Source organism: Pseudomonas sp. WS 5411 (assembly GCF_012985595.1).
In the GTDB taxonomy this organism is placed as follows: domain Bacteria; phylum Pseudomonadota; class Gammaproteobacteria; order Pseudomonadales; family Pseudomonadaceae; genus Aquipseudomonas; species Aquipseudomonas shahriarae.
On sequence record NZ_JAARMC010000003.1, the window covers coordinates 112,633 to 167,069 of the forward strand.

The 54,437-nt window shown below is 61.6% G+C and carries 56 protein-coding genes and 1 pseudogene (2 of these 57 only partly in view); 32 read left to right on the forward strand and 25 right to left on the reverse strand.

All coding sequences use genetic code 11. The annotated features are described in order from the left end of the window. Positions 1 to 653, reverse strand: partial view of a PLP-dependent aminotransferase family protein gene (locus HBR93_RS07105; RefSeq protein WP_169960064.1) — the beginning only. Its footprint begins 781 nt before the window's first position; 653 of the gene's 1,434 nt are visible here — the first part of the coding sequence; the start codon lies at positions 651 to 653; the stop codon falls past the left edge of the window. A gap of 166 nt (positions 654 to 819) precedes the next feature. Between HBR93_RS07105 and HBR93_RS07110 the strand changes: the two genes are divergently transcribed. Then, on the forward strand, positions 820 to 1,053 hold the full coding sequence (locus HBR93_RS07110; RefSeq protein WP_169960065.1) for a DUF1127 domain-containing protein: 234 nt from the start codon (positions 820 to 822) through the stop codon (positions 1,051 to 1,053). Between the two features lies 1 nt (position 1,054). Here HBR93_RS07110 and HBR93_RS07115 read toward each other — a convergent pair whose 3' ends face one another. Then, on the reverse strand, positions 1,055 to 2,347 hold the full coding sequence (locus HBR93_RS07115; RefSeq protein ID WP_169960066.1) for an FAD-binding oxidoreductase: 1,293 nt from the start codon (positions 2,345 to 2,347) through the stop codon (positions 1,055 to 1,057). Between the two features lie 114 nt (positions 2,348 to 2,461). Here HBR93_RS07115 and HBR93_RS07120 point away from each other — a divergent pair, with 114 nt between their 5' ends. After that, positions 2,462 to 2,815: a YkgJ family cysteine cluster protein gene (locus tag HBR93_RS07120; protein WP_029289779.1), complete on the forward strand. Its 354-nt coding sequence runs from the start codon at positions 2,462 to 2,464 to the stop codon at positions 2,813 to 2,815. 64 nt (positions 2,816 to 2,879) lie between these two features. Here the strand turns inward: HBR93_RS07120 and HBR93_RS07125 are convergent, their stop codons facing one another. Further along, positions 2,880 to 3,368 carry an Lrp/AsnC ligand binding domain-containing protein gene (locus tag HBR93_RS07125; RefSeq protein ID WP_003206849.1) on the reverse strand — a complete coding sequence of 163 codons (489 nt, stop codon included), beginning with the start codon at positions 3,366 to 3,368 and terminating at the stop codon, positions 2,880 to 2,882. A gap of 156 nt (positions 3,369 to 3,524) precedes the next feature. Between HBR93_RS07125 and dadA the strand changes: the two genes are divergently transcribed. The 6 genes from dadA (at position 3,525) to HBR93_RS07155 (ending at position 9,617) form a co-directional block, all read left to right on the forward strand. After that, positions 3,525 to 4,826, forward strand: coding sequence for a D-amino acid dehydrogenase (gene dadA, locus HBR93_RS07130; RefSeq protein ID WP_029289774.1), 1,302 nt, complete (start codon positions 3,525 to 3,527; stop codon positions 4,824 to 4,826). Next, positions 4,798 to 5,151 carry a RidA family protein gene (locus HBR93_RS07135; RefSeq protein ID WP_032856829.1) on the forward strand — a complete coding sequence of 118 codons (354 nt, stop codon included), beginning with the start codon at positions 4,798 to 4,800 and terminating at the stop codon, positions 5,149 to 5,151. Before dadA ends, HBR93_RS07135 begins: the two co-directional genes overlap by 29 nt. A gap of 77 nt (positions 5,152 to 5,228) precedes the next feature. After that, positions 5,229 to 6,302 (forward strand): alanine racemase, encoded by a 1,074-nt coding sequence (alr, locus tag HBR93_RS07140; RefSeq protein ID WP_057440500.1) that lies wholly within the window; start codon positions 5,229 to 5,231, stop codon positions 6,300 to 6,302. Positions 6,303 to 6,418: 116 nt separating this feature from the next. Beyond that, entirely contained in the window at positions 6,419 to 6,967 is a 549-nt protein-coding gene (locus HBR93_RS07145) for a cupin domain-containing protein (RefSeq protein ID WP_029289768.1), read from the forward strand. A 181-nt stretch (positions 6,968 to 7,148) separates the two neighbouring features. Further along, positions 7,149 to 7,562, forward strand: coding sequence for a c-type cytochrome (locus tag HBR93_RS07150; RefSeq protein WP_032856832.1), 414 nt, complete (start codon positions 7,149 to 7,151; stop codon positions 7,560 to 7,562). A 132-nt stretch (positions 7,563 to 7,694) separates the two neighbouring features. Further along, the gene (locus HBR93_RS07155) at positions 7,695 to 9,617 is read left to right on the forward strand and encodes an acetyl-CoA hydrolase/transferase family protein (RefSeq protein WP_169960067.1); all 1,923 of its coding nucleotides are present in this window, start codon (positions 7,695 to 7,697) and stop codon (positions 9,615 to 9,617) included. A gap of 130 nt (positions 9,618 to 9,747) precedes the next feature. On the opposite strand, the gene HBR93_RS07160 is transcribed toward HBR93_RS07155, so the two are convergent. Next, positions 9,748 to 10,320: a xanthine phosphoribosyltransferase gene (locus HBR93_RS07160; RefSeq protein ID WP_029289761.1), complete on the reverse strand. Its 573-nt coding sequence runs from the start codon at positions 10,318 to 10,320 to the stop codon at positions 9,748 to 9,750. Positions 10,321 to 10,377: 57 nt separating this feature from the next. Next, positions 10,378 to 12,387, reverse strand: a complete 2,010-nt coding sequence (gene rep, locus HBR93_RS07165; protein ID WP_057440498.1) for a DNA helicase Rep — start codon at positions 12,385 to 12,387, stop codon at positions 10,378 to 10,380. Positions 12,388 to 12,655: 268 nt separating this feature from the next. Here rep and HBR93_RS07170 point away from each other — a divergent pair, with 268 nt between their 5' ends. Next, entirely contained in the window at positions 12,656 to 14,329 is a 1,674-nt protein-coding gene (locus HBR93_RS07170) for a bifunctional diguanylate cyclase/phosphodiesterase (RefSeq protein WP_057440497.1), read from the forward strand. A gap of 65 nt (positions 14,330 to 14,394) precedes the next feature. On the opposite strand, the gene HBR93_RS07175 is transcribed toward HBR93_RS07170, so the two are convergent. Then, positions 14,395 to 15,789 carry a NorM family multidrug efflux MATE transporter gene (locus tag HBR93_RS07175; RefSeq protein WP_057440496.1) on the reverse strand — a complete coding sequence of 465 codons (1,395 nt, stop codon included), beginning with the start codon at positions 15,787 to 15,789 and terminating at the stop codon, positions 14,395 to 14,397. A gap of 152 nt (positions 15,790 to 15,941) precedes the next feature. On the opposite strand from HBR93_RS07175, the gene HBR93_RS07180 reads away from it, so the two are divergent. Beyond that, positions 15,942 to 16,862, forward strand: a complete 921-nt coding sequence (locus HBR93_RS07180) for a LysR substrate-binding domain-containing protein (RefSeq protein ID WP_169960068.1) — start codon at positions 15,942 to 15,944, stop codon at positions 16,860 to 16,862. Between the two features lie 189 nt (positions 16,863 to 17,051). Next, complete coding sequence (locus tag HBR93_RS07185) at positions 17,052 to 19,028, forward strand: methyl-accepting chemotaxis protein (protein ID WP_115129273.1); 1,977 nt, start codon at positions 17,052 to 17,054, stop codon at positions 19,026 to 19,028. 6 nt (positions 19,029 to 19,034) lie between these two features. Here HBR93_RS07185 and HBR93_RS07190 read toward each other — a convergent pair whose 3' ends face one another. Next, positions 19,035 to 19,946, reverse strand: a complete 912-nt coding sequence (locus tag HBR93_RS07190; protein WP_057440494.1) for an ABC transporter six-transmembrane domain-containing protein — start codon at positions 19,944 to 19,946, stop codon at positions 19,035 to 19,037. 113 nt (positions 19,947 to 20,059) lie between these two features. On the opposite strand from HBR93_RS07190, the gene HBR93_RS07195 reads away from it, so the two are divergent. Then, positions 20,060 to 20,644: a TetR family transcriptional regulator gene (locus tag HBR93_RS07195; protein WP_169960069.1), complete on the forward strand. Its 585-nt coding sequence runs from the start codon at positions 20,060 to 20,062 to the stop codon at positions 20,642 to 20,644. Here HBR93_RS07195 and HBR93_RS07200 read toward each other — a convergent pair. Then, positions 20,641 to 22,137 carry a YifB family Mg chelatase-like AAA ATPase gene (locus HBR93_RS07200; protein ID WP_115129270.1) on the reverse strand — a complete coding sequence of 499 codons (1,497 nt, stop codon included), beginning with the start codon at positions 22,135 to 22,137 and terminating at the stop codon, positions 20,641 to 20,643. The two genes, HBR93_RS07195 and HBR93_RS07200, sit on opposite strands and share 4 nt — an antisense overlap. A 148-nt stretch (positions 22,138 to 22,285) precedes the next feature. Beyond that, entirely contained in the window at positions 22,286 to 22,546 is a 261-nt protein-coding gene (locus HBR93_RS07205) for an accessory factor UbiK family protein (RefSeq protein WP_057444205.1), read from the reverse strand. A 420-nt stretch (positions 22,547 to 22,966) separates the two neighbouring features. Between HBR93_RS07205 and glnK the strand changes: the two genes are divergently transcribed. The 4 genes and pseudogenes from glnK to sutA all read left to right on the forward strand — a co-directional run bounded on the left by glnK (position 22,967) and on the right by sutA (position 25,520). Further along, the gene (gene glnK, locus HBR93_RS07210; RefSeq protein ID WP_002555808.1) at positions 22,967 to 23,305 is read left to right on the forward strand and encodes a P-II family nitrogen regulator; all 339 of its coding nucleotides are present in this window, start codon (positions 22,967 to 22,969) and stop codon (positions 23,303 to 23,305) included. A 34-nt stretch (positions 23,306 to 23,339) separates the two neighbouring features. After that, positions 23,340 to 24,677 carry an ammonium transporter gene (locus HBR93_RS07215; RefSeq protein WP_029289659.1) on the forward strand — a complete coding sequence of 446 codons (1,338 nt, stop codon included), beginning with the start codon at positions 23,340 to 23,342 and terminating at the stop codon, positions 24,675 to 24,677. A gap of 252 nt (positions 24,678 to 24,929) precedes the next feature. After that, positions 24,930 to 25,070: pseudogene (locus HBR93_RS26905) on the forward strand (YjbQ family protein); the annotation flags it as partial. A 123-nt stretch (positions 25,071 to 25,193) separates the two neighbouring features. Next, on the forward strand, positions 25,194 to 25,520 hold the full coding sequence (sutA, locus tag HBR93_RS07225; protein WP_057440491.1) for a transcriptional regulator SutA: 327 nt from the start codon (positions 25,194 to 25,196) through the stop codon (positions 25,518 to 25,520). 110 nt (positions 25,521 to 25,630) lie between these two features. Here sutA and HBR93_RS07230 read toward each other — a convergent pair whose 3' ends face one another. The 6 genes from HBR93_RS07230 to HBR93_RS07255 are packed head-to-tail and all read right to left on the reverse strand — an operon-like array spanning position 25,631 to position 30,216. Further along, complete coding sequence (locus tag HBR93_RS07230; RefSeq protein ID WP_057960982.1) at positions 25,631 to 26,326, reverse strand: HAD-IA family hydrolase; 696 nt, start codon at positions 26,324 to 26,326, stop codon at positions 25,631 to 25,633. Then, on the reverse strand, positions 26,323 to 27,222 hold the full coding sequence (gene xerC / locus HBR93_RS07235) for a tyrosine recombinase XerC (RefSeq protein WP_169960070.1): 900 nt from the start codon (positions 27,220 to 27,222) through the stop codon (positions 26,323 to 26,325). The genes HBR93_RS07230 and xerC overlap by 4 nt, the downstream gene beginning before the upstream one ends. 2 nt (positions 27,223 to 27,224) lie before the next feature. After that, positions 27,225 to 27,950 carry a DUF484 family protein gene (locus HBR93_RS07240; protein WP_057440488.1) on the reverse strand — a complete coding sequence of 242 codons (726 nt, stop codon included), beginning with the start codon at positions 27,948 to 27,950 and terminating at the stop codon, positions 27,225 to 27,227. Positions 27,951 to 27,963: 13 nt separating this feature from the next. Then, positions 27,964 to 28,794, reverse strand: coding sequence for a diaminopimelate epimerase (gene dapF, locus HBR93_RS07245; protein WP_057440487.1), 831 nt, complete (start codon positions 28,792 to 28,794; stop codon positions 27,964 to 27,966). A gap of 3 nt (positions 28,795 to 28,797) precedes the next feature. Beyond that, complete coding sequence (gene lysA / locus HBR93_RS07250) at positions 28,798 to 30,045, reverse strand: diaminopimelate decarboxylase (RefSeq protein WP_057440486.1); 1,248 nt, start codon at positions 30,043 to 30,045, stop codon at positions 28,798 to 28,800. 9 nt (positions 30,046 to 30,054) lie between these two features. After that, positions 30,055 to 30,216: a lipoprotein gene (locus tag HBR93_RS07255; RefSeq protein WP_038444426.1), complete on the reverse strand. Its 162-nt coding sequence runs from the start codon at positions 30,214 to 30,216 to the stop codon at positions 30,055 to 30,057. 239 nt (positions 30,217 to 30,455) lie between these two features. Here HBR93_RS07255 and cyaY point away from each other — a divergent pair, with 239 nt between their 5' ends. The 3 genes from cyaY (at position 30,456) to rnk (ending at position 31,563) form a co-directional block, all read left to right on the forward strand. Continuing rightward, positions 30,456 to 30,788: an iron donor protein CyaY gene (gene cyaY / locus HBR93_RS07260; RefSeq protein ID WP_057440485.1), complete on the forward strand. Its 333-nt coding sequence runs from the start codon at positions 30,456 to 30,458 to the stop codon at positions 30,786 to 30,788. Between the two features lie 2 nt (positions 30,789 to 30,790). Next, the gene (locus HBR93_RS07265; protein ID WP_057440618.1) at positions 30,791 to 31,009 is read left to right on the forward strand and encodes a DUF1289 domain-containing protein; all 219 of its coding nucleotides are present in this window, start codon (positions 30,791 to 30,793) and stop codon (positions 31,007 to 31,009) included. Positions 31,010 to 31,152: 143 nt separating this feature from the next. Beyond that, on the forward strand, positions 31,153 to 31,563 hold the full coding sequence (rnk, locus tag HBR93_RS07270) for a nucleoside diphosphate kinase regulator (protein ID WP_057444204.1): 411 nt from the start codon (positions 31,153 to 31,155) through the stop codon (positions 31,561 to 31,563). Here the strand turns inward: rnk and HBR93_RS07275 are convergent. From HBR93_RS07275 to HBR93_RS07285, 3 genes are all read right to left on the reverse strand, one after another. After that, positions 31,560 to 34,400, reverse strand: coding sequence for a class I adenylate cyclase (locus HBR93_RS07275; protein ID WP_169960071.1), 2,841 nt, complete (start codon positions 34,398 to 34,400; stop codon positions 31,560 to 31,562). The genes rnk and HBR93_RS07275 overlap by 4 nt on opposite strands. A gap of 167 nt (positions 34,401 to 34,567) precedes the next feature. Next, a complete protein-coding gene (locus HBR93_RS07280; protein ID WP_057440483.1) occupies positions 34,568 to 34,822 on the reverse strand; it encodes a TIGR02647 family protein in 255 nt (84 codons plus the stop codon). Positions 34,823 to 34,994: 172 nt separating this feature from the next. Then, positions 34,995 to 35,279, reverse strand: coding sequence for a hypothetical protein (locus HBR93_RS07285; protein WP_057440482.1), 285 nt, complete (start codon positions 35,277 to 35,279; stop codon positions 34,995 to 34,997). Positions 35,280 to 35,404: 125 nt separating this feature from the next. Here HBR93_RS07285 and HBR93_RS07290 point away from each other — a divergent pair, with 125 nt between their 5' ends. Beyond that, a complete protein-coding gene (locus HBR93_RS07290) occupies positions 35,405 to 36,064 on the forward strand; it encodes a glutathione S-transferase (protein WP_115129267.1) in 660 nt (219 codons plus the stop codon). A gap of 168 nt (positions 36,065 to 36,232) precedes the next feature. Here the strand turns inward: HBR93_RS07290 and argH are convergent, their stop codons facing one another. Beyond that, positions 36,233 to 37,627 (reverse strand): argininosuccinate lyase, encoded by a 1,395-nt coding sequence (gene argH / locus HBR93_RS07295; RefSeq protein WP_115129266.1) that lies wholly within the window; start codon positions 37,625 to 37,627, stop codon positions 36,233 to 36,235. Positions 37,628 to 38,177: 550 nt separating this feature from the next. On the opposite strand from argH, the gene HBR93_RS07300 reads away from it, so the two are divergent. From HBR93_RS07300 to HBR93_RS07330, 7 genes are all read left to right on the forward strand, one after another. Next, the gene (locus tag HBR93_RS07300) at positions 38,178 to 38,924 is read left to right on the forward strand and encodes a LytTR family DNA-binding domain-containing protein (RefSeq protein WP_057440478.1); all 747 of its coding nucleotides are present in this window, start codon (positions 38,178 to 38,180) and stop codon (positions 38,922 to 38,924) included. Between the two features lie 138 nt (positions 38,925 to 39,062). Beyond that, a complete protein-coding gene (gene hemC / locus HBR93_RS07305; protein WP_057440477.1) occupies positions 39,063 to 40,004 on the forward strand; it encodes a hydroxymethylbilane synthase in 942 nt (313 codons plus the stop codon). Beyond that, positions 40,001 to 40,768 (forward strand): uroporphyrinogen-III synthase, encoded by a 768-nt coding sequence (locus HBR93_RS07310; protein ID WP_169960072.1) that lies wholly within the window; start codon positions 40,001 to 40,003, stop codon positions 40,766 to 40,768. The genes hemC and HBR93_RS07310 overlap by 4 nt, the downstream gene beginning before the upstream one ends. 19 nt (positions 40,769 to 40,787) lie before the next feature. After that, a complete protein-coding gene (locus HBR93_RS07315; protein ID WP_169960073.1) occupies positions 40,788 to 41,900 on the forward strand; it encodes a uroporphyrinogen-III C-methyltransferase in 1,113 nt (370 codons plus the stop codon). 5 nt (positions 41,901 to 41,905) lie between these two features. Beyond that, positions 41,906 to 43,147: a heme biosynthesis protein HemY gene (locus HBR93_RS07320; protein ID WP_057440474.1), complete on the forward strand. Its 1,242-nt coding sequence runs from the start codon at positions 41,906 to 41,908 to the stop codon at positions 43,145 to 43,147. 235 nt (positions 43,148 to 43,382) lie between these two features. Beyond that, a complete protein-coding gene (locus HBR93_RS07325; protein WP_169960074.1) occupies positions 43,383 to 43,904 on the forward strand; it encodes a disulfide bond formation protein B in 522 nt (173 codons plus the stop codon). Between the two features lie 204 nt (positions 43,905 to 44,108). Beyond that, positions 44,109 to 44,567 carry an Rsd/AlgQ family anti-sigma factor gene (locus HBR93_RS07330; protein WP_057440472.1) on the forward strand — a complete coding sequence of 153 codons (459 nt, stop codon included), beginning with the start codon at positions 44,109 to 44,111 and terminating at the stop codon, positions 44,565 to 44,567. Between the two features lie 54 nt (positions 44,568 to 44,621). Here the strand turns inward: HBR93_RS07330 and HBR93_RS07335 are convergent, their stop codons facing one another. After that, positions 44,622 to 45,287 (reverse strand): FKBP-type peptidyl-prolyl cis-trans isomerase, encoded by a 666-nt coding sequence (locus HBR93_RS07335; protein ID WP_169960075.1) that lies wholly within the window; start codon positions 45,285 to 45,287, stop codon positions 44,622 to 44,624. Between the two features lie 192 nt (positions 45,288 to 45,479). Here HBR93_RS07335 and HBR93_RS07340 point away from each other — a divergent pair, with 192 nt between their 5' ends. Beyond that, complete coding sequence (locus HBR93_RS07340) at positions 45,480 to 46,610, forward strand: AlgP family protein (RefSeq protein WP_169960076.1); 1,131 nt, start codon at positions 45,480 to 45,482, stop codon at positions 46,608 to 46,610. Here HBR93_RS07340 and HBR93_RS07345 read toward each other — a convergent pair. Then, on the reverse strand, positions 46,607 to 47,071 hold the full coding sequence (locus HBR93_RS07345) for a TIGR02444 family protein (RefSeq protein ID WP_169960077.1): 465 nt from the start codon (positions 47,069 to 47,071) through the stop codon (positions 46,607 to 46,609). The two genes, HBR93_RS07340 and HBR93_RS07345, sit on opposite strands and share 4 nt — an antisense overlap. A 50-nt stretch (positions 47,072 to 47,121) precedes the next feature. On the opposite strand from HBR93_RS07345, the gene HBR93_RS07350 reads away from it, so the two are divergent. The 3 genes from HBR93_RS07350 to HBR93_RS07360 all read left to right on the forward strand — a co-directional run bounded on the left by HBR93_RS07350 (position 47,122) and on the right by HBR93_RS07360 (position 50,305). Continuing rightward, positions 47,122 to 49,032: an ATP-binding cassette domain-containing protein gene (locus HBR93_RS07350; RefSeq protein ID WP_057960966.1), complete on the forward strand. Its 1,911-nt coding sequence runs from the start codon at positions 47,122 to 47,124 to the stop codon at positions 49,030 to 49,032. Next, complete coding sequence (locus HBR93_RS07355; protein WP_057440468.1) at positions 49,032 to 49,601, forward strand: mechanosensitive ion channel family protein; 570 nt, start codon at positions 49,032 to 49,034, stop codon at positions 49,599 to 49,601. The genes HBR93_RS07350 and HBR93_RS07355 overlap by 1 nt, the downstream gene beginning before the upstream one ends. A 71-nt stretch (positions 49,602 to 49,672) precedes the next feature. Then, positions 49,673 to 50,305, forward strand: coding sequence for a LysE family transporter (locus tag HBR93_RS07360; protein WP_115129261.1), 633 nt, complete (start codon positions 49,673 to 49,675; stop codon positions 50,303 to 50,305). A gap of 137 nt (positions 50,306 to 50,442) precedes the next feature. On the opposite strand, the gene HBR93_RS07365 is transcribed toward HBR93_RS07360, so the two are convergent. Genes HBR93_RS07365 through HBR93_RS07380 form a run of 4 tightly spaced genes read right to left on the reverse strand, consistent with a single transcriptional unit; the run spans position 50,443 to position 53,586 of the window. Beyond that, a complete protein-coding gene (locus HBR93_RS07365) occupies positions 50,443 to 51,183 on the reverse strand; it encodes a penicillin-binding protein activator LpoB (protein ID WP_169960078.1) in 741 nt (246 codons plus the stop codon). 3 nt (positions 51,184 to 51,186) lie between these two features. Next, positions 51,187 to 51,774: a penicillin-binding protein activator LpoB gene (lpoB, locus tag HBR93_RS07370; RefSeq protein ID WP_057440466.1), complete on the reverse strand. Its 588-nt coding sequence runs from the start codon at positions 51,772 to 51,774 to the stop codon at positions 51,187 to 51,189. Between the two features lie 35 nt (positions 51,775 to 51,809). Further along, positions 51,810 to 52,178 carry a YcfL family protein gene (locus tag HBR93_RS07375; protein ID WP_029289599.1) on the reverse strand — a complete coding sequence of 123 codons (369 nt, stop codon included), beginning with the start codon at positions 52,176 to 52,178 and terminating at the stop codon, positions 51,810 to 51,812. A 10-nt stretch (positions 52,179 to 52,188) separates the two neighbouring features. Continuing rightward, positions 52,189 to 53,586, reverse strand: a complete 1,398-nt coding sequence (locus HBR93_RS07380) for a hypothetical protein (RefSeq protein WP_169960079.1) — start codon at positions 53,584 to 53,586, stop codon at positions 52,189 to 52,191. A gap of 303 nt (positions 53,587 to 53,889) precedes the next feature. On the opposite strand from HBR93_RS07380, the gene HBR93_RS07385 reads away from it, so the two are divergent. Beyond that, on the forward strand, positions 53,890 to 54,437 hold the beginning of the coding sequence (locus HBR93_RS07385) for an FTR1 family protein (protein WP_057960962.1). It continues 1,351 nt past the right edge of the window; only the first 548 of its 1,899 coding nucleotides appear in the window; the start codon lies at positions 53,890 to 53,892; its stop codon lies off the right edge, out of view.

Consider the following 54,437-nt stretch of genomic DNA (forward strand, 5'->3'; position numbering starts at 1 on the left):
TCCAGGGCTTTCATGCCCAGGCCCTTGAGGGTCTGCATGGCGCCGTGGAAGCTTGGCGAGTCGACGGCGACGATATCGCCGGGCTCGCAAATGGCACGGATGCTGGAGGACAGTGCCTCATGGCAGCCGGTGGTGATCACGATGTCCTGGGCGTCGAGTTGGCAGCCGGAATCCAATGACAGACGGGCTATTTGTTCACGCAGCTCCATACAGCCGTAGATATTGTCGTAGTACAGGCCTGGCAGATCCTGGCGGCGGCTGACCCGGGCCAGGCTGCGCAGCAGGGGTTTGATGGTCGGTGACAGGACATCCGGCATGCCACGGCCCATCTGTATGACATCTTTGCGCGGCACCGCGCGGATCAGTTCCAGCACCTGGTCCCACTGGGAAATCTCCACCGGGCGCTGGGCCGGCCGACCCACGGCAGGCAGCGCGGGCAGTTCGCGACCGACGGGCACGAAGTAGCCGGATTTCGGCTTTGGCGTCGCCAGGCCGTTGTCTTCGAGCATTCGGTAAGCCTGTTGCACGGTGCTCAGGCTGACCCCGTGTTCCACACTCAAGGCACGCACGGAGGGTAAGCGATCGCCGGGGCGATAGAAGCCCTGTTCGATACGGGTGCCCAGCAGTTCGGCGAGGTTGACGTAGAGGGTCATGGCGGTCGCTCCCAGGGGACCAGTACAGATGTGAGGAAAATACAGGATTCAGCCCGTGGTTGGGAGTATCTGTATGGATTTAATAAAAGTTGGTTGAATCTGTAATGGTTTTGCCGTGCCGTCCATTCTAGTCACTCATGGCAACAGGCAAATGAGGGGCAGGACAATGAGTGGCTTGAGCGATGTGCGGCTGGCATTACACAGTCAGGAACTGGAAGCAGGGCAGGAGCGCGAGCTGACCGGGCTGGCGCCGGGTAATCCGAGCCGTTGGGAACTGTTCTGGCGCCGTCGCCACACGCGCCAGGCCTTGCTGGACCTGACCCCGGAGCAACTGCGCGATATCGGCTTGAGTACTGAACAAGCGCGCCGGGAAGGCTTGAAGCCGTTCTGGCGCGGTTGAGTCAGAGCAGTTCTTTCAGGCGGTGCCAGAGCATGCCCAGGGCCAGCAGCGGTGAGCGCAAGTGCTTGCCGCCAGGGAAGGTGATGTGTGGCACCTGGGCAAACAGATCGAAGCGCCCACTCTGCTGGCCGCTGATGGCTTCGGCCAACAGTTTGCCGGCCAGGTGGGTGGCGTTCAGGCCATGGCCGGCGTAGGCCTGGGCAAAGTACACATTGGGCTGGTCGGCCAGCCGGCCAATCTGCGGCAGGCGGTTGGCGCCGATGCCGATCATGCCGCCCCATTGATAGTCGATCTTCGCTTCGGCCAATTGCGGGAAGACCTTGAGCATCTTCGGCCGCATATAGGCGCCAATGTCCTGGGGATCGCGTCCGGAATAGTGGCAAGCACCGCCAAACAGCAGGCGCCGGTCGGCCGACAAGCGGAAGTAGTCCACCGTGACCCGCTGATCACACACCGCCATGTTTTGCGGCAGTAACTCGGCGGCCTGGGTTGGGCTCAAGGGTTCGGTGGCAATGATGTAGCTGCCGGCGGGCAGCACCTTGCCGCTCAGGTGAGGGTTGAGGCCATTGAGGTAGGCATTGCAGCCCAGCACCAGGGTCTTGGCGCGCACACTGCCGTGGGCGGTGTGGACTTTGACTTCAGGGCCGTAGTCGATGCGCAGGGCTTCGGACTGCTCGAACAGCCTCACGCCCAGTTGCTGCGCGGCGCCCGCTTCGCCAAGGGCCAGGTTCAGCGGGTGCAGGTGGCCGGAGCCCATGTCGATCATGCCGCCCACGTAACGGTCGGAGCCGATCACGCTGCGCATCTCCCCGGCTTGCAGCAGGCGCAGTTCGTGGCGATAGCCCAAGTCGTGCAGCTCTTCGGCGTCGGCGGTCAGGCCCTGCAAGTCGCGGGGCTTGTTGGCCAGGTCGCAGTAGCCCCAGGTCAGGTCGCAATCAATCTGGAAGCGCTCGACCCGCTGGCGCACGATTTCCACGGCTTCCAGGCCCATCAGCTTCATCTGCCGCACGCCTTCGCTGCCGACCACATTGGCAAACTGATCGAGGCCATGGCCGACGCCGCGAATCAACTGCCCACCGTTGCGCCCGCTGGCGCCCCAGGCGATCTTGCGTGCCTCCAGCAGCACCACGCTAAAGCCCCGCTCAGCCAGCTCCAGCGCGGTGTTCAGCCCGGAAAACCCGCCGCCGACCACGCACACATCGGCGACCACTTCGCCCGCCAGTGCCGGGTAATCGGGTTGCGCCAGGCTGCTGGCGGCGTAGTAGGAAGCGGTGTGCCGGGCGCTGGCGGTCATGGGGAGCATCCGTGTTTGGAAAATTTGACGCAGGATACAGCGGTCGGGTGAAGCTGTCTCACTCGGGGCTTTTAGGGCAAAATCCACGCCTATTCGCCGTTCGGTATGGGTTCGATGAGTTGCAACAGCCAGAAAGTCAACGCGCTGCGCCGGCAGATCCCCTCGTTCGAGTGTGTGCCGGGTTGCCATGATTGCTGTGGGCCGGTGACTACATCCACCGAGGAAATGTCGCGCCTGCCGCGCAAGACTGCGGCCGAGCAGGAAGCGGCCATGGATGAGCTGAACTGTGTGCACCTGGGGCCCAACGGTTGCACGGTGTACGACGAGCGCCCGTTGATCTGTAGGTTGTTTGGTACCACGCCCAGCCTGCCATGCCCCAACAATCGAGGCCCGGTGGAGCTGATTCACCCGCGGGTGGAGAAGCAGATTCACGAGTACATGGCGACGACGCGGCAGGTGCTGGTCTGACAGATGTACCCGGTCAAAAGGTGGGAGCTGGCTTGCCTGCGATGACGGTGTAGCGCCCACAGGGTCAATCCGGGATCGGCAGGTTCAGGCTCTCCTTCACCTCTTCCATCACGATATAGCTCTTGGACTCGCGCACATGGGGCAGCTTGAGCAGGATATCGCCCAGCAGTTTGCGGTACGACGCCATCTCGGAAATCCGCGCCTTCACCAGATAGTCGAAATCCCCTGAGACCAGGTGGCACTCCAGCACATGGGGCAGTTTCAGCACGGCACGTCGGAATTCTTCGAAGGTATCGCCGGATTTGTAGTCGAGGCTGATCTCGACAAACACCAGCAGGCTACCCTTCAAGTGCTGCGGATTGAGGCGGGCGTTGTAGCCCATGATGATCCCCTCGCGCTCCAGGCGCCGGACCCGTTCGGTGCACGGCGTGGTCGACAGTCCTACCTTCTCCCCTAGCTCGGTAAACGAAATCCGCCCGTCGGCCTGCAGGATGCGCAGGATGTTGCGGTCGATCTTGTCCAGCTCCCGCTTGGTCTGGGTATTGGTCCGCATAGGGGATGCTCCTCCGTGAAAAGGGTTTTTGCCGAGAATTGTCGCCAAATATAGGCACTTATATAGTGAAATGCACTGGTCATTGCTTTTTATACTGCTCACATCTTTGTGCCGAACAACAAACGTCAGCGGTCAAGCCGTGATGAGGATATAAAAATGCGGGTTTTGGTCTTGGGTAGCGGTGTCATTGGTGTGGCCAGTGCCTACTATTTGGCGCGTGCCGGTTTTGAGGTGGTCGTGGTCGACCGCCAGCCGGCCGTTGCAATGGAGACCAGCTTCGCCAACGCCGGCCAGGTCTCGCCCGGCTATGCATCGCCGTGGGCCGCGCCAGGTGTGCCGCTCAAGGCCATCAAGTGGCTGCTGCAGCGGCATGCGCCGCTGGCGATCAAGGCCACCGCCGATATCGACCAATACCTGTGGATGGCGCAGATGCTGCGCAACTGCACGGCCAACCGTTATGCCGTGAACAAAGAACGCATGGTGCGCCTGTCCGAGTACAGCCGCGACTGCCTCGATGAGCTGCGCGCCGAAACCGGCATTGCCTACGAAGGGCGCAGCCTGGGGACTACGCAATTGTTCCGCACCCAGGCGCAACTGGATGGCGCGGCCAAGGATATCGCCGTGCTGAAAGAGTCCGGCGTGCCGTTCGAGCTGCTTGACCGCGCCGGCATTGCCCGCGTCGAGCCGGCCCTGGCCAGTGTCACGGATATCCTCGCCGGTGCCTTGCGCCTGCCCAATGACCAGACCGGCGACTGCCAGATGTTCACCACCCGCCTGGCCGACATGTGCAAGCAGTTGGGGGTGGAATTCCGTTTTGAGCAGGACATTCAACGCCTGGACCACGCCGGTGATCGCATCAACGGCGTGTGGATCGACGGCAAGCTGGAAACCGCCGACCGCTACGTGCTGGCCCTGGGCAGTTACTCGCCGCAGTTGCTCAAGCCGCTGGGGATCAAGGCGCCGGTGTATCCGCTCAAGGGTTACTCCCTGACCGTGCCGATCACCAACCCGGCGATGGCCCCGACTTCGACTATTCTCGACGAAACCTACAAGGTTGCGATCACCCGTTTCGACAACCGCATCCGCGTCGGTGGCATGGCTGAAATAGCCGGTTTTGACCTGTCGCTGAACCCGCGTCGGCGCGAAACCCTGGAGATGATCGTCAACGACCTTTATCCTCAGGGCGGTGATTTGAGCGAAGCGACGTTCTGGACCGGCCTGCGCCCGACCACCCCGGACGGTACGCCGATCGTCGGCGCCACGCCTTTCAAAAACCTGTTCTTGAACACTGGCCACGGCACCCTCGGCTGGACCATGGCCTGTGGCTCTGGTCGCCTGCTGGCGGACCTGATGGCGAAGAAAACCCCGCAGATCAGTGCCGCTGGCCTTGATATTTCCCGTTACGGCAACCCTCAGGAGTCCACAAAACATGTCAATCCAGCGCCAGCTCACCAATGAGCGCATGAGCCAGATCGTTGTCCACAGCGGTACCGTGTATCTGGCAGGGCAAGTCGGCGACGACATGAGTGCCGGAATTGAACAGCAGACCCGTGAAACCCTGGCCAATATCGAGCGTTTGCTGGATCTGGCCGGTACCGATAAAACCAAGTTGCTGTCGGTGACGATCTACCTCAAAGACATCGACGCCGACTTTGCCGGCATGAACGCGGTTTGGGACAAGTGGCTGCCAAAAGGCGTGGCCCCGGCCCGTGCCACGGTCGAGTCGAAACTGTGTGAGCCAGAAATCCTGGTCGAGCTGTCTGTCGTGGCCGCTCTGCCTTAAACGATCACTCTTGCGGTGCCGGCGCTATTGGCCGGTACCGGTTTTTTCTTCCCACCGCCGCCTAGAAGCCTGCCGCCATGCGTCCTGCCCGTGCCCTGATCGACCTACAAGCCCTGCGCCACAACTACCAATTGGCCCGCGAACTGACCGGGGCCAAGGCCCTTGCCGTGATCAAGGCCGACGCCTATGGCCATGGTGCCGTGCGCGTGGCCCAGGCCCTGGAAGACCAGGCCGACGGTTTTGCCGTGGCCTGTATCGAGGAGGCGCTGGAGCTGCGCGCCGCCGCAATTCGTGGGCCGGTGTTGTTGCTCGAAGGGTTCTTCGAGGCCGACGAACTGCCGCTGATCATTGAGCATGACTTGTGGTGCGTGGTGCATTCGCTGTGGCAACTGGAGGCGATTGAACAGGCGCGCCTGAGCAAGCCGCTGACGGTGTGGTTGAAGCTGGATTCGGGCATGCACCGGGTTGGTTTGCATCCCAAGGATTATCACGACGCCTACCAGCGCCTGCTGGCCAGTGGCAAAGTGGCCAAGATCGTGTTGATGAGCCACTTCGCTCGCGCCGATGAACTGGACTGCACAAGCAGCGATGAGCAGGTCGCGGTATTCGATGCGGCGCGCCAGGGCCTGGCGGCCCAGGTCAGCCTGCGCAACTCGCCGTCGGTAATGGGTTGGCCGGGCGTCTCCAGTGATTGGGTGCGGCCCGGCATCATGCTCTACGGCGCAACGCCCTTTGGCGAAGACCAGGCGGTTGCCGCGCGTTTGCAGCCGGTGATGACCCTGGAATCGAAAGTCATCTGCGTGCGCGAACTGCCGGCGGGCGAGCCCGTGGGTTATGGCGCACGGTTCGTGACGCCCAAGCCGATGCGTATCGGCGTGGTTGCCATGGGCTATGCCGACGGTTATCCGCGCCACGCGCCGACCGGTACGCCGGTGCTGGTCGCCGGCCAGCGCAGCCAGTTGCTGGGGCGGGTGTCGATGGACATGCTGTGTGTCGACCTGACCGATGTGCCCGAGGCCGGCCTGGGCTCTACCGTCGAGTTGTGGGGCAAAAACATCCTCGCCAGCGATGTGGCGACCGCTGCTGACACCATTCCCTACCAGATTTTTTGCAACCTGCGCCGAGTGCCACGGCTCTATTCCGGCGCCTAGCTGCCGGACGCCGAAGACGTCCAGCGGGATTCAGACCAAAGTGTTGTAAATACTGAACGCTGTCGCCATGATAACGCTCAATTACAACAAAGCCTGAATCCTAGGAGGCTCGTGCATTGGACGTCGGCGAACGACTGCAATCCATCCGTAAACTGAAAGGTCTTTCCCAGCGTGAACTCGCCAAACGTGCGGGCGTCACCAACAGCACCATTTCGATGATCGAGAAAAACAGTGTCAGCCCTTCCATCAGCTCCTTGCGCAAGGTGCTGGGCGGCATCCCCATGTCGATGGTCGAGTTTTTTTCCGAGGAGATCCTCCAGGAAAAACCGACTCAGATCGTCTATAAAGCCAATGAGCTGATCGACATTTCCGATGGTGCGGTGACCATGAAGCTGGTGGGCCGTGCGCATCCCAGCCGGGCGATTGCGTTTCTCAACGAAATCTACCCGCCGGGCGCCGATACGGGCGAGGAAATGCTGACCCATGATGGCGAGGAAACCGGGATTCTGTTGGAAGGTCGTCTGGAATTGGTCGTGGGCGTCGAAACTTTTGTGCTCGAAGCCGGCGATAGCTACTACTTTGAAAGCACCAAGCCGCACCGTTTTCGCAATCCGTTCGATGTGCCGGCGCGACTAATCAGCGCAGCCACACCCGCGAACTTTTAACCGAAGAGGCGCCCTGCCTACCTTGCAGAGGTGCCCGTAGTTGTATTTCGCCATGCTGAATCCCCCCTTGGATAATAGGGTTGTTTCAGTGAGGCGGCCTAACCGTTATACTTTCGCCGCCTGCGAAACCGTGGCCGCAGGCGTGAATAGCCACCATGAGGGTGAACGCGTGAACCTAATTATGAAAATGCTGGCTGTACCAGCAACCGTACTGGCCCTTTGGGCTGCCAGCGCTCAAGCTGCGACCAATGATGATATTGCCAAGCGTCTTGAACCCGTCGGGAAGGTCTGTATTCAGGGCGAAGAATGCAAGGGGATGGAAGTCGCTGTGACAGCTGGCGGCGGCGGCGCGAAAACGCCGGACGAGATCATCGCTAAACACTGTAATGCTTGCCACAGCACTGGCCTGTTGGGCGCACCGAAAATCGGTGACACCGCCGCCTGGAAAGAGCGCGCCGACCACCAGGGCGGCCTTGATGGCATCCTGGCCAAGGCCATCACTGGTATCAACGCCATGCCGCCTAAAGGTACCTGCGCCGATTGCTCGGATGCTGACCTCAAGGGTGCGATCGAGAAGATGTCTGGTTTGAAATAAACCGATCTTCGCCAAAAAGCCGCTGACCAGCGGCTTTTTTGTGGGCGCAATTTGGCGGCCAAGGCTGTTCATTGCAGCAAAGACCCGGCAAGCTCGGTCCAACCCCTAATCATGGAATGTCAGGAGGGTCGGATGGTGCAGTTGTGTTCAATCGAGCAAGCGGTCGATGACGTACTGGAGCGCTTGCCTGCGCATATCCACATGGGTATGCCGCTGGGCCTGGGCAAGGCGAATCTGTTTGCCAATGCCTTGTACCGGCGCATCGCCAAGCTGCCTGAGCGGGCGCTGACGATTTACACCGCACTGAGCCTGGGTCGCCCGCCGTTGGGCGATGGCTTGCAGAAGCGTTTTCTGGAGCCGTTTATCGAGCGGGTGTTCGGCGATTATCCTGAGCTGGACTTCCTCGCCGCCCTGCGCAAGGACAGCCTGCCGGCCAATATCCACGTGCAGCAGTTTTTTATGCAGCCCGGCAGCCTGCTGCATAGCACCTCGGCCCAGCAGGATTACGTCAGCAGCAACTACAGCCATGCCGCCCGCGATATCAACGCCGCCGGCCTGAACCTGATCGCGCAGTTGGTGGCCAGCAGCAGTGAGCACCCGGATCGCCTGAGCCTGAGCTGCAACCCCGATATCACCCTCGACCTGTTACCGATGATCGCCAAGCGCCGCGCGGCAGGCGAGACCATCCTGGTGGTGGGCCAGGTGCATGATGATTTGCCCTACATGCCCGGTGATGCCGAGCTGGGCATGGATCAGTTCGACTTCCTGATCGACGAAAAAGATCGCACCACGCTGTTTTCCACGCCGAACATGCCAGTGGGTTTGCAGGACCACTTCATTGGTTTGCACGCCAGTACCCTGGTACGCGATGGCGGCACCCTGCAGATCGGTATCGGTTCGATGGGCGACGCCCTGACTGCCGCATTGCTGGCGCGTCAGGCCGATAACGAAGGCTACCGGCAGTTGCTCACCGACCTGGATGTGTACCAATGGGCGCCGCTGATCAGCCGCGAGGGCGGGGTCGAGCCGTTTGCCCGGGGCCTCTATGGCTGCAGCGAAATGTTCGTCAATGGCCTGCTGGTGCTGGCCGACGCCGGTATTGTGCGGCGCAAGGTGTACCCCGATGTGGCGACGCAGCAGCAGGCCAATGCGGGTCTGCTGGACGACGCGGCACAACCGGATGGCGTGTCGATCCACGGTGGCTTCTTCCTCGGCCCCCGCAGTTTTTACCAGCGCTTGCAGGAAATGACCCACGCCAAGCGCCTGGAATTCAACATGACCCGCATCAGCTATATCAACGAGCTGTACGGGCAGGAAGAACTCAAGCGTTTACAGCGCCTGGATGCGCGGTTTATCAACAGCGCCATCATGGTCACGTTGCTGGGCGCTGGCGTTGCCGACCAACTGGAAGACGGTCGCGTGCTCAGTGGCGTGGGTGGGCAATACAACTTTGTGGCTCAGGGCCATGCGCTGGAGGGCGCGCGCTCGATCCTGATCCTGCGCAGCTGGCGTGAAGCGGGCGGTGATGTCAGCTCCAATATCGTCTGGGAATATGGCCATTGCACGATTCCCCGGCACTTGCGCGATATTGTCATCACCGAATACGGCATCGCCGACCTGCGTGGCCAGACCGACGCCAAGGTGATCGAGGCGCTGCTCAATATCACCGACTCACGCTTCCAGGCGGACTTGATCGAGCAGGCGCAAAAAGCCGGCAAGTTGCCCAAGGACTTTCAGCTCGACCCGCGCTTTGCCGACAACACGCCAGAGCGTTTGCAGGCGGTGCAAGCACGGCATTCAAGGCTGTTCCCGGAGTACCCGCTGGGCAGTGACTTCACCGATGAAGAACGGGATTTGTTGCGCGCGTTGAACTGGCTCAAGAGCAAATTCAAGCTGACGGAGATTCTGGAGTTGGGCAAAGCGGCGCTGGATGCGCCTGAGCCTGAGGCGTTTCCCGAGCACTTGGTGCGGATGCGCCTGGATAAGCCGGAGGGGTTTAAAGAGGAATTGTATCAGCGCCTATTGCTTGCTGGCCTTAAGGCCACTGCACACTAACGGCCACCACAAACCAAATGTGGGAGCGGGCGTGCTCGCGATAGCAATGGATCAGCCACTCGTGAGTTGACTGACAGACCGCTATCGCGAGCAAGCCCGCTCCCACATTTTTAAGCGTGCCCGCTCAGGTTTAATCGATGAAGGTCACGACGCCACCGGCCAGGGACTTGACCCGCGCCAGCGACTCAACCCGGTAACCCTGGGCATCCAGCTCAGCACGCCCGCCCTGGAACGACTTCTCGATCACAATCCCCAGGCCCGCCACGGTGGCGCCGGCCTGTTTGATGATCGAAATCAGCGCCTGGGACGCCTTGCCGTTGGCCAGGAAGTCGTCGATCACCAGCACGCGGTCGCTGCTGGTCAGGTGGCGTGGAGAGATTGCCACGGTGCTTTCGACTTTCTTGGTGAAGGAATACACCGTCGCCGACAGCAGGTTTTCCGTCAGGGTCAGGGACTGCTGCTTGCGGGCGAAGATCACCGGCACGCCCAGGTTCAGGCCGGTCATGATCGCTGGCGCGATGCCTGAGGCTTCGATGGTGACGATCTTGGTGATCCCCGAATCCTTGAACAGCGCGGCGAATTCGTCGCCGATCAGTTTCATCAGCGCCGGGTCGATCTGATGGTTCAGAAAGGCGTCGACCTTGAGTACCTGGTCGGAAAGCACGATGCCTTCTTCGCGAATTTTCTTGTGCAGTGCTTCCACAAAAGCTTCCTCTGGTGGCGCAAGGGGCGCCGAAAGTAGATTAAAAAGTAGTCGATTCTAGCGCTTTAGCATCGCGCGTATATCCGCCAGGGCGGTGTTGCCGCGTACCGCCTTGACTTCAGTTGGGGTGTCGTCGTTGCCTTCCCAGGCCAGGTCGTCCGGTGGCAGCTCATCGAGGAACCGGCTTGGGGCGCAGTCGATGATTTCGCCGTATTGCTTGCGCTTGGCCGCAAAGGTGAAGGCCAGGGTCTGACGTGCGCGGGTAATGCCCACGTAGGCCAGGCGCCGTTCTTCCTCGATGGTGTCGGCTTCGATACTGGAGCGGTGTGGGAGGATTTCCTCTTCCATGCCCATGATGAACACGTAGGGGAATTCCAGTCCCTTGGACGCATGCAAGGTCATCATTTGCACACCTTCGGCGCCGTCTTCCTCTTCCTGCTGGCGCTCGAGCATGTCGCGCAGCACCAGCTTGCCGATGGCGTCTTCGACGGTCATTTCGCCGTCTTCGTCTTTTTCCAGGGTGTTCTTCAGCGCCTCGATCAGAAACCAGACGTTGCCCATGCGGTAGTCCGCGGCCTTGTCGCTGGAGCTGTTGGTGCGCAGCCAGTTTTCATAGTCGATATCCATGACCATGCTGCGCAGGGCGCTGATCGGGTCTTCGCCGGCGCATTGCTCGCGCACCCTGTCCATAAAGCGCTTGAAGCGCGACAGGCGATCGGTGAAGCGCGTGTCCAGGTGTTCGCCCAGGCCGATTTCGTCGGTGGCGGCGTACATCGAGATCTTGCGTTCGGTGGCGTAGTTGCCGAGCTTTTCCAGGGTGGTGGAGCCGATTTCCCGGCGCGGCACGTTGATCACGCGCAGGAAGGCGTTGTCGTCATCCGGGTTCACGATCAGCCGGAAGTAGGCCATCAGATCCTTTACTTCCTGGCGTCCGAAAAAGCTGTTGCCGCCGGACAGACGATACGGCACCTGATGGTGCTGCAACTTCAGCTCGATCAGCTTGGCCTGGTAGTTGCCGCGATAGAGGATCGCAAAGTCGCTGTAGGGCCGGTCGGTGCGCAGGTGCAGGCTGAGGATTTCCACGGCCACGCGCTCGGCTTCGGCATCTTCGTTGCGGCAGCGGATCACGCGGATCTCATCGCCGTGGCCCATCTCGCTCCACAGCTGTTTTTCGAATTCGTGGGGGTTGTTCGAGATCAGCACGTTGGCGCAACGCAGGATGCGGCTGGTGGAGCGGTAGTTCTGCTCCAGCATCACCACTTTCAGGGACGGGTAGTCGTCCTTGAGCAGCATCAGGTTTTCCGGGCGCGCACCGCGCCAGGCGTAGATCGACTGGTCATCGTCGCCGACCACGGTGAACTGGTTGCGCGTGCCGATCAGCAGCTTCACCAGCAGGTATTGGCTGGCGTTGGTGTCCTGGTATTCGTCCACCAGCAGGTAGCGCACCTTGTTCTGCCACTTTTCGAGGATATCGGCGTGTTCCTGGAACAGCTTCACCGGCAGCAGGATCAGGTCGTCGAAGTCCACCGCGTTGAACGCCTTGAGCGTGCGCTGGTAGTGGGTGTAGACGATGGCGGCGGTCTGCTCCTTGGGGTTGCGCGCGTTTTCCAGGGCTTCGGGCGGCAGGATCAGGTCGTTTTTCCACGAGCCGATCATGTTCTTGATCTCGTCGACCCCGTCGTCGCCCGCGTATTCCTTCTGCATGATGTCGGTCATCAGGGCCTTGACGTCGGTCTCGTCGAAGATCGAGAAGCCCGGCTTGTAGCCCAGCCGCACATGCTCCTTGCGGATGATGTTCAGCCCCAGGTTGTGGAAGGTACACACAGTGAGGCCACGGCCTTCGCCACCCTTGAGCAGGGTGCCGACGCGCTCTTTCATTTCCCGCGCCGCCTTGTTGGTAAAGGTCATGGCGACGATGTACTGGGCACGGATGCCGCAGTTCTGGATCAGGTGCGCGATCTTGCGGGTGATCACGCTGGTCTTGCCGGAGCCAGCACCGGCGAGCACCAATAGAGGGCCGCCGACGTAGTTCACGGCTTCTTGCTGCCGGGGATTGAGTCGGGACATACAGGGTTTTGGGAGTCTTTGAGCGAAAAGGGCGGGCATTTTAACAGGCTGGCAAGATTCTGCCGCCTCTGAACGACAGTGTGACGTACCACTCGATCTAAATTTGCCGGTTTTGTTACTTTGCCGCAGGATGTGCGGGGTTTTTGGGTCTATTGTTCGATCTAGACCTGCACTGCGCGCATTTGATAACCAATATCATTTGTCATTATCAGGCTGCACGTCATAATGCCCGCCGCCAACGAATTTTTGCAAAGTCTAGGGAGCTAGCTTGTCTACGCCTGTCGAACCCTTGCGTTTGCTGCTACTGGCCGATGAGCCAGCGTGGGCAGCGTTGTTGCGCGAGTGCCTGGCGCCGATGGGCGATGGGGCTGTGCTGATCAGTGCGCCAAGCTGGGAGTCGGTGAGCAGCTTGTTCGACGACGGCCGCACGGCTGTCTTGCTCACCACCCCCGGTCTGCAACCCGGCCCTGGCCGTTGTAACCTGCCCACCGTAATGCTGCTGGAGCAGGAACCGCTGGTTGCACCGTTGGGCGCCAGCGATTGGTTGATCCGTGGCGCGTTTGATGTGGATACCCTGCGCCGCTGCCTGCGCCATGTACGCGAGCGCGGCTTGCTGGAAAACACCCTGCAACGCCTGGCCGCACAAGACCCCTTGACCGGCATCGCCAACCGCCAGGGTTTCCAGACCCTGCTGGCCGCGCGCCTGGCGGAAAACGACGGGCGTGGCCTGGCCCTCGGCCACCTGGACCTGGACAACTTCCGCCACGCCAACGATGCCCTCGGCCATCAGGCGGGCGACCGGCTGATCCTGCAAGTGGTCTCGCGGCTCAAGAGCCAACTGGAGGTCGGCGACCAACTGGCGCGCCTGGGCAGTGATGAATTTGCCTTGTTGATCGACACCCGCCGTGCGCCGCAACGCGCCGAGTGGATGGCCGAGCGCATCACCGAGGCCATGGCCGAACCTTACTGGGTCGATGGCGAGAGCCTGCTGATCGGTTGCAGCCTCGGTGTGGCCCATGCCCGCGCCAAGGCCGGCGCCGACCCGTTGATGTGGCACGCGCATATCGCCATGCAACAGGCCAAGAGCACCCAGGGCTGCACCTTTCATATCTTCAATGAACGCATCAACCGCAATGCCCGCAGTCTCGCCGATCTGGAAAGCGAACTGCGCCGGGCGCTGCGCCGTGACGAACTGGAACTGCATTACCAGCCGCGGCTGGACCTGGACGATGGGCATATCGTCGGCCTCGAAGCCCTGGTGCGCTGGCGCCACGGTGAACGTGGCTTGCTGCCGCCGAGCGAGTTCGTGCCGCTTGCCGAGCAGAGCGGCCTGATCGTGCCGTTGGGCTACTGGGTAATTTCCCGGGCCCTGCGCGATATGCAGGACTTGCGCGAGCGCGGCCTGCCGCCGTTGCACATGGCGGTCAACCTGTCGTTCCGTCAGTTCCAGGACAGCCAGTTGCTCTCGACCCTGAGCCGTTTGATTGCCGAGCGTGGGGTGGAGGCGCAATGGCTGGAATTCGAGCTTACTGAAACCGCCGTGATGCGCCGCAGCGACCTGGTCAAGCAGACCATGGATGCCTTGGGCCGCCTGGGTGTGCGCTTCTCCCTGGATGACTTTGGCACCGGGTTCTCGTCCTTCGTGCACCTCAACAGCCTGCCGATTGCCTTGCTCAAGATCGACAAGAGCTTTGTCGGCGGTATGGAAGAGCGCGAAGAAAACCGCAAGCTGGTGCACGCCATGATCAACCTGGCCCACAACCTCAACCTGGAAGTGGTGGCCGAAGGCGTGGAAACCCCGGAGCAGCTGGCGTTGTTGCGCTTGTTCGGCTGCGACCAAGCCCAGGGTTACCTGATCAGCAAGCCGTTGCCGCTGGCGGAATTGGTGGAATACCTGACGTTTGGCAGCAGCCAGCAGGCGTTGTTGGGCGATGTGATCTAGCGCTGTAAACCAATCAAAAAGGTGGGAGCTGGCAAGCCAGCTCCCACACTGACCGAGTACATCCTTCAGTTCGGCTGTGGGACCGCATCGACTTGCGGCTCCTGGGCAATCATCCGCTTCATCTTCGCCTCAAACGCCCAGGTCAGGGTAATCGCCGCACAGGCAAGCCCCAGCGCCAGCCCCCACCACACGCCAGTCGGGCCCCAGTCCAGGGTAAACGCCATCAACCAGGCCGCCGGTGCGCCAATCAACCAGTAACAACCCAGGCCGACGAGGAACGTGGTTTTGGCATCCTTGAGCCCTCGGATGCAACCCATGGCGATGGTCTGCACGCCGTCGAACAGCTCGAACCACGCCGCCACGGCCAACAGGCTGACCGCCAGGCTGATCACTTGGGCGAAGGCCGGGTCGTCATGGTCGAGGAACAGGCCGATCAGCGGGTCTGAAAACAGCCAGAACACCATGGCAAACCCCAGCATCACGCTCGCGCCGAAGGCGATACCCACGCGTCCGGCCAGCCGTGCGTCGAGCAGTTGCCCGCCGCCATAGTGCAAGCCGATGCGCATGGTGACGGCATAGGACATGCCCGCCGGCACCATGAACGCCACCGAGACGATTTGCAGGGCAATCTGGTGGGCCGCCAACTGCGTACTGCCCATGGTGCCCATGCACAGCGCCGCAAAGGCGAACAAGCCGACTTCCACCGCATAGGTGCCGCCAATCGGCAGGCCCAGGCGCCACAGCTCGCGTAAGTAATGCAGGTTGGGCCGCAGCAGGCCCTTGCCCAGGGGGTAGGCCGCGTAGGCGCGGTTGTATTTGATGTACCACAACAGTGCCAGGGCCATGCAGTTGGCGACAATCGCCGTGACCAGGCCAATGCCCATCAGGCCCAGCTTGGGCAGGCCGAACATGCCTTCGATCAACGCATGGTTGAGCAGGTAGTTGAGCACCGTGCCGCACAGGCTGATCACCATCACCGGCGTGGCTTTGCCGATGGCGCTGGTGAAGCCGCGCAGGGCCATGAACGTCAGGTAGCCGGGCAGGGCGAACGGCAGGATCATCAGGAATTGCCCGGCCGACTGCACGTTGGTTTCGGTCTGGCCGAACATCAGCAGCACCGGCTTGAGGTTCCACAGCAGCAGGCCGGCCACCAGGGCCATCAGCCAGGCCAGCCACAGGCCGGCCTGGGTCAGGCGGGTGGCGCCCTCGATGTCGCCGGCGCCCTGGCGAATGGCGACCAGGGTGCCCACGGCGGCAATCACGCCGATGCAAAAGATCGACACAAACGAATAGCTTGCCGCGCCCAGCCCGCCGCCGGCCAGGGCTTCGGGGCTGAGGCGGGCCATCATCAGGGTGTCGGTCAGCACCATCAACATGTGCGCCAACTGCGAGGCAATCAACGGCCCTGACAGCCGCAGAATGGCCCAGAGTTCGGTACGCGCCGGATGCTGCATGATCATCACGCTCAATAATTGCACAAGGGGTAGAAGGGTTGATTCTCGGCGCTCTCAGCGCTTTGCACAAAGGGATAAATGCGATCATTCGCATGATTAAAACTCATGCCAAGATGAATCTGGTAGGGTTTCGGAATCGTGCCGTCGGAGTTTTCCTCATGTCTCGTCGCCTGCCTCCGCTGTATGCCTTGCGTGCATTTGAAGCCGCCTCACGGCATAACTCCTTCACCCGTGCGGCCGAAGAACTGTCCATCACCCAAAGTGCAGTCAGCCGGCATATCCGTACCCTGGAGGTGCATTTCGCCTGCCGCCTGTTCCAGCGCAGCGGGCGCACCTTGCAGTTGACCGAGTCGGCGCGCCTGCTGCTGCCTGGGGTGCGCGAGGGTTTCGCCGCCCTGGAGCGCGCCTGCCATACCTTGAATGCCGAAGATGACATCCTGCGCATGAAGGCCCCGTCGACCCTGACCATGCGCTGGTTGCTGGCGCGCCTGAGCCGGTTCCGGCACTTGCAGCCGGGCAACGAGGTGCAGTTGACCAGCGCCTGGATGAGCATCGACGAAGTGGATTTCAATCAGGAACCGTTCGACTGCGCGGTCTTGCTGAGTGACGGGCACTTTCCGGCGGACTGGGAAGCCAGCTACCTGTTTCCCGAACTGTTGATCCCGGTGGGCGCGCCGAACCTGCTCAATGACGGCCCCTGGGATGTGGAGCGCCTGGCCAGCGCTGAACTGCTGCACCCCACGCCGGATCGGCGTGACTGGCGCCGCTGGTTGCAGCGTACGGGGCTGGCGTCCCGCGTCGCCATCAAGGGCGGGCAGGTGTTCGATACGCTGGAGCTGGGGATGATTGCCGCTGCCCGGGGCTATGGCGTGTCCATGGGCGATCTGTTGATGGTCGCCGAGGATGTGGCCCAGGGGCGCTTGAGTTTGCCATGGCCTACTGCGGTGGCCAGCGGCGAAAGCTATTACCTGGTCTGGCCCAAGACCCGCCCCGGCGGTGAGCGCCTGCGCAGGCTGTCGGACTTCCTGCAAAGTGAAGTCCGGGCCATGGCCTTGCCGGCGGTGGAACAGCTCGAGTGAAACGATGCAGCTCCCTACACACGGTGCCTTTGAGTGATGCCCCTGTAATTTGCTCAAGTATTGATTGGGGCCGCCGAAGTAGGTGTGTCGGAGTCGCCATTAGTTGCGGCTCAGCGTGCCCCCAATCCAAGAAATTTGCCGATTAGCGCTATGAGATCAGGACGATCCGGGCCTCGGCCAGGAGCTGTCATGTCTCAACCCCGCGCCCGCATCGCTTCGCAGCTGGGCATTGCCTTGGCGGTCATATTGGCTGTCGTGATCAGCGGCAGCACGGTATTTGCCCTGCGCTCCCTGGACTCGGCCAACCTGCTGACCCGTGAAGAACACCTGGCCAGCGAAGCGCGTTTGCTCGCCGACCAACTCAATACCTTCCACAGCACCCTGCGTGAGAGCACCCAGCGTTTGAGCGGGTTGTTTGAAAAGCGCTTCGGCGCCGGGTTGAGCGTACGTCCCGAGCAGATGGTGAGTGTGGCCGGGGTGCAGACCCCGAGCCTTTACCTGGGCACTGAAGTACTGAACAACAACTTCGACGAGGTCGATGAGTTCAAGCAGATGTCCGGCGGCGTGGCCACGGTGTTCGTGCGCAGCGGCGAAGACTTTGTCCGTATCAGCACCTCCCTGACCAAACAGGACGGCAACCGCGCCATCGGCACCGTGCTGGATCGCCAGGGGCCGGCCTACCAGCGCCTGCTCGCCGGGCAGAGCTACATCGGTCGCGCGGTGCTGTTCGAGCGTTCCTACATGACCCAGTACAGCCCGGTACGTGATGCCAGCGGCCAGGTGATTGCGGTGTTGTTCATCGGTTTCGACTACACCGATGCGCAGAACGCCCAATTCGCCAACCTCAAGCGGTTCCGCATTGGCCAGACCGGCTCGCTGGCGCTGCTGGACGAGCAAAAACACTGGCTGGTGCCGCCTGCCGGCGTTCAGGCATTGGAGCAGGCCGTTCCGGTGATCCTGGAGCTGGCGCAAAAGCCTGGCCAGGGGCGTTTCTGGAGTGACAAGGGCGAAGACTTCTACAGCGTTGCGGTGCCATTTGACGGCGGCCCGTGGTCGGTGGTGGCGAGCATGCCCAAGGCCGAGATCCGCGCGGTGACCTGGGCCGTGGGTATCCGCCTGGTGATCGGCAGCGTGCTGGCGATGCTGTTGGCGGTAGGCGCGGCGGTCTGGTTGCTACGCAGCAAATTGCAGCCCCTGGGCGACCTGGTGCGCCAGGCCGAAGCCCTGGGGGCCGGCGATTTGAGTGCGCGGCTGAATGTGTCCAGCCACGATGAAATCGGACAACTGGCACGCAGCTTCAACCAGATGGGCGAGGCCTTGTCGACCATGGTCTCCCATATCCGCAAGGCGGCCGAAGAGGTCAACAGCCGCGCCCAGGCGCTGTCAGGTTTGTCGGGAGGCGCTTATGAGGGCATGGAGCAGCAATCCGGCGAGATCACCAGCATGGCCGGCGCGGTGGAAGAGTTCAGCGCCACTTCGCTGAACATTGCCGACAACATGGGCAATACCGAACGCATGGCCCAGGAAAATGCCCAGCAGACCCGCATTGGCCGCAACTCGATGCAGGAGGCGTCGTCGTCCCTGGAGCATATCGCCACGGCACTGAACAGCACGGCCAAGGTGATCAATACCCTGGGCCAACGTTCCCAGGAAATCGGCGGCATTGTTGGCGTGATTACCTCGATCGCCGAACAGACCAACCTGCTGGCACTCAACGCCGCCATCGAGGCGGCGCGGGCCGGGGAGCAGGGGCGTGGATTTGCCGTGGTCGCCGATGAGGTGCGCAACCTGGCCTCGCGTACCCGCCAGGCCACCGATGAGATTTCCGGGATGATCCAGAGCATCCAGCAGGAAACCGGCAATGCCATCAGCACCATGGAGCAGGGCAATGTGCTGATGCAGGAAGGCTTGTCGCGCAACGCCGACGTGGCCTCGGCCCTGGCGCGCATCGACGAGCAAAGCCGCTCGGCGGGGCAGCAGTTTGCCGCGATTACCACAGCGACCCAGGAGCAAAGCAGCACCGCGACTTTGCTCAGCAGCAACCTGCAGAGCATTGCCCTGGCCAACAGTGAGCAGCGGGAAGTGGTCTCGAACCTGGCGATTACCGCCAGGGAGTTGGAGACGTTGGCGGCAGGGCTGCGGCAAGAGGTGGATCGGTTTCGGTAAGGCTGATCAATTCCCGAGTCCCGGATCCACCCGTTTGCCGATGTCCTTGAGCCGCGCCAGTTGATCAACCATCCCTGGCGCTTCGTCGAGGCTGCTGACGAAGGTCCACAGGTACGTCATCACCGCATAGACATGGCCGGCCTTGACCGCTGGCGACAAGGCCAGTTGGCTGATCGCTACGATGAACAGTAGCGCTGCCAGCGCGCCGAGAAACAGGTAGGCGACGGCTTCGCGGTCCGACAGCCAGATACGCAGGCGTGACAGCAGTTGGTAATGGCGTCGCAACGTCTGGGCGCCAACCTTTTCCACCAGGCCAATCTCTTTCTCCAGGCGGTTATTCAACCGTTCGTGCAACTGCTCGTTACGGCGGGCAAAGCGCGGTAGCAGGATGATGCAAAGCAGCAGTGCCGCAAAGCAGGCCAGGCCCACCCAAGGTTCAATCACCAATAACATCGCGGCCGCGCCAACGATGGAGACCAAGGCTGTCGCGATCACCGGCACATGCTTTTCGAAGAAGTCGACAAAGTCCCGCGCCAGCACCACCCGTGCGGCGGCCTTGGACGTGCTGTGATTCTGTAGACGCTGGTTGAGAATCACAGGTACGGCAAGATCGGCGTAGATCCGCGTGAAGGTCCGGGTATCCAACGCCCGGCGTGCGGCGCCGACCACCCAGAACGCCATCACCACGGCCGCATAGAACAGCGCACTGCTGGCATCGCCGCGCAGGATCGAGTCCACGGCGAAACCGGCAAACAGGGGATAGGCCAGCAGCAACGCGTTCTCCAGCGCAACCAACGACAGCGTGCAGAACAGCTTGCCGGGATAAGCCTTGGCGATTGCCTTGAGGGTTTGGCTGGCCGATTGCTGGCCGATTTTCTTGCTTTCTTCGATCAGGATCTGTGGCGTTGTGGATGGCATGGGTGCACCAAAGGAGTAATAGGCGCTACTATTGAGCGACTGCTCAAGTATCCTTGAGCGATCGCTCAAAAAGCAAGCGCCGCTTATCTGACGGCGCCCGTAAGGAATTGCCCATGTCGCGTATCGACCGTAAAGACCAGATCATCGCCGCAGCCCTGGAGCTGTTTCGCAGCAAGGGCTTTGCCGATGTCTCCACCCGCGATCTGGCGGAGCATGCGGGCTTGTCCCGCAGCCACGTGTATCACTACTTCAGCGACTGGAAAGAACTGCGCCGCGAAGCCTTTGTTCGCTTCGCCAATGAGCAGTTGGACGAAGTGCGCGTGCCATTGGCAGATGCGCCGCCGCTTGAGGCCTTGGTGGGTTTCCTCAGGGGTTGCCTGCCCTGTACCGCCGACGCCGGCTGGGCGCTCTGGCTGGATGCCTGGGATGAGGCGATGCATGACGCGGAACTGGCTCAGGCGTATCTGCTGGTCAATGCCCAGTGGCAAGCCATGCTTGCCGATGTGATCGAGCAGGGGATCGCTGCCGGGGTATTTCGCTGTGACTCATCCAGCCGTGCGGCCCGCCAGATCTTTGCGGTGACGATGGGTTATACCGATGACCTGTTGCTCAAGCCCTCCGTCGAGTCGGCGCAAGTGGTACTGGGTGAGGTGATGGAAGTGGCGGGGCTGCTGTTGGATTTGCCCAGGGATCGCTAAGTCACGGCGGCTGGCCGGTACTGCAACGCTTCGGCCAGATGATGGCGAGCGATGGCGTCTGCCTGTTCCAGGTCGGCCAGGGTGCGCGCGACCTTGAGTAGCCGATGAGCTGCGCGCAACGACAGGGTCAGGCGCTCACAGGCGCTTTCCAGCCAGCCCTCATCGGCTTTCGATAGCTCGCAGTGGCGCCGCAAACCCGTCAGGTCGAGGAATGCATTTGCACAGCCCTGGCGTTGTTGCTGGCGATCCCTGGCGCTGGCGACGAGGGTTGAAGCGCTGGCAGTGTCATTGCCGGTTTGTTTGGCTGGGTTCAGCGCGGTGCTTTCCCGGGCAACGGTCAGGTGCAGGTCGATTCGATCCAGCAACGGCCCCGAGAGCTTGTTGCGGTAGCGCTGGATCTGTTCCGGCGTACACCGACAGCGCCCGCTGGGTTCGCCCATATAGCCGCAGGGGCAAGGGTTCATGGCTGCCACCAGCTGAAAGCGTGCGGGGAAGCTCACGCGGTCGCGCGCCCGGGAAATCACGATATGCCCGGACTCCAATGGCTCGCGCAGCACCTCCAGCACCTTGCGATCAAATTCCGGCAGCTCATCGAGAAACAACACGCCGTGATGGGCCAGGGTGATTTCCCCAGGTTGTGGCTTCGAACCGCCGCCCACCAGCGCCGGCCCGGACGCCGAATGGTGCGGCTGACGAAATGGCCGGTGGGGCCAGTGGCTCAACGGTGCGAGGCTGACCACCGACTGGATGGCTGCCACTTCCAGGGCTTCCTGTTCGCTCAAGGGCGGCAGCAGGCCGGGCAGGCGGCTGGCGAGCAAGGTCTTGCCGGTGCCGGGTGGCCCGCTGAACAGCAGGTTGTGGGCACCCGCGGCGGCAATCAGCAACGCGCGCTTGGCGGCAAGTTGGCCCTGCACCTCGCTCAGGTCCGGGTAAGGTTTGTTCAGGTACAGCAGCCCGTCGGACTTGTACGGCTCGATCGGCACCCGTCCATTCAGGTGCGCCACCACTTGCAGCAGATGATCCACTGCAATCACCTTCAACCCGGAGGCCAGGCACGCCTCCTCGGCATTGGCCCTGGGCACGATCACGCTGCGCCCGGCCTTGCGTGCCGCCAGCGCGGCCGGCAACACCCCTTTGACGGCCCGCACTTCGCCAGACAGGGCCAGTTCGCCAAGGCATTCAACGTCATCCAACTCCAGCGCCGGTACCTGCACGCTGGCCGCGAGAATCCCCAGGGCAATCGCCAGATCAAAACGCCCGCCGTCCTTGGGCAGGTCGGCGGGCGCCAGGTTGAGGGTGATACGGCGTGCGGGGTATTGCAGCGCGCTGTTGAGAATGGCGCTGCGCACCCGGTCCTTGCTCTCCTTGACCGCGGTCTCCGGCAGGCCCACCAGGGTCAGGGACGGCAAGCCATTGGCCATATGCACTTCGACAGTGACGGCGGGGGCTTCGACGCCGATCTGGGCGCGGCTGTGGACGATGGCGAGGGACATGCTCGTTCCTTGAAAGGGAGGGCCGCGTGCTGCGGTTTTTCAAGGGTAGACGAGGGAGGGTGAGGCGCTGTGTGCAGGTTTTACAGAACGTATCCAGGCGCTGTCATTGCAGGAGCCGGCAAGCCGGCTCCAAGAGGGGACGCGGTGGTTATTCCTGAGGTGGATTCAGCCGCGCTTCCAACTCCGCCACCTTCGCCTCCAGGCTCTCCAGCCGCGCACGGGTGCGGGCCAGGACTACCATCTGGCTGTCGAATTCCTCACGGCTGACCAGGTCCAGCTTGCTGAACCCGCTTTGCAGCAGCGCCTTGAACTGGCTTTCGATTTCATTGCGGGGCAGCGGGGTTTCGCCGCTGAACAGGCGAGAGGCGTGGCCGCTCAGGGCGTCGAGGAGGTCTTTGGGCGCGAGCATGGGAAACATTCCGGAAAACAGTTGGCCGGCAGTGTATCACGCAGCGCCTATAGTCTTTTCAGCGTGGCCTGCGCACGCTTTTCGCGCATTGGGCTGAATGCGGATGCACTGTTTTTGTGCGTATCCAGGCTGCTGCACCGGCCCATTGGTGGGCGTAGACGGGCAACGGATTGATTTCAGTGACTTTTACGGAGCTGGCAAGGTTTCTGCTTAGACGATCATGACCCATGCACTGATGCAGTCGCTGTGACGAATGCAGTGCGCTGACGGACCAGGGTACATGTTTCGTCACCAACGGTTAGCTGGCGTCGCAAAGGCATTCGCCGAGGCGACGATGCGTTACAAAGCCAGGCACTGCGCTTAGACTTGAGACGGGTTTGTTTTCCTGGGGCAAGTCCACCAATTCGGGAGAGAGTTTTCATGAAGCTAGTCACTGCCATCATCAAGCCGTTCAAGTTGGACGATGTACGCGAGTCACTGTCCGAGATCGGCGTGCAGGGCATTACCGTCACTGAGGTCAAAGGCTTCGGTCGGCAGAAGGGTCATACCGAGCTGTATCGCGGCGCGGAATACGTAGTCGATTTCCTGCCGAAGGTGAAGATTGATGTCGCCATTGACGACAAGGATCTTGATCGGGTTATCGAGGCGATAACCAAGGCGGCCAACACCGGCAAGATCGGTGACGGCAAGATCTTCGTGGTCAATCTGGAACAGGCTATTCGCATCCGTACCGGCGAAACCGATACCGACGCAATCTAAGCCGCCAAACCCCAACGCCCCAGGAGAAAACAATATGACTCTGCGTAAATTCGCAGGGCTAGGAGCCCTGTTGTCCATCGTAATGCCCAGCCTGGCCATGGCGGCAGACGAAGTGGCGGCTCCAGTCCTCAATTCCGGCGACACTGCCTGGATGCTGACAGCCACCGCACTGGTGCTGTTCATGACCATCCCTGGCCTGGCGCTGTTCTACGGCGGCATGGTCCGCTCCAAAAACATTCTTTCTGTGATGATGCAGTGCTTCGCCATTACTGGTCTGATCAGCATCCTGTGGGTCGTCTACGGCTACAGCATCGCGTTCGACACCACGGGCATGGAACAGGGCGTCGTCAACTTCAACTCGTTCTTCGGCGGCATGGGCAAGGCGTTCCTGGCGGGTGTCACACCGTCCAGCATCACTGGGCCTGCGGCGCTGTTCCCGGAAGCGGTGTTCATCACCTTCCAGATGACCTTCGCGATCATCACCCCGGCGCTGATTGTCGGTGCGTTCGCCGAGCGCATGAAGTTCTCCGCCATGCTGCTGTTCATGGCTATCTGGTTCACCCTGGTCTATGCGCCGATCGCGCACATGGTCTGGAGCGGCAACGGCGGCCTGATGTGGGACTGGGGCGTGCTGGACTTCGCCGGCGGTACCGTGGTGCACATCAACGCCGGTGTGGCTGGCCTGGTGGCGTGCATCGTGCTCGGCAAGCGTAAAGGCTACCCGACCACCCCAATGGCCCCGCACAACCTGGGCTACACCCTGATCGGCGCGGCGATGCTGTGGATCGGCTGGTTCGGCTTCAACGCCGGCTCCGCTGCTGCGGCCAACGGCACGGCCGGCATGGCGATGCTGGTGACTCAGATCGCCACTGCTGCTGCGGCACTGGGCTGGATGTTCGCCGAGTGGATCACCCACGGCAAGCCAAGCGCCCTGGGCATTGCCTCGGGTGTGGTAGCCGGCCTGGTGGCCGTTACCCCGGCCGCCGGTACCGTAGGCCCGATGGGCGCACTGGTGATCGGCCTGGCGTCTGGCGTGATCTGCTTCTTCTGCGCCACCAGCCTCAAGCGCAAGCTGGGCTACGATGACTCCCTGGATGCCTTCGGTGTGCACGGTGTGGGCGGGATTGTCGGGGCGATTCTCACCGGCGTATTCGCGGCGCCGATCCTGGGTGGCTTCGGCACCGTGACCGATATTGCTGCACAGGTCTGGATCCAGGCCAAGGGCGTAGGCTTTACCGTGATCTATACCGGCATCGTGACCTTCGTAATTCTCAAGGTGCTGGACTTGACCATCGGCCTGCGTGTGACCGAAGAGGAAGAGGCCGTTGGCCTGGACCTGGCGGAGCACAACGAACGTGGCTACAACTTGTAAGAACGTATGAAAAAAAACATGCCCGGCTTGCCGGGCATTTTTTTGTCTGGTATTTGCCTGTGGTGACGGCGCGTGAGCATTTTTGTGCCGAGTTTGTGATTGGATCCACACAGTACTTTTCAGTGTGCGAATGTCTTACAGGCATGTAGGCGTATTCGGCACTTTGTTTTTTCCCAGAGCGCGCTAGAATGCGCGCCGATGGGCGCAGAACTGTATATGGCGACAGACCCTGATTACCCTGCGGGCCAAGCCCCGGGTCATTTCAAGGGCAGCCTATCGGGTCGCCAACTGAGTTTGCCGGTCAAGGCCGGCCACTTGGCAATGGGCACATGGCAACGCGTTTATCTGGACGAGCACCCTGATCATGGCGGTGCTCGTAAAGTCCTCGCCACCTGCACGGTGATGGGGCATAAGCCACTGGTTATCCGGTGGACGTTGATTTTTTTCCGGCAGCCTTCGACAGATGGTGAAGCTGGGCTATAACTAATCTGCTTTTCGCAAGTCATGAGGTAGAACATGAGCGACGATGATCTGGAAAACGACGAACTGGAAGTAGGTGACGAAGACGACACCGAAGAAGGTCTTGAAGCGGTAGCGGAAGACGTTGCTGACGATGACGGTGGCGATGATGCACCTGTTCCGGCCGCCAAAGGCAAGGCCAAGGCTGCTGTTTCGGTAGACGAACTGCCGAGCGTCGAGGCCAAGAACAAAGAGCGCGATGCGCTGGCCCGTGCGATGGAAGAGTTCCTCGCCAAAGGCGGTAAAGTGCAGGAAGTCGAGGCCAACGTGGTGGCAGATCCACCGAAGAAGCCGGATAACAAGTACGGCAGTCGGCCTATCTGAGGCCGGTTACTTGCTTGCTGAAAAAGCCCGCCGTCGCTGCGGGTTTTTTCATGCCTGGAACAAACTTCAGCAGGCTCCCACCTTGGATTTCCAGTGGTATCGCAGCCGCGTTATTTCCAGCTGTGGAGCAGCTCCGGTAGCTCGGTCAGGCTGCGAATCTGCGCATCCGGCAATGCCTCACCTTCCCAAACCTTGCCGGTCGGGTTGAACCACACGGCTCGCAACCCCGCCTGCTGCGCCCCGGCAATGTCATCGCCAGGGTGATCGCCAATATGCACCGCCGCACTGGCATCCACCCCGCCCCGCTGCAACGCCTCTTGAAACAAGCGCGCATCCGGCTTGGCGATGCCGATATCCTCGGCCCTCAGGGCAAAGTGGAAGTAATCCGCCAGGCCTACGCGCTGCACATCGGCATTGCCATTGGTGATCACCCCCAGCAGAAAGTGCTGGCGCAGGGCTTGTAGCATCGGCTCGGCTTCGGGGAAGACGGTGAGCTGGTGCCGCGCATGAATGAACGCTTCAAAACACACATCGGCCATCTCCGTGGCTTGCGGCTGTGGATAACCGGCCTCTTCAAAGGCGTGCATCAGCACCCGCTGGCGCAGCACACTGATCCGGTGTTTGAGCTCGGGATGACGTTGCAGCACCTGCTGGCGCAGGCTGGCGAAATGCTCCAGGGGCAGGTCGCCGACCTTGGACGCATGGGTCGCCAGCCATTGGCGCATCGACGCTTCGGCGCTGATGATGACGGGGACGTTGTCCCACAGGGTGTCGTCCAGGTCGAAGGTGATTAGCTTGATGCTCATGAGTCGCCGCCTTTAACGCGTTTGGCCCTGGGATGGGCGCTGTCGTACACCGTCGCCAGGTGCTGGAAGTCCAGGTGGGTGTAGATCTGGGTGGTCTTGATATCCGAGTGGCCGAGCAGTTCCTGCACGGCGCGCAAGTCTTGTGACGATTCCAGCAGGTGGCTGGCAAAGGAGTGCCGGAGCATGTGCGGATGCAGGTTCTGCCCCAGCTCCCGCTCGCCGGCGGCCTTGACCCGCAACTGAATGGCCCGTGGCCCGAGGCGTCGGCCTTGCTGGCTGACAAACACCGCGTCGTCCGGCGGATTGCTCAGGGCTCGCAGGGGCAGCCACACCAGCAGGGCGTCGCGGGCCTTTTTGCCGATGGGCAGCACGCGGGTCTTGCTGCCTTTGCCGTGCACTTGCACCAGGCCGTCGGCCAGGTCCAGTTGCTCGAGGTTGAGGCTGGTCAGCTCCGACAGGCGCAGGCCCGAGGAATAGAACAGCTCCAGGATCGCCTGGTCGCGGTGCGCCAGGAAGTCATCTTCGACCGCGCCATCGAGCAATTGCAGGGTGCGGTCGGCATCCAGGGTCTTGGGCAGGCGGCGCTCACCCTTGGGCGGCGCCAGGCCGTTGGCCGGGTCGTGATCGCACAGGCCTTCGCGGTTGAGGTAGTGATACAGACCACGTACCGCCGACAGCAGGCGCGCCAGGCTGCGGGAGGATTGGCCTTGCTGGTGCAGGCGTGCAATCAGGCTGCGCAGGCCCTGGATATCAAGGGCCTTCCAGCTGCTGATCTGGTGTTTCTGGCAGAACGCCAGGACCTTGTTCAAGTCCCGTCGGTAGGCTTCCAGCGTATGGGAAGACACCTGGCGCTCGCTGCGCAGGTGAGCGCAGTAGGCGTCCAGTTGCCGTTCCATGGCTAGCGCACCGCGCGCAGGGCAGTGGTAAAGCGCGGCAGGCTGCGGCTCAACACTTCGGCAATGTAGGTCAAAAACAGCGTGCCTACCGTGCTCTTGTAGTGCTGCGGGTCACGGCTGGCAATGGCCAGGACGCCATGCAGGCCTTGATGGTTGAGGGCGACCACGGCAGTCGAGCCGATCTGCACGCGCTGGTCCTCGCCAAACAGGAAGTCCAGCTCATGCTCGCGCAGGGTGCCGCTGATGGTCTTGCCTTCCGACAACAGGCCGCCAATGGCGGTCTGCGCTTCGCTGCCCTTGACCCAGCGCCCGACCGGCATCGGGTTGTCACTGAACAGGATCAGGCTGACAAACGGCACCTGGAAGTCCTGGCGCAGGCTGTCTTCGACGGCAATGGTCAGGTCTTCCAGGCTGGCGGCATCCAGCAGTGCCAGGATCAGGCGGCGGGTCTTGTCGAACAGGCGGTCGTTGTCGCGGGCCACGTCCATCAACTGTGAGAGCCGATGGCGCATTTCGATATTGCGTTCGCGCAGGATCTTCATCTGCCGCTCCACCAGCGACACGGTATCGCCGCGCTGGTGAGGGATGCGCAGGGCCGGCAGCAGTTCGTCGTGTTCGACGAAGAAGTCCGGGTTAGCCTCCAGGTAAGCGGCGACGGCCGCTGCCTCCAGGCTTTCGCAAGGGGATCCTTCGGGCTGCTTGGCGGGTGCCTGGGGCTTATCGGTCATTGGCGAGTCGCTCTCATAGACGGACCTGTCCTTCGTATACACGGGATGCCGGGCCGGTCATCTTCACCGGTTGGCCTGGGCCTGCCCATTCGATGGACAGGCGTCCGCCGGGCAGGTCGATCAACAGGGGCGAATCCATCCAGCCCTGGCTGATCGCAGCCACGGCGGCGGCGCAAGCGCCGGTGCCACAAGCCTGGGTTTCCCCGGCGCCGCGTTCCCACACGCGCAATTGCGCGCGGGAGCGGTCGATGACCTGCAGGAAGCCGACGTTGACCCGCGCCGGAAAGCGCGGGTGATGTTCGATCTTCGGTCCCAGTTCATGCACCGGCGCATTGTTGATGTCGTTGACCCGCAGCACCGCATGGGGGTTGCCCATGGACACAGCGGCCACCTCGACCACAGTGCCGTCGACATCCAGTGGATAACTCAAGGCCTGGGCCTCTGCCTGGAAAGGAATATCGGCCGGCACCAGGCGCGGGGCGCCCATGTCGACGCTGATCTGGCCGTCGCTGCGGATATCCAGCTCGATAATGCCGCTTTTGGTCTCGACGCGAATCTGCCGTTTGGCGGTCAGGCGCTTGTCCAGCACGAACCGGGCGAAGCAGCGCGCACCGTTGCCGCACTGTTCCACTTCGGAACCGTCGGAGTTGAAGATCCGGTAACGGAAATCCACCTCCGGATTGCTTGGCGCCTCGACGATCAGCAGCTGATCGAAACCGATGCCGGTATGGCGGTCGCCCCACAGCTTGGCGTGCTTGGGCAGGATATGCGCGTGCTGGCTGACCAGGTCAAGGACCATAAAGTCATTGCCCAGGCCGTGCATCTTGGTAAAACGCAGCAGCATGGCTTACTCCGGCAGCAGGCTTTCGCCAGCAAACAACTCGGCTACCGTCTCGCGGCGACGCACTTCAAACGCTTGATCACCGTCCACCAACACTTCGGCGGTACGCCCGCGGGTGTTGTAGTTGGAGCTCATGACAAACCCGTAGGCACCGGCCGAATGCACGGCCAGCAGATCGCCTTCTGCCAGGGCCAGTTCACGGTCCTTGGCCAGGAAGTCGCTGGTTTCACAAATCGGGCCGACGATGTCATAGGTGCGCGGGGCGCTGTCGCGCGGGCGCACGGCGCTGACATCCATCCAGGCCTGGTACAGCGCCGGGCGGATCAGGTCGTTCATCGCAGCATCGACGATGGCGAAATCCTTGTGTTCGGTGTGCTTGAGGTACTCGACCTGGGTCAGCAGTACGCCTGCATTGGCAACGATGTAGCGGCCCGGCTCGAATATCAGCTTCAGGTCGCGGCCTTCGGTGCGCTCGCGTACGGCCTTGACGTAGTCGGCCACCAGCGGCGGCTCTTCGTCGCGATAACGCACGCCCACGCCACCGCCCAGATCAATGTGGTGCAGGTAGATGCCGCACTCGCCGAGGCGGTCGATCAGCGCCAGTAGGCGGTCGAGGGCATCGAGGAAGGGGGGCAGACTGGTCAGTTGCGAACCGATATGGCAGTCCACACCCAGTACTTCCAGGTTTGGCAGTTGGGCGGCGCGGATATACACGTCTTCGGCGTCGGCAATCGCGATGCCGAACTTGTTCTCTTTGAGACCGGTGGAAATGTACGGGTGGGTACCGGCATCGACATCCGGGTTGACGCGCAGGGAGATCGGCGCACGCACGCCCATCTCGGCGGCCACCACTTGCAGGCGCTCCAGCTCGTCGGTGGACTCGACGTTGAAGCAATGCACGCCGATTTCCAGGGCGCGGCGCATGTCTTCGCGGGTCTTGCCGACACCGGAGAACACGATTTTGTCAGCCTTGCCGCCTGCGGCCAGTACACGCTCCAGCTCGCCACGGGACACGATGTCAAAACCAGCGCCCAGGCGCGCCAGGACATTGAGTACACCCAGGTTGGAGTTGGCTTTTACTGCATAGCACACCAGGCTTGGCGTGCCCTCCAGTGCATCGGCAAAGGTGCGGTATTGCGCTTCGATATGCGCTCGCGAGTACACATAGGTCGGGGTGCCGAAGCGTTCGGCAATCGCGGACAGCGCCACGCCTTCCGCGAACAGCTCGCCGTTCCGGTAGTTAAAAGCGTCCATGAAATTCCCTTAGTAGGTGTCGTGCTTGTGCGCTTTGGATTGCGACGTTTGCGCCTGTTCATTCGGGTCTTTGCTGTCATCGGGCAGGTACAACGGGCCTTTTTGACCACAGGCACTGACGAGGCAAGCGACCGCGACGAGCGCAGCAAGGGAAGAGATCAGGCGCTTCATGGCTAAATCCTTGAATATGCATTAATTGCGCCCGAGTATACCGACCACCCGCCAGCTTGCCTATGTGCCGGGACACCCGTCCGGCGGGGCTTTGCCGAGTATGTCGTGAAGTGACCTACATTAATTTGGGATATTTCTCGCGGCTGATGGGAACGAAATCGGTATTCTTTGCAATCATGATGGCGCCTCCGTATCGTGCGGCGCTTGAGCGTGAGTAGACACTTTTTGAGGTTCCCACCATGAGTTTGACCGAAGCCCGCTTTCACGACCTGGTCGATGCGACCCAGCAAGCGCTGGAGGATATTTTCGACGAGAGTGGCCTGGATGTGGATCTGGAAAATTCTGCCGGCGTGCTGACCGTCAAGTTCGAGAACGGTAGCCAATTGATCTTCAGCCGCCAGGAGCCGCTGCGTCAGTTGTGGCTGGCGGCACGTTCCGGAGGTTTTCACTTCGACTATGACGAAGAAGAAAAACGCTGGTCCCACGACACCAGCGATGAGCTGCTGAGCGAAATGCTTGCACGCATCACTCAGGAACAGGCCGGCGTCGAGCTGGATTTCGACGAGATTTGATCGTGACCCAGCCCACACCCGCCCGTCCGCCCAAGCCGCTGTTCAGCAATGTCAGCCCGGCAGTGCCGTCACCTTGTATCAGTTTGTGTCGGCTGGATGAGCAGAAAGTCTGCCTTGGCTGCTTCCGACACGTGGAAGACATCCGGGAATGGCGTTCCGCCGATGATCAGCGGCGCCGCGTGATCGTCGCACAGGCCGAGCAACGCAAGGCCGGTGCCTGACCTTCAGACCAGCCCATCTTGTTTATTTGGTGTGCTGTGGTAGTGTCCGGGTACACCTCAACTCATCGAGGTCCGTGAGAACCCCGCCGTTTATTGGCGGGGTTTTGCTTTTTTGTGCAGAAAAAAAGGAGTCTGCCGCAATCATGACTGCACCTTCCATCATCCTCACCCGTCTCGATGTGCAACGTCTTGAGCAACTGATCGACCGTATGGACGATAAACTGCCAGGCGTCATCGCCCTGCAAGCCGAACTTGACCGCGCTGAAGACGTGGTTGGTCACGATGAAGTGCCTGCCGGTGTCGTGACCATGAACTCCAGCGTGCATTGCCGCGAGCAAAGCAGCGGCAAGGACTATCACCTGACCCTGGTCTACCCCAAGGACGCGAATGCCGACGAAGGCAAGATCTCGATCCTCGCCCCGGTGGGCAGTGCGTTGCTGGGCCTGCAGGTTGGCCAGCACATCGACTGGCCCGCTCCAGGTGGCAAGACCCTCAAGCTTGAGCTGCTGAGTGTCGAAGGCCAGCCTAAAGACGGCGGCGCATTCACGCTCTAGACCTGATTCAAGGCCTGGTTGAGCGCCTGCTCCAACTCGGCCTTGTAGCGCAGGTAGAGATTGCTTGGGCTTTGAACATCACCGAGTAGCCCGGACAGGTCCAGGTCGGTGATGTAGCAACGATAGCGCTCGGTTTCCCGACGCTGCCCGACGATCTCCTGGGCGACCACTGCAAACAGCTGGTCGCCAAATTCCAGTTCACAAAACTCCCGCTGATTGCAGTACAGGGTAATCCCTACCTGGCCTGGCGCGCCCTTGCCGATAATCGCCTGCACGTCGTAGAACGGTTTGTTGGCCGGGACCTGGGGTGCCGGTCGTGGCTCGACCCGACGGGCCCGACCGCTTGCCGATGGCAACAGCTGGTAATACAGCGTTTGCACGGCCCCCAGTGGCTGCTGCGGGTCCAGCGGTGAGAGCGCGTCCCGACGATAGATGACCGACTGCAGGAAGCGCTGCAAAGGGGCGAGCAAGCTTTGCTCATCATGAAACGGCAGGCGCTGTTGCCAGAGGGCGTTGAATTCGTCGAGCACGTACAGCTCGGCGAAACCGTCATTGATGCGGTAGAACACCTGCACACAATCCGCCTGGCCCATAGGTAGCAGCGCTGCCAGATCATGGTCTTCCAGGGCCATGGCATCCAGGTGCAACGGGCTGTAGCTGGCCAGTTCTTCACAGAGGTATTCCACCAGCGCCTGCTGGTTGGCCAGGGACACATGATTGGCCTGCCCCGGCGCCAGTTCCATGACGTGATAGTGCTGCTGCACCTGGATCAGATAGCGGTGGTTGAGCTGGCTGAGCATCAGGTTTTGCGCGGTATCGAAAATCTCTTCCACACGCTGGGCAATGAACTGCGCACGGTTATGGCAGAAACAGCGCACCCGCAGCCGTGGCAGTTGGTCGTGTGGTAACTGATTCAGGTAATCGCGCAGGCAATCGAGCAGGGCGTGGGGGCCCTCGTAACGGCTGACCATTACCTCGTTCCAGCTGTTGAGTGTCACCTGGTCCAGGGTCAACACCAGGTTTTCCCTGACGCCGGCGTAACTCAGGGAGTCGGTGCGCTCGGTGGTCATCAGGATATTCAAGTCACGGTGGTGCTTGAGCGGGTCGACGCCGACGTTGACCAGCAACAGCACCTCCTCGGGTATCGCCGTACGCAGCAGGCGTTCCTCATCCACCGTGGCCAGGGGCAGGGCGACGGTCTGTTGCAGGCTGCCCAGCAGATTGAACAGCTCGAATTCGCTCAAATCGCTGGTGCCCGGATGCAGGGCCAGGCGAGTACTGCTGTCGATCACGCCGTTGCGATGGCACCAGGTGAGCATCTCCAGCAGGTCGCGGCTGCGTTTGATCGGCGCAAAGTGCTCCCATTCCAGGGCCGTCAGGCTGCCGTTGTACAGGCCCCAATGGTACTGGCCCGGCTCCTTGCGATTAGGCGAGTGGACCAGGGTGAGGGTGTCTTCGGCCAGGTCCGGGGCAATCCCCGGGTTGATGAACTCGACCTTGCCGGCCTTGCGTTCAAAGGCGGCGTACAGGCGCCGGCCCAGCACATTGAGGTCGCGCTTGTTGATCAGGCTCACGGTCTGTTCGGTGCGGGCGAATTGGGTCAGGAAGCGATAGCTGTAATTGAGCTCATTGACCAGGGCGCGGCGTTCGGACGCGACCTGTCGCACTTTCCACTGGCTGCGGCTGTCGAGCAGGGCCAGTTGCCGCTGGTCCCAGCCCCATTCATGGGCCAGGCGCTCCAGCAGCGCACGTTGCCAGCCGGTGGCGCGCTGGCCGGTGGTGAGCTTGCGGTTGACCTTCAGGTACAGGCTGCGCCGCACCAGTTCCAGGCGCTCGGGTTCGTTGCGCCCGCGCAGGTATTCTTCGATGCGACGGTAGACCACGATATACGGGTCCAGCTCATCCAGGTCCAGTTGGTTGGCGAACACCGCACGTTTGAAACGCAGGCTCAGGCACTGCACCTTGGGGTGCTCGCTGGCATACACCTCGGTGAGCAACAGCTTGAGCACCGACTTGTAGGGTGACTCGATACCCTTGAACAACTGCCACAGGCCGGCGCCGATAAATTCTCCCGGCGGGATATGGGCCAGGTGCCCGAGGTCGAGGGTTTCGTCGGCGCGGATAAAACGTTTGGAAATCAGCGCGTGGGTAAATTCGGCGTAGCGCGCTTCTTCGTAGACTGGCACCAGCCACCAGATTGGCGTGCGCCCGGCCAGCCAGATGGCGGTGCGGTAGAACTCATCGAGCAACAGATAGTGCTGGCTGGTGCCGCAGTCATCTGAGCTGAGCTGGGTATCGCGACCGCCCTGAGCAAAACGGCTGGGTTCGATCAGGAAAAAATGCGCCTCGGCGCCCATGCTCAGGGCCCAGGCCTCCAGCAACTGGCACTTTTTGCGCAATTCGACCAGCTCGGCCTCGTTTACCTCGGCGGCGTGGCAGACCCACACGTCCATATCACTCTGGTCGGCCTGGGCCAGTGTGCCAAGGCTGCCCATCAGGAACAGACCGTGGATCGGGGTGGGCGGGTTGCCGTGGCGTGGCTTGTAGGAAAACGAGCGGGTCAGGCGCTGGGCTTCGGCCAGGACCTGGGCATCCGGTTCAAAATTCGACAAACCGGCCGGCGTACTGCCCGAGACATAGCCAGGCAACAAGGGGTGATTGACATGGAAAAACAGCGGCAGCAGTGCCAGCACGCTTTGCTGGCGCGGCGTCAGGCCTTCGACAGCCCGGGCCATGCGGCCGGCATTGAGGGTGAGGAAACGCGAGCGCAGTTGGGCCAGTACCTTGCGGTCAATGCCTTCATCCAAGTCAGGGCGGATTTCATGGGTACTGGTCATGTCGAACTCAACGGCTCGCAGGCCCGGCGTGGGCGGCCGTGTAGGAGTTTACAGACAGAATCGTAGGAGGTTTAAGGGGAATTTGTTTTTGGCGCCAGAATTTTATCGTCGGCGCAGAAGTGCCCGCGGAATCCGTGAACAGAGGATTCCGTGGGCGATACGGTGGGTCAGGCGGCTTCTTTGGTGGTAGCGGTGGTCAGGATCGTCAGCAGTGTTTGCGCTTGTTCTGCTGCGTCGCGGCCCAGACTGGTCAGGTAGCCGCCATCTGGCTGGTCGATCAGTTTTTTCTCGAACAGGCGTTTGGCCGCAGCAATGGCAGTGGGAGCAGCGGTCTGATGGACTTTCAGACCTTCCTGGGAACTGCCCAGGTTGAAAAGTGCAAGGATTTCCAGTTCGGCAACCAACTCAGGGGTATACGACATAAGGACTCCAGACGTTCTAGGAATTGTCAGACGCTAGCAGCCCCTAAGGTGAACGTACTTGGGCGAACTGTCCAGTCTGGAGGAGCGAGCTTGCTCGCGAAAAGCGTTAACGTTGACCCGGGGCAGTTGGAGAAACGCGGCGCGCTCAGGTTTTTCGCGAGCAAGGGCAGGGTTACTGGTTTTCCGGCGGCAGCTCTGGCAGGGCGCGCAGGGCGGTTTCATACCAGTCGGTGTTGAACGGCCGGTCTTCTTCCAGCATCGCGTCGATTTCCACGGCCAGCACGTGAGCCATCAGGTTCAGGATGTCTTCGCGCTCGTAGCCCACCAGGGTCAGCTTGTTGAATGTGGCCTTGGCCGCCGGCGGGTTATCGCTTTCGATCTGGTTTTCGATCGCTTGGGTCAAGGTGGATTCGGCGAACTCTTCGTCGTCGTTGTCGATATCGGTTGGCTCGCTCATGGCTGCCTCCTGTCAGGAAAGGGCGCCAGTCTACCTCCATTCAGCCCGGTGATGCTGCTGGTCAGGTGGCGCGTCACGTTCTATAACCTAACCAGCCAACCCCTGCACGGCCTGGAGGCTTTGTGATGCTCAAGCTCTACGGATTTTCGGTCAGTAACTACTACAACATGGTCAAGCTGGCGCTCCTGGAAAAGGGCCTGCCCTTCGAGGAAGTGGCGTTTTATGCCGGGCAAACCCCTGAAGCCCTGGCGGTGAGCCCGCGCGGCAAGGTGCCGGTGCTGAAGGTGGAAAACGGCTTTATCAACGAAACCAGCGTGATTCTCGAGTACCTCGAACAGACGCAATCGGGCCCGGCCCTGCTGCCAGGCGATGCGTTCCAGCGTGCCCAGGTGTTGGCGTTGTGCAGGGAAATCGAGTTGTACATCGAACTGCCGGCCCGGGCTTGCTATGGCGAGGCGTTCTTTGGCATGCCGGTACCGCAGGCGATCAAGGACAAGGCCAAGGCCGAGTTGCTGTTAGGGGTTGCTTCGCTGGGGCGGCACGGCAAGTTTGCGCCGTATGTGGCAGGGGAGCGTTTTACGCTTGCTGATGTGTACTTCATGTACAGCGTGGACTTGGCGTGCGCGGTTGGTGGGAAGCTGTTCGGCCTGGATCTGCTGGCTGAGTTGCCGAAGGCCAAGGCTTTGCTGAAGACGCTGCAAGACCTGCCCAACGCCCAGCGAGTGGCGGCGGACAAGGACGCGGCGATGCCCGCCTTTATGGCGATGGTCGCGGCGAAGAAGTAATAAATGTGGGAGCTGGGCTTGCCCGCGATGCAGGCACCTCGGTGTGTCAGTGACACTAAGGTGATGCTATCGCAGGCAAGCCAGCTTCCACACAAGCCAGCTCCCACAGTTGACCGAGGTGATTGAAGGCCACGGTCAAAGGTGGGAGCTGGCTTGCCTGCGATGCTTTTAGCGGCTGGCGAGCAGGGCCTGGCCGCGCACCACGGCTGCCTTGACCTGGGCCGGAGCCGTGCCGCCGATATGGTTGCGAGCATTGACCGAGCCTTCCAGGGTCAGTACCGCAAACACGTCCTGCTCGATCTGGTCGCTGAACTGGCGCAGCTCTTCCAGGCTCATTTCCGCCAGATCCTTGCCAGTATCCACGCCGTATTTCACCGCATGGCCAACGATTTCATGGCAGTCACGGAATGGCAGGCCACGGCGCACCAGGTAGTCCGCCAGGTCCGTGGCGGTAGAGAAACCGCGCAGGGCCGCCTCGCGCATGATGGCGTGCTTGGGCTTGATCGCCGGGATCATGTCGGCAAACGCGCGCAGCGAGTCGCGCAGGGTATCGGCGGCGTCGAACAGCGGTTCCTTGTCTTCCTGGTTGTCCTTGTTGTAGGCCAGAGGCTGGCCTTTCATCAGGGTCAGCAGGCCCATCAGTGCGCCGAATACACGGCCGCTCTTGCCCCGCACCAGCTCTGGCACGTCGGGGTTTTTCTTTTGCGGCATGATCGAACTACCGGTGCAGAAACGATCCGGCAAGTCGATGAACTGGAACTGCGCGCTGGTCCACAACACCAGCTCTTCGGAGAATCGCGACAAGTGCATCATCGCGATGCTGGCGGCGGCGCAGAACTCGATGGCGAAGTCGCGATCCGATACGCCGTCCAGGGAGTTGCCGCCCACGGCGTCGAAACCCAGCAGTTGCGCGGTGTATTCGCGGTCGATCGGGTAGGTGGTGCCGGCCAGCGCGGCGCTGCCCAGGGGCATGCGGTTGGCGCGTTTGCGGCAATCGACCAGGCGCTCGTAGTCGCGGCTGAGCATTTCGAACCAGGCCAGCAGATGGTGGCCAAAGGTCACAGGCTGCGCGGTTTGCAGGTGGGTGAAGCCGGGCATGATGGTGCCCGATTCACGCTCTGCCTGCTCCAGCAGACCTGTTTGCAGGCGGGTGATTTCGGCCAGGATCAAGTCGATTTCATCGCGCAGCCACAGGCGGATATCGGTGGCCACCTGGTCGTTGCGGCTACGCCCGGTGTGCAGTTTTTTGCCGGTCACGCCGATGCGGTCGGTCAGGCGCGCCTCGATATTCATGTGCACGTCTTCAAGGTCCACGCGCCAGTCGAAGGTACCCGCCTCGATTTCGCCACGGATCGTGGTCAGGCCGTCAATGATGCTGTCGCGCTCGGCATCGGTCAGCACGCCGACCTTGGCCAGCATGGTGGCGTGGGCGATGGAGCCCATGATGTCGTGGCGATAGAGGCGCTGGTCGAAATTGACGGAGGCGGTGAAGCGCGCGACGAAGGCGTCGACGGGCTCACTGAAGCGGCCGCCCCAGGACTGGTTGGTCTTGTCGGTGCTCATGGATTCGCTCGTGATCTGCTTAAAAGAGGCATGAAAGTGTGCCGCCGATAATAACAGGGTTGCTGATGGAGGCGTTGATACGCCGCGTCGGCATTTTTATTTGTTTGCTGGATGGCAAAGTGCCTTGCCGTCTGCCGCGTCCGGGATGAGACTGGAGGTGGGAGTGACGCGGGGGTTTAACCCGGCCGGTTCCTGAGGTAAACAAAGGATGTTTATTGAAACGATATTTGACGATTGAGCAATGTCGTCTTCATGAGCGTCTACAGTTGCACTGACAGGGGTGCACTGCACCAATGCCAGGCAATGAGGTCGAACTCCAGGCTAACCTTAAAGTAGAGGGGGTGTTCATATTGTGTATCAGCAAACCCTATGACGATGCCCTGCGGTATCGGGTTATGGGCGGTATTGAACAGGTCCGGGTAAATATTGGTGTCGCTCTCGGGGCACTTTTTGCCGCTCGCGCTAGTCTTAGCGTGGATCGCCGTGACGGAAGTCACCGCACCTGTCTACGCTATCCTTGTGCGAGACTCACGCAGGAATCCAGCGCAATATGAATGTCCTGATCGTTGATGACGAACCCCAAGCCCGCGAGCGACTGAGCCGTATGGTCAGTGAGCTTGAGGGATACAGTGTCCTTGAACCCAGCGCTTGCAGTGGCGACGAGGCATTGGCCTTGATCGAAAGCCTGAAGCCGGATGTGGTGCTGCTCGATATCGCCATGCCGGGCCTTGATGGCCTGCAGGTAGCTGCCCGCTTGAGCGAGCGCGAGTCGCCGCCGGCATTGGTGCTTTGTGCCAGTGAAGAGGAGTTTCCCTCCCAGGCCCTGGAGGCCAGCGGTGTCAGCTTCCTGGTCAAGCCAGTGGCTGCCGATGCGGTACTCAAGGCCTTGAAGAAGGCTGAGCGACCCAATCGCGCCCAACTCGGCGCCTTGACCCAGCCCGCAGCGCAAAGTGGCAACGGCCCGCGTAGCCATATCAGCGCGCGGACCCGCAAGGGCATCGAGCTGATTCCCGTGGACCAGGTGATTTATTTTATCGCCGACCACAAGTACGTGACCTTGCGCCACGAGGTCGGCGAAGTGCTGCTCGATGAGCCGCTCAAGGCCCTGGAAGACGAATTTGGCGAGCGCTTTGTGCGCATCCATCGCAATGCGCTGGTGGCCCGCGAGCGTATCGAGCGCCTGCAACGCACGCCCCTGGGGCATTTCCAGTTGTTCCTCAAAGGGCTCAACGGCGATGCGTTGATCGTCAGCCGACGCCATGTCGCAGGCGTGCGCAAAATGATGCAGCAGCTTTAGCTCGAGGGCTTGAGCGACCTGCATGCCCCGAATCCCGGAGTGACGCGGCCAGGGAGGCCCCGCACTTGCTGATTCAAATCAAGGCGGTTCTGCCTGAGCTGTTATTATCTGCCGTATCTATTCAGTACGGATTGATCCATGTCCTCTCGCGAAATCCGCATCGCCACCCGTAAAAGTGCCCTGGCCTTGTGGCAGGCCGAATACGTCAAAGCCCGCCTTGAGCAAGCCCATCCGGGCCTTACGGTGTCCCTGGTGCCCATGGTCAGTCGCGGCGACAAGCTGCTCGACTCGCCACTGTCGAAAATCGGCGGCAAGGGGCTGTTCGTCAAGGAGCTGGAAACCGCGCTCTTGGAGAATGAAGCCGACATCGCCGTGCACTCGATGAAAGACGTACCGATGGACTTTCCCGAAGGCCTGGGCCTGTATTGCATCTGCGAGCGTGAAGACCCGCGCGATGCCTTTGTGTCCAACACCTACGCCTCCCTTGATGAGTTGCCCCTGGGCAGCATCGTCGGCACATCCAGTCTGCGTCGCCAGGCCCAGTTGCTGACCCGTCGCCCGGACCTGCAGATCCGCTTCCTGCGGGGCAACGTCAATACCCGCCTGGCCAAGCTGGATGCCGGCGAGTACGACGCGATCATCCTGGCGGCGGCCGGCCTGATTCGCCTGGGCTTTGAAGACCGCATCACGTCGGCCATCAGTGTCGAAGACAGCTTGCCGGCCGGTGGGCAGGGGGCCGTCGGTATCGAATGCCGTACCGCAGACCGTGAAATCCAGGCGCTGCTCAAGCCTCTCGATCATCAGCAAACCGAAATTCGCGTCACCGCCGAACGCGCCCTGAACAAGCACCTCAACGGTGGCTGCCAGGTACCGATCGCCTGTTACGCGGTCCTTGAGGGTGACAACCTCTGGCTGCGCGGCCTGGTGGGCGATCCCGACGGTGGTTTACTGCTCACCGCTGAAATCCGCGGGCCACAAGCCGAGGCCGCCAGCCTGGGTGTGAAGGTTGCCGAAGAATTGCTGGCCAAAGGCGCCGGCGCCATTCTGCAAAAAGTCTATGGCGAGGCCGGTCCGCAGTGACCGGTTGGCGTGTGCTGCTGACGCGGCCTGCCGAGGAATCGGCAGCCCTGGCGGCCTCGTTGTCCGAAGCCGGTATCTTCAGCAGCTGCCTGCCGTTGCTGGAAACCGAACCCTTGCCCATCACTCCTCAGCACCAGGCGGTTTTCCAGGGCCTGGATCGCTACTGCGCGGTGATCGTGGTAAGCAAGCCGGCCGCGCGCGTGGCGCTGCAATTGCTCGATCAGTACGCGCCAGCGGTGCCGGCGTTGCCGTGGTTCAGCGTCGGCGCAGCAACGGCCCAGGTTCTGGCTGACCAAGGCCTGGATGTGAGCTACCCCGAGGTTGGGGATGACAGCGAAGCCTTGCTTGAAGTGCCCAGGTTGCGCGAGGCTGTCGCCATTGGCGATGCCCGGGTATTGATCCTGCGCGGGCAGGGTGGGCGAGAGTTGCTGGCTGAGCGTTTACGCGGCCAAGGTGCTAGTGTCGATTATCTGGAGTTGTATCGTCGGTTTCTGCCGGCCTACGACCCGGATGTGCTCGCCCAGCGCATTGCTGTGGAACGCTTGAACGGCCTGGTGGTCAGCAGTGGGCAGGGTTTTTTGCATTTGCAAAGCCTTGCCGGCGCCCATTGGCCACGCGTGGCACAGTTGCCGTTGTTCGTGCCCAGCCCACGCGTCGCCGAAATGGCGCGGGCGGCGGGCGCGGAAAAAGTTGTGGATTGCCGCGGTGCCAGTGCCGCGGCTTTGCTAGTGGCGTTACGGAGCCAGCCCGTTCCCACTCTCTAATAACGCAAAGGATGGACACGTGAGCGAAACAGCCTTGCCTAAAGATGAAGCTCAGCCCGCGCTTGATGCGCCTGTTGAGACCCCGGTCACTGCGCCGCGCCGTGGCAACGGCCTGGCGGTCTTCGCCTTGCTGCTCGGTGCCGCCGGTGTTGCGGCCGGCGGCTGGGGGCTCTGGCAGGTCCGGGCCCTGCAAGCGAGCAGTCAGCAACAGTTGGGGCAGGTGCGTACCCTGGATGAACAAGCCCGGGGTATTGAGCAGGCACAACAGCAGTTGGCCGCGCGCCTGGCGCAATTGCCGGGTGCTGATGAGCTGGAAGAACGCCGTCGATTGGTGGCGCAATTGCAGGGCGACCAGCAACGCCTGAATCAGCGTCTGGAAACCGTCCTGGGCGCTAGCCGCAAGGATTGGCGCCTGGCCGAGGCCGAGCATCTGCTGCGTCTGGCCAGCCTGCGCCTGTCGGCCTTGCAGGATATCAACAGTGCCCAGGCGCTGGTGCAGGGCGCCGATGAGATCCTGCGCGAGCAGAGCGATCCCGGTTCCTACGCCGCCCGTGAGCAGTTGGCCAAGAGTTTGGCGGCCTTGCGCAGCGTCGAGCAGCCAGACCGTACCGGGCTGTACCTGCAACTGGCGGCGCTGCGGGACCAGGTGGTGCAACTGGCCGCCGTGTCCCCGGAATATCAGCTGCAAGAGAGCCCACAGGGCCGTCCGAGCACCGACACGGACAGTCGCTGGAGCCAGTGGTGGGAACAGATCTCCCGCTACTTCCGGATCGACTTCAACCCCGACGATAACATCCGCCCGCTGCTGGCAGGCCAAGGCTTGAACCAGGTGCGACTGGCCCTGAGCCTGGCGCTGGAGCAGGCGCAATGGGCGGCGCTCAATGGCGAACCGGCGGTGTACGCCCGTGCGTTGGGCGAGGCGCGCAGCGTCTTGCAAGACAACTTCAACCAGGACAACCCGCAAAGCCAGTCCATGCTGGCGCGTATCACCGAGCTTGAGCCCAAGGCCGTCTCGGTGGTGACCCCGGACCTCGCCGCGAGCTTGTCTGCGGTGCAGGCTTACCTTGAACGCCGCCATCTGTCTGCCGATGAAGCCAAGGCTTCCGCCGGTAAGCCGGCGACCCAGGAGTAAAGCCGATGAAGCGTTTCTATGTGATCCTGGTGCTGGCGATTGCCCTCGCCCTGGCGCTGGCGGTAGGCATCTCGAAACACACCGGCTATGTGCTGATCACCTATCCCCATGTGCTGCATTACGAGTCTGGCCTGTGGTCGACCCTGGTGGCGGTGTTTGTCGTCGGCCTGGCGATCTATCTGCTGCGGGTGCTGCTGGGGCTGGTGACAACCTCTGGTGGCGTGGTCAATCCCTGGTCGCGCCGCAATCGCAGCCGACGGGTGCAGGTCGCCATCGAGCAAGGGCAGATGGACCTGGCGGAAGGCCGCTGGGCAAGCGCCGAGCGACACCTGCACCGTGCTGCAGAAGCCGAGCGCCAGCCGCTGCTGTATTACCTTGGCGCGGCCCGGGCCGCCAACGAGCAGGGGCGTTATGAAGAGTCCGACGGCCTGCTGGAGCGCGCCCTGGAGCGTCAGCCCCAGGCCGAATTGGCCATCGCCTTGAGCCACGCGCAGTTGCAGATGGACCGTGGCGACACCGACGCCGCCCTGGTGACGCTGCAGGCCATGCATGAACGCCATCCGCACAACGCCCAGGTATTGCGTCAACTCCAGCGCTTGCACCAGCAGCGCGGTGACTGGTCTTCGGTGATCCGCCTGTTGCCAGAACTGCGCAAGGACAAAGTGCTGCCTGCCGCCGAACTGGCAGATCTGGAGCGCCGGGCCTGGGGTGAAAACCTGAGCCTGGCGGTCCAGCGTGAAGAGCACGGTGAAGCCGGCCTGCAATCCCTTGAGCGGGCCTGGCAGCAGTTGACCTCGGCCCAGCGCCAGGAGCCCCAACTGGTGCTGGCCTATGCCGAGCAGTTGCGTCAGCTGGGCGCCGATGCCAAGGCCGAAGAGGCGTTGCGTGTGGCGCTCAAGCGCGGTTATGACAGCCACCTGATCCGGTTGTATGGCCTGTTGCGCGGTAGCGATCCGGCACGCCAGCTGAAATTCGCCGAAGGTTGGCTCAAGGATCATCCGGGGGATGCCAGCCTGTTGCTGACCTTGGGTCGGCTCTGCCTGCAAAACAGTTTGTGGGGCAAGGCGCGGGACTATCTGGAAAGCAGCCTGCAAGTGCAGCGCAACCCCGAGGCCTGCGCCGAGTTGGCGCGGTTGCTGGCGCAGTTGGGTGATACCGAGCGCAGTAATCAGCTGTTCCAGGAAGGCCTTGGGCTGCTGGATAGCCGTCTGCTGGCTTCACCGCTGCCGGTGCCTGCACGGGTTTGACGTAGGATTTTTTGAAGGGTTGGCTGGGAAACATCTGGCAGCCAGCCCTTCAAATCCCCTTGGTTAGGGGCGTTTCAGGGGCTGAGGTGGTTTCCCACACTGAGCCACGCAAAGTTACCTACCTTCTGACGGTATATCCCTGCGATCTCACGGAAGCGTCTGCTCCAGCGCGTATTGAAAGGGGTAAGGTCTTTCCTCTACCGTAACTACCTATCTCTTGCGTTGCGGATAAACAATGTCTTCGGCCCCCTCACGCTCCTTGTTCTTCCTGGCGTTCATGGCCGGTGTGCTGACGTTGGGCGCGTCTTTTTATCTGGAATATGGGGCATTGCTGCGACCTTGTTTCCTGTGCCTGATCCAGCGCAGCCTGCTGGCGGTGTTCACCCTGATCAACCTGATAGCGACGCTCCATGGCCCCAGGCGTGTGGGCATTTACCTGTATTGGGCGGCGAGCATGGGCTGTGCATTGCTCGGCGCAGTGACAGCGGTGCGCCAGGTGCTGTTGCAGAATATCCCGCCTGACCAGATGCCCAACTGCTGGCCAAGCCTGGAATACATGATCGAAAACCTGACGCTGGGGCAAGCCCTGCAACTGGCATTCAAGGGCACCGTCGACTGTGTGGAAATCAACTGGACGTTGTTCGACTTGAGCATCCCGGAATGGAGCCTGCTGTTCTTCATTGCCATGCTCATCCTGGGAGGGACGCAGTTTTCACGCCTGTTGTCCGGTCAGGGTTTGCGGTTTGTGAAGCACTGATTGGGGTTATTGGCTCGTAGGATGGGATTAAACACTTGTATGAACTTTCTGGTCTGCGTACCTTGAAGCCATAGTCATGCGGGCATAATCTGGCCCGCACGCGTTATTGAAACAGTTTGTTCGATGCGGCGTTGTCCGGTGCCGCTTTATCCTCGAAGTGTTGCGCGGGCAAAAGCGGCACCGCCCATAAGGGAAGAGATCATCATGTTGGAAAGTTGTCAGAATGCTCAGGAACGCTGGGGTGGTGTGCATAAGCTGATCGACAGCTGGTTGAAGGCACGTCACGAATTGGTTCGAGCCTTTGATGCTCTCGGTGAGAAGCCCGAAGCGCTGGCTGAGAACCGTGGATCTCTGCAGGACTTCTGTGGTGTCTTGGTGGATTACGTCTCGGCAGGTCACTTCGGGGTCTATGAGCAATTGACCAAGGAGGCCGAGGCCTTCGACGACCAGCGTGGACTGGACTTGGCCGAGACTATTTACCCGCGCATTGATGTCATCACCGAAAAACTCCTGGCCTTTAACGACCTTTGCGACAAAGGCAAGTGCGTTGCCGAAAAATTCAAAGAGCTGGGCGGCCTGCTCCATGAGCGCTTCGAACTGGAAGACTGCCTGATCGAAGTGCTGCACAACGCCCACAAGGAAGAGCCTGCAACCCAGGCTTGAGCCTCAGCGGCAAGACAAAAAACGGTGCGCATGGCGCACCGTTTTTCGTTGGGTTCAGCTACCGATTGCGAGCAGCTCAATCTCGAAAACCAGTGGGGTGTAAGGCGCGATCAGCTCACCCGCACCGTCTGCGCCATAAGCTTGGGCCGATGGAATGACCAGGCGCCACTTCGCGCCAACAGGCATCTGTTGCAATGCGCTTTGCCAGCCGCTGATCACGCTGTCCAGGCGAAACCATTGGGGCTGGGCACTCTGGTCGAAAATCGTCCCATCGGGCAATCGCCCCACGTACTTCACTTGGACCCTGTCACGGGCGCCCGGCTTTTTCCCGCTGCCGGCGGCCAGCTCTGTGAGCAAGATGCCGTCGGCCAATTCGCGCACGCCGGTCCGGGCTTTTTCCGTGGCCATGAATTGTTGCTCGGCGGCGAGGGCCTTTTCGCTTTGCGGCACTTGGGCCTCGGCGCTGGCCTGCGCTTCGTGCTGGGCAAGAATTTGTGTGATACGTGCGTCATCCAGGGCCAGGGGCTTGCCTTGATAGGCCTGCTTGAGACCTTCGAGCAAGGCCTGGATCTGCAAGTCGGGGACTTCCTGGCGCAGGCGTTCGCCTAGGCTGGCGCCCAGGCTGTAGGCCAGATCGTGGCTGTCTTTGGACGCCGTCGGCTCACTTGCGTTGGCCACTGAAAGTGACAAACCCAGGATGAAAAAAAGGTAACGCGACATGGGTGTTCTCCAGCCGAAAGTGCGGTGGATTATGCCAGTGTGGATGGGCAAAAACCGGAGCGGTTTTTCGTTATATCAATAAGAATTTTTGTGCGGTGCAACGCAACGCATTCGATACTGTCAACATGCCCTAGCGGCGGTAAGAGCAGAGGGCTAGTATGAGCCGCACCCACGTCAGCCAGGAGGTAAACCATGTCGGCCAAACAGAAGCCTGTTAATACCCCGTTGCACTTGCTCCAACAACTCTCGGGCAGCCTGCTCGAACATTTGGAAAGTGCTTGCTCCCAAGCCTTGGCTGATGCAGAGAAATTGCTCGCCAAGCTGGAAAAACAACGCGGCAAGGCTCAAGAAAAACTGCACAAATCCCGCACTAAACTGCAAGACGCCGCGACCGCCGGCAAAGCCAAGGCGCAAACCAAAGCCAAGGGCGCCGTCAAAGAACTTGAGGACTTGCTCGATGCCCTCAAGGATCGTCAATCCGAAACCCGCACCTACATCCTTCAACTCAAGCGCGATGCCCAAGAGAGCCTGAAACTGGCGCAGGGCGTGGGTCGTGTGAAAGAAGCTGTGGCCAAAGTGTTGAGCACTCGTACACCAGCCAAGGCAGTTGCGGCCAAGGCGCCGGCCAAAGTTGCGGCCAAGCCTGCTGCTAAAAAAGCGCCTGCTAAAGCTGCTGCTGCGAAACCAGCCGCCAAGCCAGTTGCTAAAACTGCTGCTGCAAAACCAGCCGCCAAGCCAGCTGCTAAAACTGCTGCTGCAAAACCAGCCGCCAAGCCAGCTGCTAAAACTGCTGCTGCAAAACCAGCCGCCAAGCCAGCTGCTAAAACTGCTGCTGCGAAACCAGCCGCCAAGCCAGCTGCCAAACCTGCTGCTGCGAAACCAGCCGCCAAGCCAGCTGCTAAAACTGCTGCTGCAAAACCAGCCGCCAAGCCAGCTGCTAAAGCTGCTGCTGCGAAACCAGCCGCCAAGCCAGCTGCTAAAACTGCTGCTGCGAAACCAGCCGCCAAGACAGTTGCTAAAACTGCTGCTGCAAAGCCAGCGGCCAAGCCGGCTGCCAAACCTGCTGCTGCAAAACCAGCGGCCAAGCCAACTGCCAAACCTGCTGCTGCAAAACCAGCGGCCAAGCCAGCTGCCAAACCTGCTGCTGCGAAACCAGCAGCCAAGCCGGTTGCCAAACCTGCAGCTGCCAAACCCGCGCCAGCTCCAGCAGCTGCCAAGCCAGCGGCTCCTGCCGCACCGGCAGCGCCAGCCGCTACCACTGCACCGGCCAGCAGCACGCCTGCCCCGGTAGCACCAGGCACCACCCCAACCAGCGCTTCCTAAGTGCCGGTGGCCGCGGCGCGCAGCTGAAGCAGCGCGTCGTGGTCAAGGTTGGCGGCTTCGGTCGCCAGTCCTTCAAGCCATGTCGGATGCGTGGCGCGTTCTCCCGTTGGCCAAGCCTGTGCCAGCGCTTCCAGACGTAACAGCAACTGCTGTTCGGCTTCCAGTTCCAGGGCCTTGACCCGCTCGCGCAACGCTCCCAGCCCCACATCCTGCTGCGCCATGGCGCGCCATTGCTTGCGCACCCTGCGCAAGGGCTCCACAACGTCTGCCTGCCAGGGACCGGCGATTGCTCGCAGCGCCTGCACGCGTCCAGGTTCAAGTGCCACCCCGCGCTCTTCCAGCCACAGCCCGCACAACAACAGACACACATCCGCCCCTTGCTCCTGCAAGCGCAGGCAGGCATCTTCAGCCCCCGTACGGGCGTAGGTCGAGAGGGCAAAGCTCCACAGGTCAGCGCACATGTTCACACCCAAGCCAGCGGCCAACGAAGCTGGTAGACTCCGCCGCCATTATGATCCGACTTCAAAGCCTAACATTACAGCGTGGCCCGCAACGTCTTCTCGAAGACGCCGAGCTGACCCTGCACGCCGGTCACAAAGCCGGTCTGATCGGTGCCAATGGCGCCGGCAAATCCACGTTGTTCGCCCTGTTGCTTGGTGAGCTGACCCCGGATTCCGGGGACTGCCTGCTGCCAGCCGACTGGCGTATCGCCCATATGCGCCAGGAGATCGACACCCTGGACCGCATCGCGATCGACTACGTGCTCGATGGCGACCTGCGTCTGCGTCAGGTGCAACACGACCTGGCCGAGGCCGAGAAAGCCCAGGACGGTGCCGCCCAGGCCCGCCTGCACTCGGAACTCGACAGTGCCGACGGCTACACCGCCGACGCCCGCGCGCGCAAAATGCTCGCCGGCCTCGGGTTCACCAACGAACAGATGGACCGCCCGGTTGCCGACTTCTCCGGTGGCTGGCGCATGCGCCTGAACCTGGCCCAGGCGCTGATGTGCCCCTCGGACCTGTTGCTGCTCGACGAACCGACCAACCACCTGGATCTGGATGCAATCCTGTGGCTGGAGGATTTCCTCAAGAGTTACCCAGGCACGTTGCTGCTGATCTCCCACGACCGGGATTTCCTCGACGCCGTGGTCGATAACATCGCCCATGTCGAACAGAAGAAAATCACCCTCTATCGCGGTGGCTACACTGCGTTCGAGCGGGCCCGTGCCGAACGCCTGGCCCAGCAACAGCAGGCCTTCGAGAAGCAGCAGGCGCAACGCGCGCATATGGAAAGCTACATCGCCCGGTTCAAGGCCCAGGCCACCAAGGCCCGTCAGGCCCAGAGCCGGATCAAGGCCCTGGAACGCATGGAAGAGCTGTCGGCGGCCCACGTCGATTCGCCGTTCGACTTTGTGTTCCGCGAGTCAGTGAAAATCTCCAGCCCCTTGCTCGACCTCTCGGATGCCCGCCTGGGTTATGGCGACAAGACCATCCTGGAGAAGGTCAAGCTGCAGCTCACCCCGGGCGCGCGCATCGGCTTGCTCGGCCCCAACGGCGCGGGCAAGTCGACGCTGATCAAGAACCTGTCGGGCGAGTTGCAACCCCTGGCCGGGCGCCTGACTCGTGGCGAGAACCTGGTGGTGGGCTACTTCGCCCAGCATCAATTGGACTCCCTCGACGCCAAGGCCAGCCCGCTGTTGCACTTGCAACGCCTGGCGCCGACCGAGCGCGAACAGACCCTGCGCGACTTCCTCGGCGGTTTCGACTTCCGTGGTGCGCGCATCGACGAGCCGGTGCTGAATTTCTCCGGCGGCGAAAAAGCCCGCCTGGCCCTGGCCCTGATCGCCTGGGACCGTCCCAACCTGCTGCTGCTCGACGAACCGACCAACCACCTGGACCTGGAAATGCGCCTGGCGCTGACCATGGCCCTGCAGGAATTCAGTGGCGCTGTGCTGGTGGTGTCTCACGACCGCCACTTGCTCAAGAGCACCACCGACAACTTCCTGCTGGTGGCCGATGGCAAGGTCGAAGAGTTTGATGGCGACCTGGACGACTACGCCCGTTGGTTGACCGACTACCGTCTGCGCAACGCGCCGGTCAGCAACACCCCGGTCAACCCGGACAAGACCGACAAAAAAGCCCAGCGCCAGGCTGCTGCGGCCCTGCGCCAGCAGTTGGCACCGCACAAACGCGAAGCCGACAAGCTTGAAGCCGAATTGGGCAAGGTCCACGAACGCCTGGCCAAGATCGAAACCAGCCTCGGCGACAGCGCGGTGTACGAAGCGGCCCGCAAGGATGAGCTGCGCGACCTGCTGGCCGAACAGGCCAAGCTCAAGGTGCGCGAAGGGCAACTGGAGGAGACCTGGATGGAAGCCCTCGAACTGCTGGAAGGCCTGCAAGCGGAGTTGGAGGCGCTGTCCTGATGGAAGCCTTGCAACTGCCACTGCCGGCGCAATGGATCGAACCGGTGTGGGTCGGCGTGCAAATCCTGCTGATCCTGCTGGCCGGTTACCTGGCCCAGCGCTTCGTCGCCAAGGGCCTGACGCGCCTGGGTGAGCGCTATCCGTTTCCGCCGCAACTGCTGATGCCCCTGCGTGGTGGCCTGCGCTGGCTGATCATGGGCAGTGCGCTGATCTTCGTCCTCGAACGCCTGGGGGTCTCGGCCACCGTGCTGTGGACCGCGCTCTCGGGTTTTGTGGCCGTCGCGGCGGTAGCGTTCTTTGCCATGTGGTCGGTGCTGTCGAACCTGCTGTGCGCGATCCTGATCTTCACCGTTGGGCCGTTTCGCCTGGGTGATGTGGTCGAGTTGGTGGACACCGTCGACAAGCCCGGCGTCAAAGGCCGGGTGATCGCGATTAACCTGCTGTACACCACGTTGATCGAAGTGGCTGAAGCGGGCACCGACAGCGCCGTGGTGCAAGTACCCAACAGCCTGTTCTTCCAGCGCTCGGTACGCCGCTGGCGCGGTAGCGATATCAGCCCTTTACCTTAAAAATTCTCTAGCCAGCCCTCGGCCCTTGGCGTTAGCTTAGTGCTGACAACGAATTTGCTACGAGGTGTGTAATGGCGCTCGACACATGGCTGGCCTTCTTCCTGGCCAGTTGGATCATCAGTCTCTCCCCCGGCGCGGGCGCCATCGCCTCCATGTCCAGCGGCCTGCAATATGGTTTCCTGCGCGGTTACTGGAACGCCATTGGCCTGCAATTGGGCCTGGCGATGCAGATTGCCGTGGTGGCGGGCGGCCTGGGCGCCGTTCTGGCGACGTCCTCAACCGCGTTCTATGCGATCAAATGGTTTGGCGTGGCGTACCTGGTGTACCTGGCCGTCAAGCAATGGCGCGCCCTGCCCATGGACATGAGCGATGACGCGCCAGTCCGCCCGATTGGCAAGCCGCTGGCGATGATGTTCCGTGGTTTTCTGGTTAATGCCAGCAACCCCAAGGCCCTGGTGTTCATGCTGGCGGTGCTGCCGCAGTTCGTGAACCCACAGGCACCGCTGCTGATTCAGTACCTGATCCTCGGTGCGACCATGATCGGCGTGGATATGATCGTGATGGCGGGCTACACCGGGCTGGCATCGAAGGTGCTGCGCCTGTTGCGCACGCCCAAGCAGCAGAAACGCGTGAACCGCACGTTTGCCGGGTTGTTCGTGGGCGCTGCGGGTTTCCTCGCCAGCCTGCATCGCGCCACGGCCTGACTGAACAAGCCCAATCAAAACTGTGGGAGCTGGCTTGCCTGCGATCTCATCACCGCGGTGTATCAGTGACACCGCGGCGCTTGCATCGCAGGCAAGCCAGCTCCCACATTGATGTGTGCTAGCCGAGCCATTGAGCTTCAGTGCAGGATTTTCGGCGCCTCATCCCTTGGCAGGTTGTTGCGCAACGCCGGCTGCCCAGGCTCCTGGTAGCCACCGCCCAGTTGCTCCTGCAGCTGGCGCGCCACATCTTCACCCAAGGTTTTCGACACTTCCTTCACCACCCGTGGCCGGCTCAGGCTGACGCGCACGTCGCGACTGTTCACCAGCTTGGTGTCCTGGCCCTCACCCATGGCCGTAAACGCCGAGGTGATTTCATAGGTGCGGGTGTTGATCAGGCTGAAGTCCGCCACGACCGCCAGCCCCAGCACTGCTGAATAGCTGTTGGTGCGATCCAGGGCGTTGATGTCCTGGGTGAAGTCGATATCTGACAAAGTACCAAACAGCACATAGTCGGCGCCCTTGAAGTGGCCGGCCTTGATCCGCTTGATCACGTCGTACACATCGCCCTTGGCCTCGCTGGTGTAGGGCGTGCCCTGGACCAACTGGAACTGGCGCGACTTGAGAATCTCACCCTTGATATCGCCGCTGAATTTACGCAGCTCACTCTGTTCGATGTAGCTGTTGCGGCTCTCGAACTCGGTGTAGCTGGACGCACCGCTGGCGTTGTAGGGGCTGGCCTGGAAGTTATTGGTCGCCGTGACGGCGTGGATGTATTCCTCCACGCGCGCCTCGTAGGCCAGGTCCGTCACCGCGATTTTCGGCGCCGCCCAGGCGCCAACGCTGCACAGCAGGGCGATGATGCCGATCCATGGACGCATGGCTTAGCGCTCCGTGGTCTTGCGGATTTCTTTTTCGTCCATCCATTCCGCCAGGCCGCTTTCGACGTCGATCAACTGCAGGCTGAACTTGTAGAACACGTCCTTGTAGTCGGCGCTGCGCTTGACGATGGAGCTGATGGAGCCTTCCAGGCGGTACTTGGCGGCAACCATGTTGCCGGTCTTGCTGACCGTGGATTTCTTGTACAGGCCGCTCTGGTTTTGCAGCTTGAGCTGGTCGACCTGGCTTTGCATATCGGTGTTGTCGCTGGCGAAGCGGGCGGTGCCGGTCTTCATCAGTTGGGTCTTGATCGAGGTGGTGATCTCGCGGGTGTCGATGTACTCGCTGGTCTTGTTCTTCACGTCATACACCTGCACCACCGGGCGGCCCTGGAGGATGCCGGACTGCGCCAGGGAGCGGGTCATGCTTTCGGCGATCATCTGCAGGTCGGTGGAACCGAACTCGTTGGTCACCAGTTCCACGGCCTTGGTGTCGCCGTAGCTGATATTTTTACCGCCGATGACCGGCGAGGTGTTGGCGCAGCCGCTGGCCAGGACGGCGATTACGGCGAGGAACGAAAAGCGTGCAAACATGGGAATGTCTCTCGAAAACTGAATAGGGGGCTGGCTCAAGGCGTCTTGACTTCAAGGCGGAAGTCGGCGGCCTGGGGCAGGTTGGCGATGGCCGGCAGGAAGGTGGCCTGGTTGGCGTAGAGGTTCAGCACTTTCCAGGTTTCTTCGTCACCCACCGGGAAGCCATCGGCGCCCAGCCAGGCGAAGCGGTAATACATCATCTGGTTGCTGCTGGTGATGTTGCTCAGTTGCACCTTGGCCGTCAGGAAACCGTTCTCGCGGGCTACCCGAATGGCGCCGACGGCGATGCCCTTGAACTTGCCCATCACCACGACTTTGCTCGCGGCGCTGCCCGGTTCCGGCGGCGGGGTGGCGCAACCGGCGAGGAAGATCAGCGCCAGGGCGCCGAGGATGAAATGACGCATAGCGTGCTCCTTAAGGTTGTTTGAGGCTGGCGACGGCCTGGGCCGGGTTGCTCGCGACCACATGGGCGGCCACGCCGCTGGTGAAGACCTGGTTGCCGACCACTCGCAAAGTGATCACCTGATGGCGTTGTTCGGCCTTGACCGTCACCAGGGTGCCGCCCAAGGCATTGGGCAGGCTCACCTGGTGCTCACCGTGCTTGAGGCGCAGGCGCGTGACCTGGGTCAGGTCCGGCAGGGTGCGCCAGGTGCGGGTATCGGCGCCTTCGGTGACGGCGGACGCGATGCCCAGCACCAGGCCGGCCATCGGGTTGGTCTGGTTGAGGTTTTTTTGCGTCACGCCGCGGCTGATGGCGCGCACGGTGGTACGCAGGATGATCCCAGGCATGTCGTCGCGCAGGGCGCGGCGCGACATTGCAGTGGTGCTGTTGAGGGGCGTGAGGTTCTGCTGCCGACCATCGATGCCGATCTGCGCAAAGGTGGCGGTCGAAGTGTCTGGCTTGATCACCGGGAACGACAGCGGTGTGATCACCCAATGCCCGTCGATAGGGATCGGCAACGGCAGGCGGATCGAGTCGCGGGCCGGCGCCAGGCCGCTCTGCACTACGATCAGCACGTCGCTTTCGTCAGCTGCCACGCGGGAGGCATCCAGGTCGAGCAGGGCCTGTTCCAGCAACGGTGTATTGGGGCGCAGTTCGGCGGCCTTGCGGTAGCCCGGCGCGGCCAGGTCCTTTTCGCCCAGGGCTTCGTAGATGAAACCGGCCAGGTAATGACTGAACGCGCTCTGGTAGCTGTTCTTCAGGCCCACCACGTCCGGCGCATCGAGACTTTCCACCGGATAGCCGCGCAGATCCTTGAACTGCGTGGCCACGCCCTGGCGCTCGGCTTCGTTTTCGCGCTTGAGGTATTCCTTGTCCCGCAGTTCGGCGATCACCGCTTCGCGTTCGTGGGTTTTCTTGATTTCGGTGCGCGCGCCGTCGAAGTCATTGACGGCCAGCAGGTTCAACGCCATCTGCGTGGTGAGCATGACTTTTTCATAGTCATACCCTTCGTAGCGCCGCACCTTGTCGTTGACCAGGAAGCTACCGAATTGCGCGAGATAGCGCTCGGTGTCGAACTTGACCGACTCTTCCCACTTGTACACCACCAGGTCTGCTCGGTGCCAAGCCGCCTGGCTACCGGTCAGATCGCCCTTGGCCCGCAGCAACTCGCCTTTTTCGAAGTAGTAGAGAAGGTCTTTGTCTTCGCTGCTGTTGTTCTTCTCCAGCAGGGTCAGCGCGCCATCGACATTGCCGCTGGCCAACTGCTGGTTGGTGGCTTGCAGTTCAGTGTCGTAGCTGCGGAACATCGAACAGCCCGACAGCAGCGTGAGTGCCGCGAGGGCAAGGGAGGTAAAGACGCGAGATGCCATTGAGGTGCTGCTTCCCTGAGCGTAATCGGCCGAAGGGGCTGGTCGGGCCAAATAACCAAGCGCAGGAAAAACCTTTTCCCACACATCCCTCATAAAAAGAGGAGCCTAAATGCCGTTTCGCGATAACGAAGGCGGCGCATTATAGGCCTCGTTACTGGCAAAACAATGGCTTTTCCGCTGCTTTCTTTGAGGGTTGGCCCCTACCTGAGCGAGTCATTTCAGCGGCCAAAGCACTAACGTCTTGAGTCAAACCGATTAACATTCGACAATGTGTTACTTCTTGTTTCCATTTGGGATTCATTCATGACTGCCCCCTCCCGTTTTCTCGCCTGGCTGTTGCTGCCGGCGTTGGTGTCGTGCAGCTTCAATCTGCTGGCTGCTACCGCAGAGGGTGCGCCCCAGGCCCTGCATTTACTGGACTACATTGGCGCTGACTATCCGCCGACGGTGGAGGCGGGCAAGGTGGTCGACGACTCCGAATACCGCGAACAGGTGGAGTTTCTCGGCGTGTTGCAGGGGCTGGTGGCAGAGCTGCCCGACAAGCCCGAGCGTGCGAGCCTGGTCAAAGGCGTCGATGAGCTGCTGGCCGCTGTCACTAACCGCCAGGATGGCAACGCGGTAGCGCGCCAGGCGCGTCAACTGGGTGCGCAACTGGCGGCCGCCTATGAGGTCAGCCAGGCGCCGGCCATTACCCCGGACCCTACGCGCGGTGCGCCGCTGTACGCCCAGCACTGTTCGGTGTGCCACGGTGACGCCGGTGCGGGCGATGGCCCGGCCGGTGTCGGTATGGCCCCACCGCCGGCCAACCTGCGCGATGCCCAGCGTCTGGACCGCCTGAGCCTCTACGGCAT

What these genes read in the sequence shown, in the direction of transcription:
- HBR93_RS07110 (WP_169960065.1), top strand. Translation starts at nt 820, where the DNA reads ATGAGTGGCTTGAGCGATGTGCGGCTGGCATTACACAGTCAGGAACTG.
- HBR93_RS07115 (WP_169960066.1), bottom strand. Translation starts at nt 2,347, where the DNA reads ATGACCGCCAGCGCCCGGCACACCGCTTCCTACTACGCCGCCAGCAGC.
- HBR93_RS07120 (WP_029289779.1), top strand. Translation starts at nt 2,462, where the DNA reads ATGAGTTGCAACAGCCAGAAAGTCAACGCGCTGCGCCGGCAGATCCCC.
- HBR93_RS07125 (WP_003206849.1), bottom strand. Translation starts at nt 3,368, where the DNA reads ATGCGGACCAATACCCAGACCAAGCGGGAGCTGGACAAGATCGACCGC.
- dadA (WP_029289774.1), top strand. Translation starts at nt 3,525, where the DNA reads ATGCGGGTTTTGGTCTTGGGTAGCGGTGTCATTGGTGTGGCCAGTGCC.
- HBR93_RS07135 (WP_032856829.1), top strand. Translation starts at nt 4,798, where the DNA reads ATGTCAATCCAGCGCCAGCTCACCAATGAGCGCATGAGCCAGATCGTT.
- alr (WP_057440500.1), top strand. Translation starts at nt 5,229, where the DNA reads ATGCGTCCTGCCCGTGCCCTGATCGACCTACAAGCCCTGCGCCACAAC.
- HBR93_RS07150 (WP_032856832.1), top strand. Translation starts at nt 7,149, where the DNA reads ATGAAAATGCTGGCTGTACCAGCAACCGTACTGGCCCTTTGGGCTGCC.
- HBR93_RS07155 (WP_169960067.1), top strand. Translation starts at nt 7,695, where the DNA reads ATGGTGCAGTTGTGTTCAATCGAGCAAGCGGTCGATGACGTACTGGAG.
- rep (WP_057440498.1), bottom strand. Translation starts at nt 12,387, where the DNA reads ATGTCCCGACTCAATCCCCGGCAGCAAGAAGCCGTGAACTACGTCGGC.
- HBR93_RS07175 (WP_057440496.1), bottom strand. Translation starts at nt 15,789, where the DNA reads ATGATCATGCAGCATCCGGCGCGTACCGAACTCTGGGCCATTCTGCGG.
- HBR93_RS07180 (WP_169960068.1), top strand. Translation starts at nt 15,942, where the DNA reads ATGTCTCGTCGCCTGCCTCCGCTGTATGCCTTGCGTGCATTTGAAGCC.
- HBR93_RS07185 (WP_115129273.1), top strand. Translation starts at nt 17,052, where the DNA reads ATGTCTCAACCCCGCGCCCGCATCGCTTCGCAGCTGGGCATTGCCTTG.
- HBR93_RS07190 (WP_057440494.1), bottom strand. Translation starts at nt 19,946, where the DNA reads ATGCCATCCACAACGCCACAGATCCTGATCGAAGAAAGCAAGAAAATC.
- HBR93_RS07195 (WP_169960069.1), top strand. Translation starts at nt 20,060, where the DNA reads ATGTCGCGTATCGACCGTAAAGACCAGATCATCGCCGCAGCCCTGGAG.
- HBR93_RS07200 (WP_115129270.1), bottom strand. Translation starts at nt 22,137, where the DNA reads ATGTCCCTCGCCATCGTCCACAGCCGCGCCCAGATCGGCGTCGAAGCC.
- HBR93_RS07205 (WP_057444205.1), bottom strand. Translation starts at nt 22,546, where the DNA reads ATGCTCGCGCCCAAAGACCTCCTCGACGCCCTGAGCGGCCACGCCTCT.
- glnK (WP_002555808.1), top strand. Translation starts at nt 22,967, where the DNA reads ATGAAGCTAGTCACTGCCATCATCAAGCCGTTCAAGTTGGACGATGTA.
- HBR93_RS07215 (WP_029289659.1), top strand. Translation starts at nt 23,340, where the DNA reads ATGACTCTGCGTAAATTCGCAGGGCTAGGAGCCCTGTTGTCCATCGTA.
- sutA (WP_057440491.1), top strand. Translation starts at nt 25,194, where the DNA reads ATGAGCGACGATGATCTGGAAAACGACGAACTGGAAGTAGGTGACGAA.
- HBR93_RS07230 (WP_057960982.1), bottom strand. Translation starts at nt 26,326, where the DNA reads ATGAGCATCAAGCTAATCACCTTCGACCTGGACGACACCCTGTGGGAC.
- xerC (WP_169960070.1), bottom strand. Translation starts at nt 27,222, where the DNA reads ATGGAACGGCAACTGGACGCCTACTGCGCTCACCTGCGCAGCGAGCGC.
- HBR93_RS07240 (WP_057440488.1), bottom strand. Translation starts at nt 27,950, where the DNA reads ATGACCGATAAGCCCCAGGCACCCGCCAAGCAGCCCGAAGGATCCCCT.
- dapF (WP_057440487.1), bottom strand. Translation starts at nt 28,794, where the DNA reads ATGCTGCTGCGTTTTACCAAGATGCACGGCCTGGGCAATGACTTTATG.
- lysA (WP_057440486.1), bottom strand. Translation starts at nt 30,045, where the DNA reads ATGGACGCTTTTAACTACCGGAACGGCGAGCTGTTCGCGGAAGGCGTG.
- HBR93_RS07255 (WP_038444426.1), bottom strand. Translation starts at nt 30,216, where the DNA reads ATGAAGCGCCTGATCTCTTCCCTTGCTGCGCTCGTCGCGGTCGCTTGC.
- cyaY (WP_057440485.1), top strand. Translation starts at nt 30,456, where the DNA reads ATGAGTTTGACCGAAGCCCGCTTTCACGACCTGGTCGATGCGACCCAG.
- rnk (WP_057444204.1), top strand. Translation starts at nt 31,153, where the DNA reads ATGACTGCACCTTCCATCATCCTCACCCGTCTCGATGTGCAACGTCTT.
- HBR93_RS07275 (WP_169960071.1), bottom strand. Translation starts at nt 34,400, where the DNA reads ATGACCAGTACCCATGAAATCCGCCCTGACTTGGATGAAGGCATTGAC.
- HBR93_RS07280 (WP_057440483.1), bottom strand. Translation starts at nt 34,822, where the DNA reads ATGTCGTATACCCCTGAGTTGGTTGCCGAACTGGAAATCCTTGCACTT.
- HBR93_RS07285 (WP_057440482.1), bottom strand. Translation starts at nt 35,279, where the DNA reads ATGAGCGAGCCAACCGATATCGACAACGACGACGAAGAGTTCGCCGAA.
- HBR93_RS07290 (WP_115129267.1), top strand. Translation starts at nt 35,405, where the DNA reads ATGCTCAAGCTCTACGGATTTTCGGTCAGTAACTACTACAACATGGTC.
- argH (WP_115129266.1), bottom strand. Translation starts at nt 37,627, where the DNA reads ATGAGCACCGACAAGACCAACCAGTCCTGGGGCGGCCGCTTCAGTGAG.
- HBR93_RS07300 (WP_057440478.1), top strand. Translation starts at nt 38,178, where the DNA reads ATGAATGTCCTGATCGTTGATGACGAACCCCAAGCCCGCGAGCGACTG.
- hemC (WP_057440477.1), top strand. Translation starts at nt 39,063, where the DNA reads ATGTCCTCTCGCGAAATCCGCATCGCCACCCGTAAAAGTGCCCTGGCC.
- HBR93_RS07320 (WP_057440474.1), top strand. Translation starts at nt 41,906, where the DNA reads ATGAAGCGTTTCTATGTGATCCTGGTGCTGGCGATTGCCCTCGCCCTG.
- HBR93_RS07325 (WP_169960074.1), top strand. Translation starts at nt 43,383, where the DNA reads ATGTCTTCGGCCCCCTCACGCTCCTTGTTCTTCCTGGCGTTCATGGCC.
- HBR93_RS07330 (WP_057440472.1), top strand. Translation starts at nt 44,109, where the DNA reads ATGTTGGAAAGTTGTCAGAATGCTCAGGAACGCTGGGGTGGTGTGCAT.
- HBR93_RS07335 (WP_169960075.1), bottom strand. Translation starts at nt 45,287, where the DNA reads ATGTCGCGTTACCTTTTTTTCATCCTGGGTTTGTCACTTTCAGTGGCC.
- HBR93_RS07340 (WP_169960076.1), top strand. Translation starts at nt 45,480, where the DNA reads ATGTCGGCCAAACAGAAGCCTGTTAATACCCCGTTGCACTTGCTCCAA.
- HBR93_RS07345 (WP_169960077.1), bottom strand. Translation starts at nt 47,071, where the DNA reads ATGTGCGCTGACCTGTGGAGCTTTGCCCTCTCGACCTACGCCCGTACG.
- HBR93_RS07350 (WP_057960966.1), top strand. Translation starts at nt 47,122, where the DNA reads ATGATCCGACTTCAAAGCCTAACATTACAGCGTGGCCCGCAACGTCTT.
- HBR93_RS07355 (WP_057440468.1), top strand. Translation starts at nt 49,032, where the DNA reads ATGGAAGCCTTGCAACTGCCACTGCCGGCGCAATGGATCGAACCGGTG.
- HBR93_RS07360 (WP_115129261.1), top strand. Translation starts at nt 49,673, where the DNA reads ATGGCGCTCGACACATGGCTGGCCTTCTTCCTGGCCAGTTGGATCATC.
- HBR93_RS07365 (WP_169960078.1), bottom strand. Translation starts at nt 51,183, where the DNA reads ATGCGTCCATGGATCGGCATCATCGCCCTGCTGTGCAGCGTTGGCGCC.
- lpoB (WP_057440466.1), bottom strand. Translation starts at nt 51,774, where the DNA reads ATGTTTGCACGCTTTTCGTTCCTCGCCGTAATCGCCGTCCTGGCCAGC.
- HBR93_RS07375 (WP_029289599.1), bottom strand. Translation starts at nt 52,178, where the DNA reads ATGCGTCATTTCATCCTCGGCGCCCTGGCGCTGATCTTCCTCGCCGGT.
- HBR93_RS07380 (WP_169960079.1), bottom strand. Translation starts at nt 53,586, where the DNA reads ATGGCATCTCGCGTCTTTACCTCCCTTGCCCTCGCGGCACTCACGCTG.